The organism is Kitasatospora sp. NPDC028055 (assembly GCF_040637885.1).
Lineage (GTDB): Bacteria > Actinomycetota > Actinomycetes > Streptomycetales > Streptomycetaceae > Kitasatospora.
On sequence record NZ_JBEZXE010000018.1, the window covers coordinates 112,260 to 153,397 of the forward strand.

Below are 41,138 nucleotides of genomic sequence, written 5' to 3' on the forward strand. Positions count from 1 at the left end.
TGTCCGGCCCGGGGGTGAACGATCGTCGAGTCGTGCCGATTCCCCGGTGGAGGCGGTAAGTTGGCGCCTGCCGATTGTGGGGAGGACCACTGACGTGAGCACCGACGAGGCTGCGCTCGGCAGCGCCGTGAAGGCCGTCATCGCCGCCGCGAGTACCGATGATCTGGCCGGGCTGTACCGGGCCGTGATGCCGCCGGATGGTGGGGACACTCCTCCGGCCGAGGTCGCCAGATGGTTCGGGTTGCTCCTCGTCCACCTGGCGCTCACCGCCGCGTCCGCTTCGGAGCTGGAGCGGGGCAGTTCCCGGGAGACGGTCTCGGAGTGGCTCGAGGAGGTGCTGGGGCCGGTACCGACCCCGGCGCTGCTGCGCGCCGGGGATCCGACCCGCATCGACCACGTCGAGGCGGTGAGTGCCACCGAGAGCTACGCCCAGTGCCGGGAGTACGCCGTCGACCTGATCCGGCTGGGCCTGGTCGACCCGAAGGAGGAACCGGACGAGCGGGGTGTCGACGCCCACTGCGCGGTGACGAACGACAAGCAGATGCGGATCATGGTGATGGCGATGCTCGGCCGCCTCGGCGCCGGTCCTGGCGCGCGCAGTTGACGGTGCCCCGGTGGCGGCGGTGATTTCCGGCCGATCGGGCTCCGGATGGAGCGGTGGGAGCCGGAGGGGACAGTGGGGACGGAGCCGCGCTTCGTCGTGGGGACGGGCTACGCGCTGTACCAGGGGCCGCTCGCGGACAGCGCGCCGCACCGGCACGCCGCGTTCCAGGTCGCGGTCGCGGTGCCGGGCGGCGAGGTGACGATCGCGGACGGGGGCGGGGTCCGGCACCGGGGCGAGGCGGTGGTGGTGCCGCCGATGGTGCGGCACCGGATGGCGCCGACCCGCCGGGTGCTGGTGTTCTACGTCGACCCGCGCTGTGCGTTTGCGGACCGCCTTCGCGCGGAGCACGTCGACGGCGTCTGCGTGGCGCCTCGGTGGCGGGAGTTGACGGAGGCGGACGTCCGATCGTCCGGTGTGCGGCCGTCGGCCGAGCTGGACGCGCGGCTGCGGGCGGCGATGGCGGCGCTCGCGGACGACCGGGTCGCGCTGCCGGGGCTGGCCGCGCAGGTCGGGCTCTCGCCGCAGCGGCTGCGGGCGTTGGCCCGGCGGCAGTTGGGGGTGCCACTGTCGCGCTGGCGGATCTGGTTACGGCTGGCCCGCGCGGCCGACGCGCTGGGCGAGGGGTGCACGCTCGCCGAGGCGGCGGTGGCGGGTGGTTTCGCGGACCAGGCGCACTTCACCCGGCAGATGCGGGAGATGACCGGGCTGACCCCGTCGCGGGTGCTGCCGGTGCTGCGGGCCTCGGGCCCGGGCGCCCTTGGACCGGGCCCGACCGGCTCGCGGCCGGCCTAATCGCGTCCGACGGGCTCGCGTTCGGCCTACTCGCGGTGGGCTACGTAGATCGACATCGAGCCGGTGACCGTCGCGACCGTCTCGGCCTCGCGTACGCCGCGGAACCCGGCCTCGGCGATCAGCCGCGGCAGGATGCCGTCCGCATTGGGCCGGGTGTCCTCCTTGCCGTCCGCGAACTGCACGATGCGGAAGGCCAGGCGCATGGCCGGTGTGCGCTGGCGCCCGTAGTCGGCGATCACCAGCTTGCCGCCGGGGCGCAGCGCCGCGTGCATGGACGCGAGGACGGCCTGCTTCACGGGGACGGGGCACTGGTGCAGGACGAGGCTGGAGACGACGGTGTCGGCGGCCTCGGTGCCGACCAGATCGGCGACGGCGTCGCCCATGCCGGTCAGCCACTCGGGGCCGTTGGTGGGGCCGTTGGTGGTGCTGGTGGCGGGGCCGGTGCCGTTGGTGGTGCCGGTGGCGGCGGCCTTGCGGCGGGCCAGTTCGAGCGTGCCCGGGTCGGGATCGATGCCGATGATGCGGGTGCGCGGTTCGACGCGTTTGAGGAGCAGCGCCAGCGAGCCGGTGCCGCAGCCGACGTCGACGATCACGTCGTCGGGGCGCGGAGCCGCGTGCATGGCGAGCAGGCTGCGCCAGAGGCGTTCGCGGGTGAGGGAGACGATGGGGTCGTAGAGGCGCAGCGGGGCGAGGCGGCCGGCGGCGGGGGTGAAGGCGCGATCGGTCATGCGGGCCAGTCTCGGTGGCGGTCGCCGCGAGGTCTTGAACGAATCGCTCGCCCGGTACGGCCAGGTCGCCTTCACAGGGCGCGGGAGCCTGCGTGCCCGCCTGGCCCGGTGCGTCGCGCCGGGCCCGTCCGTCCCCGGGGACGGACGGGCCGACCAGGATGGTCAGCCGCAGCCGCTCGGGCCGACCACCGACAGGTCCGGTCCCTCCGCGATCAGCCGAGGGTGTCCAGGTACCGGTGGAGCTCCTTGTGCCCCTCCGCGTCGGGGTGCAGGCCGTCGACGAGCAGGTGGGGCAGGTCGCGGAGCGGCTCCCACAGGTCGAGGAAGTCGATGTGGTGGTCCGCGCACCAGGTCCGGAGGAGCGTGCGCAGTGCGAGCGCCCGGTCCGTGGTGAAGCGGAGGCCCTCGTAGTCGCCGGTGCGTGTCTCGTCGAGCCAGACCGGTCCGACGACGACCAGACGGGCGTTGTGCCGCCGGGCCGTCGCGGCCAGCGAGTCGAGGTGGCCGGTGAGGTGGGTGAGCCCGTCGTGGTCGTCGCCCGGCGCGGCGAGCGGCAGGGCGGAGTCGTTGATCCCCGCCGCCACGATCAGCGTGTCCGGGTGACGGGGAGGCAGGAGTGCGGGGGTCTGCGCGCTGACGTCCGCCAGGGTGCTGCCGGGGATTGCGAGGTTGAAGACCCGGTTCCGGGTCTCGTCCGCCGCGATGTGGGCCGCCGCCAGGTGCCCGGTCCAGCCGCCCTGGGGGTCGCAGCGCCCGTAGGCGATGCTGTCGCCGACGATGACGATGCGTGCCGCCGAGCGCAGCGGGTTCGCGTCCAGGTAGGCCCAGGCGGTCTCGCCCGAGGTGAGCAGGACCTGTCGCCGGGCGTAGTCGGAGACCTCGTACGCGTCGGCCGCGGCCAGTTCCTCGTCGTTCAGCCGCAGGACGGCGCCCTCGACCGTGCTGCCGAGCCTGCGTTCCAGGGTCAGGTGCACGTCCTGGCCGCTGGTGGCGATCACGGCCTCGTCGGTGATGGTGAGTGGCCTGGTCGCGTACCCGGCCAGGGACGCCGGGGTGGTCGCGACGGTGCGTCCGAAGAGCGCGGTCTGGACCTGCTGGTCCAGCAGCGTGCCGAAGGAGAACAGGAGGTGGGGGTGGGACTCGGTCACCGTGACGCCGTGGCCTTTCAGTCGGAATGATCAGCGCACTCTATGCGGCCCGCGCAGCGGCCCGCGAAGCGGCTGGTGCCGGCCCGGCGAGGTGCCTCAGCGCCGGTGGCGGCCCCGGTGCCGGACGGCCGGGGCGGACGGCCGCGCCGGGAGGAACAGCCGGGCCGCCTCCCGGCCCAGGTTGACGCCGATGGCCAGGGACAACGCGGTGGCGGTGGCGTGCCCGAGGCGGCCGAGGCCGGCCTCCGGTTCGCCGCGGACGAAGGCGAGCAGCCCGAAGTACAGCAGCGACCCGGGCAGCAGCGACCCGAGGGCCGCGGTGACGTACGGCAGCACCGAGCCGCCCCGGTAGCGGGCCATCAGCTGGCCGGACAGGCCGACCAGGACGGCGGCCAGGCCGGTGGCCACGATCGGCTCCGTGCCCGCGTCGGCCAGCACGGAGTACGTGGTCCAGCCCGCCGCGCTGTTGACCAGGACGGCCGGCAGGGTGGTCGGCTCGGTGTTGAGCAGCACCGCGAAGGTCAGCGCGAGCAGGACGGCGGCCGCGAGTTGCAGCGGCGGGTTGGAGGTGGCGGCCGGGCCGCTCTCGGCGGCCAGGTCCGCGCCGTTGTTGACCCCGATGTAGAGCACGGTCATCACCCCGACGACCACGCCCGCCAGCAGGTACAGCACCTCCAACAGCCGTGCGGCGGCGGTGAGGTAGAAGCCCGCGAGGCCGTCCTGCACGGCCGCGACCATCGGCCAGCCGGGCAGCAGCGCGTACAGCCCGCCGGTGATCACCACCGAGCCGCGCAGCTGCAGCTGGTTGAAGGACATCAGGATGCCGACCACCGCGGCCGGGGTCGCGGCCGCCGCGATCCGGTAGAACTCCGGCAGGTCGTGCCGTTCGACCCGGTCGGCCAGCACGCCGCCCACCACCGTGGTGACCACGGCGCTCACGAACACCAGCCAGGCCCGGGCGTCGGCCCGGCCGCCGACCAGCAGGGTGGCGGCGCCGGCCAGCAGGCCGGAGGAGAGGACCAGGACCCAGGCCGGGTAGTGGCGGCAGTGCCGGCGCACGGCGCGCAGCCGCCGGTGGGCGTCGTCCACGGCGAGCCCGCCCGCGGTGATCTCGGTGACCAGCCGGAACAGCGCGGCCAGCCCGGAGTAGTCCCCGGTGGGGCGGCGGACGAAGCGTTCGGCCGTCACCGGCGGGTCGCCGTGGCCGGGCCGGTAGGAGATCGCGACCCGGGTGAAGGCGACCTGGGGGTCGCAGGGACGGACCCGGTAGGTGCGCGCCACGGCGAGCATCGCCGCCTCGACGTCCTCGGCGCCCTCGCCACAGGTCAGCATCAACTCGCCCACCAGCAGCGCGAGTCCGAGCACGGCGGCGACCGCGGCGGGCCCCGGCTCGGCCGCACCCTCGTCCTCCTCCTCGCCGTGCCCGGCCGCCGGGTGGGCGGAGTTCGGGGAACGCAGCAGCGGCAGCATCTGCTCCGGCCAGCGGACCGCGCCACCCACCGCCCGGGGCGGTCTTCCGGAGCCGGGATCGGCCTCCTCGGCCGCGCCCGGTCCGCCCTGCGACGGCACCCGCGAACCGTCCGGCCCGTCCGTCCCGGCCCGCGCACCGCTCTCCTCGTGTTCCCGCATCGTCGCTCCCTGGACCACCCCCCAACTCGGCTGCTCTCGGCACTCCTTCGACTACCCATCGTCACCACTTCGTGAACGTCGCACCCGGAGTGCGGGAAGATCCGCGCGCCCCGCTCGGCGGGCCGGCGCTGTCTCACCATGCGGACGATTGCGCGGTTCTCCGGCCGGAAACCGGCGGGCCGGACGTAGGGTGGCAGGTGCAGCTGGTTCGCCCCGTCCGCCAGGCGGGGCGTCGTAAGAGGGAACCCGGTGACGCCTTTCAACAGGCCAGTCCGGGACTGCCCCGCAGCGGTGAGCGGGAACGACCGCCGTCATACGCACTGGGCCCGGGTCGGGTCTGGGAAGCGACGGCCAGTAGGTGCCGGTCCTCGACGAGGACGGGCGGGCCCGCGAGTCCGAAGACCTGCCACTGCCCGGGCGCGACCGTTCGCGCGCGGCCATCCGGTGACCTCGAGGGCGGGTCGGCGACCACACCAGACGGAGCCGTACCCGTGTACGGGCGCCCGTCCGGTCCGTCGTCCCTTCGCGTCCTCGCCCCCGTCGCCGGGCACTTGAGGAATCAGACTCGCGAAGGAGAGTCCCTTGACCACGAAGTCCGCAGCCGCGGCGACCCTCGCCACCGCCCACGGCTACCCCCGGCAGGGCCGGGGCCGGGAGTTGAAGAAGGCGATCGAGGGCTACTGGAAGGGCGCCGTCACCGCCGAGGCACTGCTGGCCACCGCCGCCGACCTGCGCCGGGGGAACTGGCAGCAGCTCGCCGACTCCGGCATCGAGGAGGTCCCGACCGGCGACTTCTCGCTCTACGACCACGTGCTGGACACCACCGTGGCGGTCGGCGCGATCCCGCCGCGGCACCGGGAGGCGGTCGACGCCGACCCGCTGGACGGCTACTTCGCCATGGCGCGCGGCAACCAGGACGTCGCTCCGCTGGAGATGACCAAGTGGTTCGACACCAACTACCACTACCTCGTCCCGGAGTTGGGTCCGGACACCGCCTTCGCCGCGAACCCGGCCAAGGCCGTCGCCGAGTTCGAGGAGGCCCTCGCGCTCGGCCACGACGCCCGTCCGGTGCTGGTCGGACCGGTCACTTACCTGCTGCTCGCCAAGCCGACGCCCGGGGTGGCCCCCGACTTCCAGCCGATCACCCTGCTGGACCGGCTGCTGCCCGTCTACGCGGAGCTGCTCGCGGCACTCCGGGCCGCGGGCGCGCAGTGGGTGCAGCTGGACGAGCCCGCGCTCGTCCAGGACCGGACCCCGGCCGAGCTCAACGCCGCCGCCCGGGCCTACCGCGAGCTGGGCGCGCGGACCGAGCGGCCGAAGCTGCTGGTCGCGAGCTACTTCGACCGCCTCGGCGACGCCCTGGCGGTGCTGGCCAAGGCCCCGGTGGAGGGCCTGGCGCTGGACTTCACCGGGCCGGCCGCCGCCAACCTGGAGGACCTCGCCGCCGTCGGCGGGCTGCCCGGCAAGCGCCTGGTCGCCGGGGTGATCGACGGGCGCAACATCTGGATCAACGACCTGGGCGCCTCGCTGGCCACCCTGGCCACCCTGCTCGGGCTCGCCGACCGGGTCGACGTCGCGCCGTCCTGCTCGCTGCTGCACGTGCCGATCGACGCCACCCTCGAACGCGACATCGACCCGCAGATCGCCCGCTGGCTGGCCTTCGCCAAGCAGAAGGCCACCGAGGCCGCCCTGCTGGCCCGCGCCCTGCGCGAGGGCACCGGCGCGATCACCGCCGAACTCGCCGCCAACCGCGCCGACCTGGCCTCCCGCGCCACCTCGCCGATCACCCGGGACCCGGCCGTCCGCGCCCGCGCCGCGGCCGTCACCCCGGGCGACGCCCGGCGCGCCCAGCCCTACCCCGTACGGGCCGAGGCCCAGCGGGCCCGGCTCGCACTGCCGCTGCTGCCGACCACCACCATCGGCTCCTTCCCGCAGACCACCGAACTGCGCGTCGCCCGCGCCGACCTGACCGCCGGGCGGATCGACGCCGCCGCGTACCGGGAGCGGATGGCGGCGGAGGTCCGCGAGGTCATCGCCTACCAGGAGAAGGCCGGGCTGGACGTCCTGGTGCACGGCGAGCCCGAGCGCAACGACATGGTCCAGTACTTCGCCGAGCAGCTCACCGGCTACCTGGCCACCCGGCACGGCTGGGTGCAGTCCTACGGCACCCGCTGCGTCCGGCCGCCGGTGCTGGCCGGGGACATCTCCCGCCCGCACCCGATGACCGTCGACTGGTTCCGCTACGCCCAGGACCTCACCGACCGTCCGGTCAAGGGCATGCTGACCGGCCCGGTCACCATGCTCGCCTGGTCCTTCGTCCGCGACGACCAGCCGCTCGCCGAGACCGCCCGGCAGGTCGCCCTCGCCCTGCGCGACGAGGTCACCGACCTGGAGGCCGCCGGCGCCGCCGTCGTCCAGGTGGACGAACCGGCCCTGCGCGAGACCCTGCCGCTGCGCGCCGCCGGCCGCCCGGCCTACCTGGACTGGGCCACCGAGGCCTTCCGGCTGGCCACCTCAAGTGTGCGCGCCGACACCCAGGTGCACACCCACATGTGCTACGCCGAGTTCGGCGCGATCATGACCGCGATCGACGACCTCGACGCCGACGTCATCTCCCTGGAGGCCGCCCGCTCGCACATGGAGGTCGCCGGGGAGCTGGCCGCCGCCGGGTACCCGCGCGAGGTCGGCCCGGGCGTCTGGGACATCCACTCCCCGCGCGTGCCGAGCACCGAGGAGGCCGTCGAGCTGCTCCGGGCCGGTCTCGCGGCGATCCCCGCCGAGCGGCTCTGGGTCAACCCCGACTGCGGCCTCAAGACCCGCGGCTGGCCCGAGACCCGCGCCTCGCTGGAGAGCCTGGTCGGCGCCGCCCGCCGCCTGCGGGCCGAACTCACGGGCTGAGCACGAGAGTTCGGGGGCGGGCCCGGCGCACGGCTGCCGGGCCCGCCCCCGCGCGGGGGCGGTGTCGCGCCTGGGGTCGGTGATTCAGGGGCAGGACTTCCGGCGGGGGCGGCGGCGGGGGGCCGGGGCCGACCGGTCGACCCCGGCCCCGGTCCCGGCTCCGGCCTCGCCCCGGTTGGTCCGTGCTACCTCCCGGCCCGGCGGCTGCCGAGTCGCAGGCCGCCGAACACCAGGCCGCCCACGAAGAGGACGATCCCGATCAGGAGCAGCCACAGCAGCCCCTTCACCAGGACACCCACGAAGCCGAACACCACCGCGATGAGCAGGATGAACAGGAGCAGTGCCATGTCGTTCCCCTTCCCCTTCGTCTCTTCGTGTCCGCCGTCGGGCTCGTGCCCGGCATCGGGTGCCGCCGTCAGCGGTCGCGCCTGAGGGCGCCCTCGACCCGGTCGGCGGCGCCGCGCGCGGCGTCCTTGACGTCGTCCGCGGCCTGCTTGACCTTCGACTCGACCTGATCGGCCTGGCCCTCGCCCTTGAGCTTCTGGTCGCCGGTTGCGTCCCCGGCCTTCTCCTTGGCCTTCCCGGCCAGTTCCTGCGCCTTGTTCGACAGGCTGCCCATGCGGTCCTCCCGTGGTCCGTGGTCCGTCGTCCGTCGGTGGCGTGGTGCCACCGCCTGTTCGTCTGCGTTTGCCCCGTAATCGCCCTTCCATGCACCGGGGCGGATCGGTCTCCTGGCGCGTTGTGCGGCGGGGTGCGGCCGCCCGGCTGAGATGCTCTGCCGGTGGAGACCAGGGACACGGGCCGGATCGAGGCGTTCAGCGACGGGGTGTTCGCGATCGCGATCACCCTGCTGGTGCTGGAGATCAAGATCCCGCAGGCGCACGGGGCGGCGGAGCTGTGGCGGGCGCTCGGGGCGCAGTGGCCGTCGTACTTCGCGTACGTGGTGAGCTTCCTGGTGATCGGCGTGGTCTGGGTGAACCACCACACCCTGTTCGCCCACCTCGCGCGGGTCGACCGGACGCTGATGTTCCTCAACCTGCTGCTGCTCATGCTGATCTCGGTGCTGCCGTTCCCGACCGCCGTGGTCGCGCAGAACCTGCGCAACGGCTCGGCGGCGAACGTCGCGGCGGCCGTGTACGGCGCGGTGATGGTCGGCCAGTCGGCGCTGTTCTCCGCCTTCTGGAACCACGTCACGCGCACCGGCCGGTGCTTCGACGAGCGGGTGGACGTGCCGGCCGCCCGGGCGGCCCGGTGGCGGTTCGAACTGGGGCTGGTGGTCTACCCGCTCACCGTCGCGCTGGCCTTCCTCTCCGCCCCGGCGGCCCTCGCCGTCCACGGACTGCTGGCCGTCTACTACGGGTTCAACCAGGTACGGGTGCCGCTGCTGGCGCGGGAGGCGTGACCGGATCCCGGAACGGCGGGCGGGGGAGGGCCGGTTGTCGTAGCCTCCGGGCCATGGACCACGACTTCGCCACCCGCTTCGCCCAGGACTGGGCCGCCGCCTGGAACTCCCACGACCTGGAGCGCATCCTCGCCCACTTCACCGAGGACGTCGTCTTCGCCTCGCCCCGGATCGTCGAGCTGATCGGCGACCCGTCCGGCGAGGTGCGCGGCAAGGAGGCCCTGCGCGTCTACTGGTCGAAGGGCCTCCAGCACCTGCCCGACCTGCACTTCACCGTCGAGGACGTCCGGGCCTCCGTGGACACCCTCGTCATCAACTACCGCAACGAGCGCGGCCGGGCCGTCGCGGAGGTGCTCACCTTCCGCGACGGCCTGGTCTGCCAGGGCCTCGGCGCGTACGGGCCGGAGGCGTAGCGCTCGACCGGCCTGCCTGGCGCCGAAACCGGCCTGCCTGGCGCCGAGACCGGCCTGGAGGCCGTCCGCCACGAAGCCGCCGAGGCCGAGGGCCGTCAGACGACGGTCAGGACGATCTTGCCGGTGGTGCGGCCCTGCTCGCCGAGCTCATGGGCCTTCGCCGCCTGGTCGAGCGGGAGGACCGCCTCGACCACGGGCCGCAGCGCGCCCCGCTCGGCCAGGGCGGTGAGCTCGCGCAGGCCCAGGTGGTCGGGCTCGACCAGGACCCAGCTCGCACTGACGCCGTCCCGCGCCGCCGGGACGTCGCCCGGGCCGGGCAGGGTGATCAGCCGGCCGCCGGGACGCAGCACCTGCAGGGAGCGCTCGGCGGTCTCGCCGCCGAGCCCGTCGAGCACCACGTCCACCTCGGACACGGCCTCCTCGAAGCGGACCGCGCGGTAGTCGACCACCTCGTCCGCACCCAGTTCGCGCAGCAGGTCGTGCTTGCCCGCGCTGGCCGTGCCGATGACGTACGCGCCGCGCGCCTTCGCGATCTGGACCGCCAGGTGGCCGACGCCACCGGCCGCCGCGTGCACCAGCACCCGCTCGCCGGGACGCACGTCGGCGGCGTCGACCAGGGCCTGCCAGGCGGTCAGCCCGGCCAGCGGCAGCGCCGCCGCCTCCACGTGCGTCAGTCCGGCCGGCTTCGGGGCGAGGTGCCGGGCCGGGGCGACGACGTACTCGGCGTACCCGCCCGCCTGGCGCGGGAACAGCGGCATCCCGTAGACCTCGTCGCCGGGGCGGTGGTTGCTCACCCCGGGGCCGACGGCCTCCACCGTGCCGGAGACGTCCCAGCCGACCACCGGCACCTCGCCCCACTCGATGAGCGCCCCGCTGGCCCTGGTCTTCCAGTCCACCGGGTTCACCCCGGCCGCGTGCACCTTCACCAGGACCTCGTTCATCCCGGGCTCGGGCCGCGCCAGCTCCCGCTCCACCAGCTGCTCCGGGCCGCCCCACTGCTCCACCACGACTGCACGCATGTCCGTACGCCTTGCTCTCGTCGGATCCGGTCGATCCGTTCCACCGCCGGGTCTGCCCGGCGCAACGAGGTCAACCATGCCGCGAGCGGAGCCGGCGCGGGGTTGGCCGTCCGGCCACTATGTGACAGGATCTGGCCATGGCAACGATCCGGCCGGAGGCACCACGGAACTGCTCGAACCCGGCGCCGATGGCGCCCGATCCGCACCGGGTCGCGGTGCTGGCCCTGCCCGGGGTCCCGCCGTTCGAGCTGGGCATCCCGTCCCGGGTGTTCGGCAGTGCGGAGGACGCCGAGGGCCGCCGGCTCTACGAGGTCACGGTCTGCACCGCCGACGGGGCCGCCGTCCTCAGCGACGCGGGTTTCACCGTGCAGCCGGCCGCCGGCCCCGAAGCCCTGGCCGCGGCGGACACCGTGGTCATCCCGCCCACCCATGCCATGCCCGAGCTGGCCGGCGGCGGCCCGCTGCCGCCCGAGGTCACCGCGGCCGTCGCCCGCATCCGCCCCGGCACCCGGTTGGTGTCGATCTGCTCGGGCTCCTACGTGCTCGCCGCGGCCGGACTGCTCGACGGCCGGCCGGCCACCACCCACTGGAACCTCGCCCCCGAGTTCCGCCGGGCCTACCCCGCGGTCAAGGTCGACGAGGAGGTGCTCTTCGTCGACGACGGCGACGTGCTCACCTCCGCCGGGGTGGCCGCGGGCGTCGACCTCTGCCTGCACCTGATCCGCCGCGACCACGGCGCGGCCACCGCCAACCGGGTCGCCCGGATGTGCGTCGTGCCGCCGTGGCGGGACGGCGGGCAGGCCCAGTACATCGACCGTCCCGTCCCCGACCCCACCATCGCGGGCACCACCGCCACCCGGGCCTGGGCGCTCGCCCACCTCCATGAACCGCTGCCCCTCACCAGGCTCGCCGAGCACGCCCGGATGAGCCTGCGCTCCTTCACCCGGCGCTTCCGCGACGAGGTCGGCATGACCCCGGTCCAGTGGCTCACCGCCCAGCGGCTCGAACTGGCCAAACAGCTCCTGGAGACCACGGACCTGTCCATCGACCTGGTCGCCCACCGGGCGGGCTTCGGCACCGCGAACTCCCTGCGCGCCCACATGCGGGCGGCCTTCGGCATCTCACCCGCCTCCTACCGCCGCACCTTCGGCACGGACGACCGGGTGGCCGCGCTCAGGTGACCGCCCCGGGCCGGCCCCATCCGGCCGGGGGGCGGACGGGGCGGACGAGGGCGGTCCGGGGTGGGTGGGAGGCCGAACTACGGCCGGATCAGGCCGATTTGGTGATGGTGTAGACGACGTAGACGCCGCACTGGGCGCCGGAGCCCTGCCTGCTGACGACCCAGCCGGCCGGGATCGTGGACGGCCCGCAGACCTGCATGCTGGTCTGGTCGGTGACCTTGACGATGGTGTACGTCCCGTAGGTGCCGCAGAGCGAGGAGTTGCTCTGGATCGCGGTGATCACCCAGCCCGCCGGGACGGCGGACTGCGCGCAGTCCTGGAGGGTGGTCTGGGTGGTGACCTTCAACAGGGAGTACAGCGGGTAGTTGCCGCACCCGGCGCCGTTCTGGGTCGCGGTGATCACCCACCCGCTGGGAACGGGCGAGTTCCCGCAGGCCTGGATGCTGCTCTGGTTCGACAACTGGACGATGGTGTACGTCCCGTAGGTGCCGCAGGCCGCGGAGTTGGTCTGGATGGCCGTGATCACCCAGCCGCTGGGGAGGGCGGACTGTCCGCAGTCCTGGAGGGTGGTCTGGGTGGTGACCTTGAGCAGCGAGTACAACGGGTAGTTGCCGCAGCCGGCGCCGTTCTGGGTCGCGGTGATCACCCACCCGCTGGGAACGGGCCAGTTGCCGCAGGCCTGGACGCTGGTCCGGTCGCCCAGCGGGACGAGGGTGTACGTGCTGTAGGTGCCGCAGGCCGGGGAGACGGTCTGGATGGCGGTGATCACCCAGCCCGGCGGGATCGGGGACTGCCCGCAGTCCTGGAGGACGGTCTGGGTGGTGACCTTGAGCAGCGAGTACAGCGGGTAGCTCCCGCAGGTGCCGGCGCCGCTCTGCATCGCGGTGATCACCCAGCCGCCGGGCACCGGCCCGTTCGAGCAGGCCTGGACGGAGGTCAGGGCCGAGGCGTCGGCGATGGTGAACAACCCGTAGCCGCTGCACCCGGACCACTGCTCACTGACGATCACCCAGCCGGTGGGCACCGGGGTGTAGCCGCAGATCGTCGTCGTGCCGTCGGCCTGCGGCGCGGCCTGGACGGCTTGGGCGGGCCGGGCGGGCTGGGTCAGCTGGGCGGGTTGGGTCAGCTGGGCGGGTTGGGCCGCCTGCGCGGCCGGGGCACCCGCGAGGGTCAGGGCGCCCAGTAACTGAGCCGCCGCCGTGAGCCAGCGGGACAGGGACCGTCTCGGTCCGAACAGTCGCATCAGTCGTCCTCCTGATCGTTCGGGGCAGTTGGCGCCTGAGAGCTTGGCAGGCCCGGGCACGCGTGACCAGACCCCCGGCGGCCCGGAGCCCACCGCGCTGCGCCGCGGCCTGCCGCCGGACGGGTGGATTGCGTGGGGGACAGCGCGCGGCGGCGGCCGGGGGCGCGTGCCGCCGTCCACACTCCCGCCGTACGGCGGACGGCGGCACCGACGGGCCTGGTGCCGCGCCGCCCGGACGAGGAGGACCCCCGATGGATCGTCACGGCGCAGCCCACCGCGCAGCCCACCGCGCAGCCGGCCGCACCGCCGGCCGCACCGCCGGCCGTACCGCCCACGGCTCCGGCCGGGCGGTGGGCGGACCGGCGCTGGCGGCCCTGCTGCTGAGCGGCCCGCTGCTCGCCGGGTGCACCTCGGCGGCCGCCACCGACCCGGAGGCCGCGCCCACGCCGTCCGCCTCCTCCGCCTCGTCTCCCTCCTCCGCCCCGGCCACCGCGCCGCCCGCCCAGCCGGCGCCGCAGCTGACGGACCAGCAGGTGAACGCCGCCGTCGGCCGGATCGACGGCTACGTACAGGACGCCATGGCGAAGACCGGCGTCCCCGGGGTGGCGATCGCCGTGGTGTACCAGGACAAGGTGATCCACGCGAAGGGCTTCGGCGTCCGGCAGCTCGGCAAGCCCGACCAGGTGGACCCGGACACCGTGTTCCAGCTGGCCTCGGTCTCCAAGCCGATCTCCTCGACGGTGGTCGCCGGGGCGGTCGGCCAGAAGGTCGCCACCTGGGACGACCCGGTCACCGCCCACGACCCGGGCTTCGCGCTGGCCGACCCGTACGTGACGGAGCACGTGACGATCGCCGACCTGTTCTCGCACCGCAGCGGCCTGCCGGACCACGCCGGTGACCTGCTGCAGGACCTCGGCTACCAGCGCGACTACATCGTCCAGCACCTGCGCGACCAGCCGCTCAGCCCGTTCCGGGCGAGCTACGCCTACACCAACTACGGCCTGACCGAGGCGGCGGTGGCCGTCGCCAAGGCCAAGGGGGTGGCCTGGGAGGACCTCGCGGCGGACGTCCTCTACAAGCCGCTGGGGATGAACTCCACCAGCTCGCGGCGCTCCGACTACGACGCCGCGGGCAACAAGGCGGCGCCGCACGTGAAGACGGACGGCGGCTGGCAGGTCAGCACCACCGAGGACGCCGACTCGCAGTCCCCGGCCGGCGGGGTGAGTTCCACCGTGCAGGACCTCGCCCGGTGGATGCGGTTGCAGCTCGCCGACGGCAAGTTCGAAGGCCGGGCGGTGATCGACCCGGCCGCCCTGAACGAGACCCGCACCCCGCACTACGTCAACAGCCCGCCGAGGGCGCCGGCCGCCCCCGCGGGCTTCTACGGCCTCGGCTGGAACGTGAACACCGACGCCGAAGGACGGTTGCGGCTGAACCACTCCGGCGGCTTCGAGCTGGGCGCGGCGACCACGGTGACCCTGCTGCCCTCCGAGCAGCTGGGGATCGTGGTGCTGACCAACGGCCAGCCGACCGGCGTGCCGGAGGCGATCGCCGAGGAGTTCTTCGACCTCGCCCAGAACGGTCACGAGACGGTCGACTGGCTGTCCTTCCTCGGCAAGGTGGTGCCCGCCGCCGGGGCGAGCCCCGTCTCGAAGACCGACTACACCAAGCCCCCGGCCGGCGCCGCCCCGGCCAAGCCGAACTCCGCCTACGTCGGGACGTACGGCAGCGGCTACTACGGGCCGCTGGCCGTCAGCGAGCAGGACGGCGGGCTGGTGATGACGGTGGGGCCCGCCGGGCTGCGGTACCCGCTGACGCACTTCGACGGCGACGTGTTCAGCTTCGCCAGCAAGGGGGAGAACGCGGTCGGCCTGTCCGGGGTGACCTTCACGGTCGGCGGCGACGGGCGGGCCGCCAAGCTGGTGGTCGAGCAACTGGACGTGGACGGCCTCGGGACCTTCACGCGCTCGTGAGGCCCGTTCGCGAGGCTTGTTCCTGAGGCCCGCTCCCTGGGCCTGCTCCTGAGGCCCGTTCCTGCCTGACGCCCCGTGCGCGGGGCCCGCTGCGCGAAGTTGTCTGACCAAGTTCGGCCCGTGTTCGCCCGCGCGCCCTTCCCCGGGCGGCGCGGAACCGGTACTTCTGTGTCCCGCCCGTGGTGCACCGCCACCGGCACCCACCCTCACGCAACCAACGGAACGGGACGAGGTACCCCCATGCGACTGCGCTGGAGCCCCTTCGGCGGACTGCTCGCCACCCTCCCGCTCGTCGGCGCGCTGGTCGTCGGCGCCCCCGCCGACGCCCGGGCCGCGAGCGGCAGCGGCAACCTGATCGTCAACGGCGACGCCGAGGCCGGCGGCTACTGCACCAACGACTGGAGCGCCGCCACCACCGTCCCGGGCTGGACCGTCCAGGCCGGCGGCATCGACGTGATGTGCTCCACGGTCGGCTCCTTCGGCCTGCCGAACGACGGGCAGACCGCCGGCAAGGCCTTCTTCGCACCGGGCAACTTCGGGGACGGCTCGATGAGCCAGACCGTCGACGTCTCCTCGGCGGCCGGCTCGATCGACGGCGGCGGCGTGCACTACAACCTGGCGGGCTGGCTGGGCGGTTGGACCACGTACGGCGGCTACGCCGCGGTCAGCCTGCACTTCCAGGACGCCGGCGGCAACCCGCTCGGCGCCACCGCCAAGCTGCCGACCGTCTCGGCGACCGACCGCGGCCTGGGCACCAAGTTCCTCTCCCGCAGCGCCACCGGCGCCGTCCCGGCCGGGACCCGCTCGATCCAGGTCGAGGTGCAGTTCCTCTCCACCACGAACGAGACCGGCTACCTGGACAACCTCTCGCTCACCCTCGACACCCCGGTCGCCGCGCCCGCGCCGATCGCCCCGCCGGTCTCCAAGGTCCCGGGCTACGACCACGTGTTCACCGTCATGATGGAGAACACCGACTACTCCCAGATCATGAACGACCCGGCGGACACCCCGTTCATCCACAGCCTGATGTCCCAGGGCGCCACCCTCACCGACTCGCACGGCGTCTACCACCCCAGCGACGAGAACTACCTGGCGATCGCGGGCGGCGACACCTACACCAAGGGCGCCACCTACTGGCCCAACATCAACTCCCCGCAGCGCAACCTCGGCGACACCATCGAGGACGCCGGCAAGACCTGGAAGGCCTACGAGCAGGGCATGGGCACGCCCTGCAACACCACCAAGACCTACGACAGCTACTACATGCCCGACGACGCGCCGTTCATCAACTACACCGACATCAGCGGCAATCCGGCCCGCTGCGCGGCCCACCTGTTCGACACCTCGCAGCTGACCACCGACCTCAAGTCGGCGGCCACCACGCCGAACTTCTCCTGGATCGCCGCCGACGACTACTACGACGGCGAGGCCTCCGGCAACGGCAGCGCCACCAGCCTCAAGGCCCAGGACGGCTGGCTGCAGCAGACCCTCGCCCCGGTGTTGTCCTCCCCGGCCTGGACCCAGCAGCGCTCGCTGCTCGTGCTGACCTGGGACGAGAGCCAGAACGAGGGCTACGACCACGTGGCCACCGTCGTCGTCGGCTCGCAGGGCACCGTCCCGGCCGGGACCAGCAGCCCGCTGCACTACGACCACTACGGCATCGGCCGGACCTTCGAGTCGGCCCTCGGGCTGCCCGGCCTGACCGCCAACGACACCTACGCGACGCCGCTGAACGCCGCGTTCGCGCCGTCCACCGCGACCGGTCCGACCCTGACCGGCGACCTCAACGCGGTCGCCGCCGGCGGCAACCTCACCCTGCGCTACGCCCTGCCGACCGCCGCCCAGGCCGGGGCCAAGAACTGGATCGGCTTCTACCCGGCGGGCGTCACCCCGGGCTCCCGCTCCTCGCTCACCTGGTCCTACGCCCCGAACCAGAGCGGCGCCCTCACCTTCGCCAGCGGCAAGCTCGGCGGCGCGGGCCGGTACGACGCGTACCTCCTGGCCAACGACGGCTACTCGGTGCTGGCCGGTCCGTTCACCGTCACCGTCGGCTGACGGCGGGCCGGAGGCCGAAGGGGCCCGCCAGGGGAAGCCCGGGCGGGCCCCTTCCTGTCCCTCTCCGAGCTGGACCTGACGGGCAACTTGCCCGAATCGCTGCGGAGTTCGGTGATTGGTTGAGACCATTCCAGTGAAGTCGAGACCGGGAGTGGCCATGTCCGTGCCGGCCGCCGGGCTGTCCGTGCGTGCCCGCATCCTGCTGGGCGTCACCGCCGGGCTGCTTCTCGCGGTGGCCGGCATCGGCTTCCACCGTGCGGTCGGAGCACACGACTCCGACCGCCTCAGGGGGTGCGGGCAGACCGCTCCAGCGCCCCGCGCCCCGCACCGCTGCGGCGCCCCGCCGTCCTCGGTCCGGACCTCGGCGGCCACCCCGCCGTCCGGCGCGAAGGTCACCCGGCGGGCGTAGAGCCGACGGTGGGACGGGGTTAGGGCGTGTCGGCCGGTGCGGCGGTGGTGGGGAGGGCCCGGACGGCCTGGGCGATGTCGGCGCGGAGCTCGTCGAGGCTGTGGTCGGGGCCGAAGATCATGCGGCGGAGCTGGGGCATGGCCAGGCTCCAGCCGACCAGGCCGAGGGCGAAGAACAGGCGGGTGCGGGGGTCGCCGGTGCCCTGGGCGGCCTGGAGCTTGTCCTGGTAGTGGCGGGTGCGGGCCGCCTCGCCGGGGACGGGCCCGTCGCCGAGTTCGAGGGCCTCCCACATGAGCAGCCGCAGTGCCTCGGGGTGGGCGCGGTGGTAGTCGAAGAGGCGCCCGGCGTAGGCGGGCAGGTCGTCGTCGCCGGGCGGGACGGCCTCGGCGAGGTCGGCCATCAGGCGTTCGAGGACGGCGGCGAAGAGCTTGTCCTTGTCGCCGAAGTAGTCGTAGATCGCCCGCTTGTTGGCCCGGGCCTGGGCGGCGATGCGGTCCACCCGGGCGCCGGCGACGCCGTGGGCGGCGAATTCGGCGGCCGCCGCCGTGAGGATCCGCTCTTTGGTTGCCGTCGAGTCGTAGGCCATGGAGCGATGGTAACGAACCGGTTCGTTTGACGTTCCCGCGACGGTCTGCGACGCTCTCCTCAAGCTTCCGAACCAACTAGTTCGTTCGAATGGAGTGGTGATGCCCAGGACCGATCCGCCCGCGCCCGCCTCACCAGTGCCCGCCTCGCCCGCGCCAGTTCCGTTGCCGTCCGTTCCGCCTCCGCCAGTGCCGGCTCCGTCGCCGCCCGCCGAGCCGGGCCGGCGGCTGCCGCTGGTGATGGCGCTGGCCTGCGGCGTCAGCGTGGCGAACGTCTACTTCCCCCAGGCCCTCACCCCGCTCGTCGCCGACGGGTTCGGCATCGCGCCGGGCACGGCGGCGGGCGTGGCCACCGTCACCCAACTCGGCTACGCCGCCGGGATCTTCCTGCTCGTCCCGCTCGGCGACCGGCTGCCCCGCCGCCCCTTGATCAGCGTGCTGCTGGCCGTGACGGGCTGCGCCCTGCTGGCCGCCGGGCTCGCCCCGGCCGCCGGCCTGCTGGTCGCCGCCGGTGCCGTGGTCGGCCTGGCCACGGTCGTCCCGCAACTGCTGCTGCCCCTCGCGGCGGGCCTGGTCGCACCCGAGCGGCGCGGCGCCGTGATCGGCGCCCTCCAGGGCGGCCTGATCGGCGGGATCCTGCTGGCCCGCACCTTCGGCGGCGTGCTCGGCGACCACCTCGGCTGGCGCGCTCCCTACCTCGTCGCCGCCGGGCTCACCGGCCTGCTCGCGCTGGTCCTCGCCCTGGCCCTGCCCAGCACCGCGCCGGCCACCCGCGAGCGGTACTCCGCCCTGCTCGCCGACACCGTACGGATGCTCCGCACCGAGCCCGGCCTGCGCCGCTCCGCGCTCTACCAGGCCACCCTCTTCGCCGGGTTCAGCGCCGCCTGGACGGCGCTCGCCCTGCTGCTCACCGGGCCGCCCTACCGCATGGGCGCCCAGGCGGTCGGCGTGCTGGCCCTGATCGGCGCGGCCAGCATGTTCTGCGCCCCGGCCGCCGGCCGCTGGGTCGACCGGCACGGCCCGGACCGGGTGAACGGCTGGTGCATCGCGGCCACCCTCGCCGCGGCCGCCGTGCTCACCGCGGGCGCGGCGGGCGGAGCGACCGGCCTGGCCGGGCTCGTCGTCGGGCTCCTGTTGCTGGACGTGGCGGTGCAGTGCAGCCAGGTCGCCAACCAGGCCCGGATCTTCGCCCTGAACCCGGCGGCCCGCAGCCGGTTGAACACCGCCTACATGACCTGCTCGTTCCTCGGCGGCAGCGCCGGATCGTGGCTGGGCATCCGGGTCCACGCCCGGTACGGCTGGCCGGGGGTGTGCGCCCTCATCGCCCTCGCCGCGGCGGTCGCGCTCGCCGCCCGACTGCGTGGACCCGGCCGTACGGACACGCCGTCAGCGCCCCCGGCCGCGGCCGGGTGAACGGCCGCCGCGCCTTCGCCAGGGCGCCACCGCCGCTTCCACGCCCTCGACCTTCCCGCTCCAGCCTCCGAAGGGACCTGCCATGACATTCCCCGCCATGCCCGCCGCCGTCCTCCAGTTCTTCCACGCCTCCCAGGACGGCGACGCCGACACCTGGGCGGCGGCCTTCGCCGAGGACGGCGTCTTCCACGACCCCGTCGGCACCCCGCCGATCACCGGACGCGCCGCGATCCACGAGTTCATCGCCTCCGTGCTGCCCAGCTTCCGGCCCTTCCTCGGCCTCACGCCCCTGGAGGCCCACACCGTCGGCCAGCACGTCGCCGTCTCCTGGCGCGGCGCCGCCGTCGCACTGGACGGCAAGCCGGTCAACTGGTCCGGCATCAACATCTACGAACTGGACGACACCGGCCTCATCCGGGAGGCCAGGGCGTACTTCAACAGCGCAGTCTTCCAAGCCCAGTTGACGGACTGAACCTGGGGCACCGGTCCGTCCGGGCCGGTGGTTCAGCACTGCCAGAGCAGGACCGCCCGGGCGCAGGGCCCGCAGGTGAAGGCGTAGGCGCAGCCGCCACCACCGAAGTTCATGGCGGTGGCGCGGTCGGGCCCCTCCTCCAGCTGGACGGCCAGCCCCATGGGGTGGTCGCACCCGGGGCAGGAGGGCGTCTCGTCGCCCTGGATCCAGGCCGGGCTTCCGCCGAGCTGGCCGAGGACGGCAGACGGCGGGCGCCCGCTCCTGGCCGTCCAGGCCTCGCGGGCCGCGTCGTAGTCGGGGCCGTCCTCGTGTGCGATGGCCACCGCTCCGACGGCGTCGAGCACGAGCACCGCCTGGTCGTCGCTGTCGTCGTCGGCGAGCTCGGGCCGGGGGAGCGGCCGCAGGCCCGTGGCAGGGAACAGCAGGGCGCGGTTCCCGCCGGCGGTGGGGTCCCAGTCGTCGCACATCCCTGGGTCGTTCTGGCACGCGAACAGCGCGAGCAGCCCGGTGCCGTCGCCGGTGCCGTTGTCGGGATCGTTCAGGAGGACCTGGGCGAGGAACTGCATCGGCCCGTCGCACGAGGCACAGGTGGGCCACTCGATTCCCGGCGGGGCCAGGGGCACTCCGCCGGTACGGGTCACCAGGGCGTCCGCCGTGGTCGGTCCTGCGTCGATCATCAGAATTGGCACCTTGGGACCCTACGTCAGGCCGCCGTGGGGTGGGCGAGCCGCCACAGCTGTGCTGCGGCGGCTCGCTGCTCGGGGAGAGCCGGCGGTCGAGCCGGGTCACGGCTTCGCTCGCTGTCAGTGCCCTCGTGGTTCCGCTTCGTGCAGCACTTCTCGGCGACTTCCGGTTGCCGGGCGGCTCAGGGCTTCGGGTAGAGGCTGGCCTGTTTGAGCGCCCGGTGGGCGATGTGCCGCTGTTCGTCGGGAACGGACTCCCAGAAGGGATGCGCCGAGATGCGCTCCTGGAGCTCCAGTTGTGCGTGGCGAGGCTCGGCCGACTCCATCGCGTCTGCCCACATCGCCCGCCTGGCAGCGTTGTACTCCCGTCGGAGCCGAATGAGGTCGTCGGGGAAGGACCACTCGTTGGACATGCCGTCAGCCTACGGATAAACACCACTGACGATCTACCTCCACCAGGCGCTGCCCAGGTAGCACAGGGCTGACCGACCACGGGTCGCTCCGGAGCTCGGCGGAACCCTCGCCGGGCCTGCCGGCACGGCTGGAAAACGGTGCGAAAACGGTGCGACTACCAGTGCAGCGGGTGAGTGCGCGACAGTCGGAACGTGCAGGCAATCACCGACCGGCCGTCCTCCGCGCGGCCCACCGGACCCGCCGGACCCGCCGGACCGGCCCTACCCGACCGGACCGCCGACGGGCGGGCCCGGCTGCGCGAGGAGCTCGGCGCCGCCGCCGGGCTCCCGCCCCGGCCACGCGCGCGTCGGTCGACCGGGCCCCGACGCCCCGTCGTAGGCTCGCGGCCGTGACCGCCCCGACCGCACCAGCCCCGGCCGGACTGACCACCGGAGCCCTCGCCCGCCGGCTCGGCGTCTCGCCCACCACCATCCGGTCCTGGGAACGCCGCTACGGCATCGGCCCGGCCCACCGCGCTCCCGGGCGGCACCGCCGCTGGGAGCCGGAGGACGTGGCCGTCCTGGAGGAGATGTGCCGGCTCACCGCCCGGGGCGTCAACCCCGCCGAGGCCGCCCGGACGGCCCTGGCGGCCGGGGCCGCCTCCCGCTCCGAGTCCGGACCCGGGACCGGGCAGCCGGCGGTCCGCACCGGTACGGCCTCCGGCGGCAACACCCTGCCGGTGGGCACCGTGCGCCCCGAGTGCCGGGGCCTGGCCCGGGCCGCCGTTCGGCTGGACGCCCCCGAGGTGGCCCGCATCCTGCGCCGCAGCGTCGACGAGCTGGGCGCAGTCGTCGCCTGGACGGAGGTGATGACCCCGGCGCTGCGGGCGGCCGGGCGCAAGTGGGTCGCCGAGGGCGAGCGCTACGTCGAGGTGGAGCACCTGCTGTCCTGGCACGTGGCGGCCGCGCTGCGCCGGGTCGCCGACCGGACCGAGCCGCTGCCCGGCCCGGCCGCGCTGCTCGCCGGGATGCCGTCCGAACTGCACGCCCTCCCGCTGGAGGCGCTCGCCGCAGCGCTGGCCGAACGCGGCCTGCCGTTCCGGATGTTCGGGCCCGCCCTGCCGCCCGAGGCGCTGCTCGAAGCGGTGCGCCGGACCGGACCGCCCGCCGTGCTGCTCTGGTCGCAGGTCACCCGCACCGCCGACCGGGCCCTGGTCGAACGGGTGGTCCGTACGGCCTGGGGCCCGCATGGCGCGCGCACCCAGCCGGTGGTGCTGGTCGCCGGACCGGGCTGGGCCGGCCCCCGCCGCCCGCCGGGCACCCTGCGGCCGCGCGACCTCGCCACCGCCCTCGGCCACCTGGCGGGGCTGCTCCGCTGACCGGAGTCCGGCACCCATTCCTCAGGAACACCACGCCGTACGGAAGGAGCAGACCATGGACGAGCCGACCCCGACCGGCAAGCACTGCCTGGTCACCGGCGCCACCGGCTACATCGGCGGCCGCCTGGTCCCCGAACTGCTCGCCGCCGGGCACCGCGTCCGCTGCCTGGCCCGCGACCCGGGCCGGCTGCGCGACCAGCCGTGGCGTGCCGAGGTGGAGACGGCCGCGGGTGACGTCACCCGGCCGGAGACGCTGGACGGCGCCTTCGACGGCATCGAGGTCGCCTACTACCTGGTCCACTCGCTCGGCACCGGGCCGGACTTCGAGTCCACCGACCGCCGCGCCGCCCGGGCCTTCGCCCGCTCGGCCGCCCGCGCCGGGGTCGGCAGGATCGTCTACCTCAGCGGGCTGGTGCCCGCCGGGGTGCCGGAGGCCGAGCTGTCCCCGCACCTGCGCTCGCGCGCCGAGGTCGGCCGGGTGCTGCGGGAGGCCGGGGTGCCCACCGCCGAACTGCGGGCCGCCGTCATCATCGGCTCCGGCTCGGCCTCCTTCGAGATGCTCCGCTACCTGACCGAGCGCCTGCCCGCCATGGTCACCCCGCGCTGGGTCGACACCCGGATCCAGCCCATCGCCGTCCGTGACGTGCTCCATTACCTGGTCGGCGCCGCCGCGCTGCCGCCCGAGGCCGACCGGGTCTTCGACATTGGCGGACCGGACGTGCTGACCTACCGGCTGATGATGCAGCGCTACGCCCGCGCGGCCGGCCTGCCGCCCCGGCTGATCCTTCCGGTGCCGGTGCTCACCCCGGCGCTGTCCAGCCACTGGGTCGGCCTGGTCACCCCCGTGCCCGGCCCGCTCGCCCGCCCGCTGGTGGAGTCGCTGCGGCACGAAGTCGTCTGCCACGAGCACGACATCGCCCGTTGGATCCCCGACCCGCCGCAGGGGCTTACCGGCTTCGACCGTGCCCTCGAACTCGCCCTGCGCCGCATCCGCGAGGCCCGGGTCACCACCCGGTGGTCCTCCGCCTCGCTGCCCGGCGCCCCCAGCGACCCGCTGCCCACCGACCCCGACTGGGCCGGCGGCAGCCTCTACCAGGACCTGCGGGAACGGCGGGTGGACGCCGACCCGGCCGCCGTGTGGCGGGTCGTCGAGGGCGTCGGCGGCGAGAACGGCTGGTACTCCCTCCCGTTCGCCTGGGCGCTGCGCGGCACCCTCGACCGGCTGGCCGGCGGGGTCGGGCTGCGGCGCGGCCGACGCGACCCGGACCACCTGCGGGTCGGCGACGCCCTCGACTTCTGGCGGGTCGAGGAGATCGAACCCGGCCGCCTGCTGCGACTGCGGGCCGAGATGCGACTGCCAGGCCTGGCCTGGCTCGAACTGCGGGTCTCCCCGGACGGGGACGGCGGCACCCGTTACCGCCAGCGCGCCCTGTTCCACCCGCACGGACTGGCCGGCCACGCCTACTGGTGGTCGGTGGCGCCGTTCCACTCCCTGGTGTTCTCGGCCATGGCGCGCAACATCACCGAACGGGCCCGGCATGCCGCCTGACCGGCCGGCCGACGGCCGCCGCGCCGCAACCCCACCCCCAGAACCCCCACGCCCAGAACTCCCACCCTCAGAACCCCCACGCCCAGAACCCCGACCGCACCCGCCCCGAGGTCCCGCCGATGACCGTCTCGATCGCCCTGTTCACCCAGGACCTGCGCCTGCACGACAACCCCGTGCTGCACGCCGCCCGCGCCGCAGCCGAGCAGGTGGTGCCGCTGTTCGTCCTCGACCCGGCCGTCGAGGCGGCCGGCTTCGCCGCCCCCAACCGGATGGCCTTCCTGGCCGACTGCCTCGCCGACCTGGACTCCTCGCTGCGCCGCGCCGGCTCCCGGCTGATCGTCCGCCGGGGCCCGACCGCCGAGCAGACGGCCAGGCTCGCCGCCGAGACCGGGGCCGGGACGGTGCACGTCGCCGCCGGGGCCAGCGGCTACGCCCGGCGGCGCGAGGCCGCGCTGCTCGCCCTGTTCGGCGAGCGACTGCACGTCCACGACGCCTCGATCACGGTCGTGCCGCCCGGGCGGATCGCCCCGGCCGGCCGCGACCACTACGCCGTCTTCACCCCGTACCACCGCGCCTGGCAGCAGGCCCCGCACCGCAGCGTGCTGGGCGCGCCCCGGGTGATCCGCACGCCGGACGGCATCGGCAGCGAGAACCTCGTGGTCAGCGGCCCGTTCTCACCCTCGCTCCCGCGCGGCGGCGAGACCGCGGCCCGGGAACGGTGGCGGCGCTGGGACGTCGACGCCTACGCCGACGTCCACGACGACCTGGCGGCCGACGACACCTCCCGGCTCTCCCCGTACCTGCACTTCGGCTGCCTCTCGGCCACCGAGCTGACCGCCCGCGCCCTCCAGCGGGGCGGTCCCGGGGCGGAGGCCTTCGTCCGGCAGCTGGCCTGGCGCGACTTCCACCACCAGGTGCTCGCCGCCCGCCCGGACGCCGCGCACCGCGACTACCGCACCCGGGACGACCGCTGGCACCGCGACGAGCGCGAGACCGAGGCCTGGCGGGAGGGCCGCACCGGCTACCCGATCGTCGACGCCGGGATGCGCCAGCTCGCCGAGGAGGGCTGGATGCACAACCGGGCCCGGCTGCTGACGGCGAGCTTCCTCGCCAAGTCCCTCTACCTGGACTGGCGGATCGGCGCCGCCCACTTCCTCTCCCTGCTGGTCGACGGCGATGTCGCGAACAACCAGCTCAACTGGCAGTGGGTGGCCGGCACCGGCACCGACACCCGGCCCAACCGGGTGCTCAACCCGCTGCGCCAGGCCGACCGCTACGACCCCGACGGGGTCTACGTACGGCGCTGGGTACCGGAGTTGGCGCACCTGCCCGGACCGGCCGTGCACCGCCCCTGGCTGCTCGCCCCCGAGTACCCGGACCCGATCATCGCCCCCGATACCCTGGCGGCCCGGATGCGCCGGGCCCGGGACCTGGACGCCCGGTAGGGCGCGCCGGAGGACGTGCCGGAGGACGCGCCGGGGTCACTGTGCGCGGACGATGACCACCGGGCAGGTCGCGTGCTGGGCGCAGTGGGCGCTCACCGAACCGAGCAGCGCCCGGGTGAAGCTCCCGCGTCCGCGGCTGCCCACCACCAGCAGTTCGGCGCCCTTCGCCGCGTCGAGCAGGACGTCGGAGGCGTCGCCCAGGACCATGGTCCGGCGCACCGTGACCGGGCACTCCGCGCCGAGCACCGCGTCCAGCTCCTCCGAGAACTTCCGCTCGGCCAGCTCGTGGTCGAAGGTGGTGTCGACCACCGGCGCCGACCAGCCGATGTGGCTCGGCGGCTCCCAGGCGCCCACGGCGTCCACCACCGCACCGGTCAGCCCGGCCTGCCGGACCGCCCAGCGCAGCGCGGCGTGCGACGGCGGGGAACCGTCGACGCCGACCACGAGGCGGGGAGGGGAGTCGTTCGGGTCCATCGGTACCGTCCTGGGGGTCGTCGTCGTCTCTCCTCCCACCACGGTGCGGACCGCCCGCCGACACCGCCAGTACGGCCCGGCACCCGGGTGACACGGGGCCGGGCGGGCAGGGCAGCCCTGGACCGGGCAGGGCGCGCTGTAGACGTCGGCCGGGTGGCCGCTCGGCAGGACGGCGGGGCCGGGCCGCCGAGGCGGAGTGGAAGCACGGAGCCCGCCGGGCCGGGGTGCAGCCAGGGGCGGGCCTGAACAGGGCGGCCCTGAACAGGTCGGGCCTGAACAGGTCGGGCCCGGACAAGGCCGTGTGGGCCGCAACGAGCTTGCGGCCCACACGGGTTGGAGCGGTCAGGCAGTCGGTCAGGAGGCGTTGATGGCGGCGTCGTCGATGACGAAGCTGGTCTGCAGGGAGGAGTCCTCGGTACCGGTGAACTTGAGGGTCACGCTCTGGCCCGCGAAGCTCGACAGGTCGAAGGTCCGCTGCACGTAGCCGGTGCCGGCGTCGACGTTGGAGTAGGTGTGCAGGGTGGTGGAGTTGGCCTGGACGGTGAGCTTGTCGTAGGCCGTGGTGCCGGTCTCGGCGGTGTCGATGTGCAGCCAGAAGCTGAGCGTCGCCTTGCAGCCGGCCGGGATGGTGACCGTCTGGCTCAGGGTGTCGGTGTGGGTGGTGCCGTAGCCGTCGAGCCAGGCCTTCCAGGAGCCGGAGTGGCTCGGCTCGCTGCTGGAGTTGTCGATCACGCCGCTGGACGCGGTCCACGGGGAGGCGGCGCCGGTCTCGAAGCCGGGGTTGCCGAGCAGCTGGCCGCCGCCGGTGCAGGTGCCGCCGCCGGAGCCGGCGATGGTCCAGGTGAAGGAGGCGGAGCCGGTGGCGCCGGTGGTGTCCTTGGCGGTGACCGTGACGTTGCTGCTGCCCGCGGTGGTCGGGGTGCCGGAGATCAGGCCGGACGAGGAGTTGATCGACAGTCCGGCCGGCAGGCCGGTGGCCGAGTAGCTCAGGGTCTGGCCGGAGGCCGAGTCACTGGCGTGGATCTGCAGGCTGGCGGCGGTGCCGACGGTGCCGCTCTGGTTGCCGGGGCCGGTGACCGTGACGGTGTTGCCGCCGGTGCTGCCGCCGGCCGTGAAGGCGGCCAGGCCGTTGGGGGTGCCGAGCCCGGTCGGGCCGTCGTAGCCGGCGCCGGCGGTGCACAGGTAGCTCGGCGAGCAGCTGCCGTTGGCGCCGCTGGTCACGTCGTTCAGCGAACCGGCGTGCTGGTAGGGGTACTTGGCCGGGACGTCGCCCGCGCCCGGGGTGCCCGCGTCGGCGTAGACGGCGGCGATGATCGGCGCGGAGGCGCTGGTGCCGCCGTACACGGCCCAGCCGCTGCCGCCGAAGGTCTGGTAGACGGCGACGCCGGTGGCCGGGTCGGCGACGGCGGAGACGTCCGAGATGGTGCGCTTGGCGCAGCCGCTGTCGGTCTGCCAGCTGGGCTTGGGGTCGTAGGCGGAGCAGCCGGAGCCGGCGCCGTTGCCGCCGGAGGTGGAGCCCCAGACGGACTCGCTCCAGCCGCGGGCGTTGGAGGCGCGGGTCAGCGAGGTGCCGCCGACGGAGGTGACGTACTGGGAGCCGGCCGGGTACTGGGCGCCGTAGCCGGAGTCGCCGGAGGAGGCGGTGATGGCCACGCCGGGGTGGTTGAAGTACTGGTTGTCCGAGCTGGTGTCGCTGGAGTCCTCGGAGCCGCCGTAGCTGTTGGAGACGAACTTGGCGCCCTGGGCGACGGCCTGGTTGACCGAGGCGCCGAGGTCGGCCATGGTCGCCGAGTTGGCCTCGACCAGCAGGATGTGGGCGTTCGGCGCGACCGCGGAGACCATGTCGAGGTCGAGGGAGATCTCGCCCGCCCAGCCGGTGTCGGAGGTCGGGTAGCTGGTGCCGCCGTTCTGGTCGATCTTCTTGAAGCAGCCGTTGGCGGTGGTGCACGCAGGCAGCCCGTACTGCGTGCGGTAGGTCGCCAGGTCGGACTCGGCGTTGGGGTCGTCCTGCGCGTCGATGATGGCGACGGTCTGCCCGGCGCCCCCGTTGGCCGGCAGTGCGTAGGCGCTCTGCAGGTCGCCGGGGCCGAGGCCGGACGGCGTCGCGTTCGGCGAGACCGCGTTCAGGGCGAAGGCGTGCGGCTGGACGACGTCGGTGCGCACCAACGCGTCACAGGCCATCTGGTGCGGGCCGGTCGGCTTGGCGCACACGTGCTTGACGCCGCTGCCGGAGGTGCCGGTGGTGCCGGACCAGGCGGTGGAGGCGTCGGCCGGGGCGGCCAGCGCGAGGCCGGCGGCGACCACGGCGCCGACCGCGAAGGTCGCGGTGCCGGCCCGGAGCCGGCCCTGCCGCAGTGGGGAACGGAGGAAGTTGCGCAACGGAGCCCTCCCAGGTGGGGGGGCGGACCCCGGGGGCGCCGACCAGGCCGTTGTGAGGCGGCCGGCCGGCGAGCGGGCCCGGGGTGTGAGGGGGAGACGCGCACGAGCAGACGGCAGCCCTGGAGGGTCGGCGGGGCACGGCACGTCGGCCCGTGGGGGACGGGGAGCGCCGCCGGACGATGGTTGATCGGGGCATGCCAAGGGAGTGGTGCTGAGCCTGCACGGCGTCAGCGGTAGGAAGGTAGCCAAGCCCGGTGGCGGCGAACAAGGCCGAAGTCCACCCCATGACCGAGGCTTGACCGGGCGGGATCCCGCCACTGGCGCCGTTGCGCCGTCACCGCCGCTGAGCGGCGGTTCACCTCGCACACGGAACGGCCGAGGCCGGGCCGGGCCTCGCGCCGTACGGCCGTGTCGGCGTGGCAGCGGCCGGGACGGCTTCGGTTCGTCAACACCCCACCGGGCGTGGTTGGTTCACCGTCGATCGGTGGGGGGCGAAGGCGGGTGGCCCGGTGGGGGCGAAAGCGGGGTGGAGCGCGTCAGGACGCGTCAGGACGCGTCAGGGCGCGTCGGGTTCGTCGAGCAGGAGCTCCAGCACCGGCAGGGCCGCCTCCAGCGCGCGGCACTGCTCGGCCGTCAGCCGGGCGCTGCGGCGGGCCAGCAGGGCAGTGCGCTCTCGGCGGATCCGGGCGAGGGTGTCGCGCCCGAGCCGGGTGGGGGCGAGGAGCTGGGAGCGTCCGTCCTGCGGGTCGGGGGTCTTGGCGATCAGGCCCTCGGCGACCAGCGGGCCGACCGTACGGACCATCGACGGGACGGCCACCCCTTCGAGCGCGGCGAGTTCGCCGAGCCGCAGCGGGCCGTGCTGTTCGACCCGGACGAGGGCGGAGAGCTGGGCGGCCGTGAGGTCCTGGTCGCCGGAGGCCCGGACCAGTTGGCGGTTGAGCCGGCCGATGGCCACCCGGAGCCGCACCACCGCCTCGTCGGGGAGTCCGTCGCCCGCCGTGCTCACCGGCCCGCCTCCTGACGGACCGACCCGGCGGCGGGCCGCTGCTGCGGCCGCTGCCGCTCGCGCACCAGCGAGGCGGCCGCGGCGACCAGGGACATCGCGATCGCCAGCCAGAACACCACGACCAGCCCGTCGTGGAACGGCCCCGAGATCAGCTGGGGGAAGAACTCCCGGCCCGTCAGCGTCCGGGCGTTGCCCGCCGGAAGTTGGCCCAGCACATGCGGACCGAGCAACTGCTGGACCGGGTTGTAGCCGAGGAACGCGGCGAACAGCGTGCCCACCGGCGGTAGCGCGCCGATCGCCTGGGCGTCGGCGGCCGGCACGCCCTGCGCGGTCAGCCCGGCGGTGAGGGTGTGCGGCAGCGAGCCGGCCAGGCCCGCCACCATCAGGGAGAAGAACACCCCGATCGACAGCACCATGCCGGCGTTCTGGAAGGTGGCCCGCATCCCGGAGGCGGCGCCGCGGGCCTCGGCCGGCACGCTCGACATGATCAGCGAGGTGTTGGGGGCCGCGAACAGGCCGCCGCCCAGCCCGTTGAGGAACACCAGGACGGCGAACCACGGGTACCCGAAGTCGGTGGGCAGCAGGAGCAGCCCGGCGAAGGAGAGCGCCATCACCACCAGCCCGCCCGCGGCGAACAGCCGGGCCCCGGCGCGGTCCGACAGGTAGCCCGCGATCGGCCCGGCAGCCAGGAAGCCGACGGTCAGCGGGACGAGGTAGATGCCCGCCCACAGCGGGGTGTCGGCGTAGTCGTAGCCGTGCAACGGCAGCCAGATGCCCTGGAGCCAGATGATCAGCATGAACTGGAGCCCGCCACGGGCGATCGAGCCCAGCAGGGTGGCCGCGTTCCCGCCGGTGAACACCGGGTCGCGGAACAGCGAGAGCGGGAACATCGGCTCGGCGGTCCGGGCCTCGACCAGGCAGAAGACGGCGAGCAGCGCCACCCCGCCGCACAGCCCGGCGAGCACCCACGGGTTGGTCCAGCCCATGGTGTGGCCGCCGTACGGCTGAATGCCGTAGGTGATCCCGGCGAGCAGCGCGGTCAGGCCGACGGCGAAGGTGACGTTGCCCCACCAGTCGATCCGGGCGGGCCGGCGCACCCCGGTGTCGCGCAGCGAGCGGTACGCCCAGACGGTGCCGAGCACCCCGATCGGCACGTTCACCCAGAAGATCGACCGCCAGTTCCACTCCGCCAGCAGCCCGCCCAGGACCAGGCCGATGAACGACCCGGCGATGCCCGCGACGATGTTGACGCCCAGCGCGGTGCCGCGCCGGTGGGCGGGGAAGGCGTCGGTGATGATCGCGGCCGAGTTGGCCATCAGCATCGAGCCGCCGACCGCCTGCACCACCCGCCAGCCGATCAGCCACAGCGCGCCCGGCCCGCCGTGCAGCGGGTCGAGGGAGAGTGCGACCGAGGTGAGGGTGAAGATCAGGAAACCGGCGTTGTAGATCCGCACCCGGCCGTGGATGTCGCCCAGCCGGCCCAGGGTCACCACCAGCACGGCGGTGACCAGCATGTAGCCCATCAGCATCCACAGCAGGTAGCTGACGTTGCCGGGCTGCAGCGGGTCCAGACCGATGCCGTTGAAGATCGCGGGCAGGGAGATCAGCACGATCGAGGCGTTGATGGTGGCGATCAGGGTGCCGAGCGTGGTGTTGGAGAGGGCCACCCACTTGTACCGGGGATGGTCCGGTTCGACTCCGGTACGGGCGGTTCGTCCGGTGCGAGCGCTGCCGGATCTGCCGCCGCCCGTTCGGTCGCCGCTGCTACTGCCGCTGCCGGAGAGTCGTGTCGCCACCGCTGCCTCCTGCTGCCCGGGCCGGCCCGGCCGGGGGGCGCGGCCGGGCGTCGGATCGGAGTGGGAATTCGATAGCTGCCGCCAACTAACGGTAGTCCCGACGGCGGATCGGGCGGTAGGGCGCGTACGGGGCGGGCGGGGCGTACGGGGTCCGTCGGCCGGGCCCCGGTTGGGCGCCGGGACGATCCGGGTACCTCCTCTGGCATGTCGGACGAGAAGAACCGCGCCGTGGCCGAGGCGATCCTCCCGCTGGTCGGCGGCGCCGCCAACATCCGCTCGGTGGCCCACTGCATGACCCGGCTGCGGCTGGGGCTGGCGGACCGCTCCCTGGTCGACCGCGCGGCGCTCGCGGCGCTGCCGGCCGTCCTGGGCACGGTCGACGACGACACGTACCAGATCGTGCTCGGCCCGGGGGCCGTCGCGGGGGTCACGGCGCAGCTGCGGCTGTTGCTCGACGCCCCCCGCGCCGACGCCTCCACTGCCTCCGCCCCCACTGTCTTGGCCCCCACCGCCTCCGCCCCCACCGCCTCGGCCCCCACCGCCGAGGAGCTCGCCGGGCGCGGGGAGCGGATCCGGGCGGAGGCCCGGGTGCGCAACGCGACCCCGGTCAAGCAGGCGCTGCGCCGGATCGCGAACGTCTTCGTCCCGCTGATCCCCGCCCTGATCGGCTGCGGCATCGTCGCCGCGCTGTCCGGGGCGCTGGCCAACCTCGGCTGGGCGCCGGCCCTGGTCGCCGCGCTGACGGCGGTCTCCTCGGGGTTCATGTCGCTGCTCGCGGTCTTCGTCGGCTACAACACGGCGAAGGAGTTCGGCGGCACGCCCGTGCTGGGCGGGGCCGTGGCGGGGGTGATCGTCTACGCCGGGGTCGCCAAGGTGGAGGCCTTCGGCCATCACCTGACCCCCGGTCAGGGCGGCGTGGTCGGGGCGCTGCTCGCCGCCCTGCTGGCCGTCCAACTGGAGCGCTGGACGCGGCGGGTCGTGCCCCCCGCACTGGACGTCCTGGTCACCCCCACCGTCACCGTCCTGTTCGGCGGACTGGCCGCCCTGTACGGCCTGATGTTCGTCGCCGGGGAGGTCTCCACCGGCATCGGCCACGCCGCCACCTGGCTGCTCGCCCACGGCGGACTGCTCGCCGGACTGGTGCTCGGCGGCCTCTTCCTGCCGCTGGTGATGCTCGGCCTGCACCAGGCGCTGATCCCGATCCACACCACCCTGATCCAGCAGCAGGGCTCCACCGTGCTGCTGCCGATCCTCGCCATGGCCGGCGCCGGGCAGGTCGGCTGCGCCGCGGCCGTCTACCTCCGGCTGCGCCGCAACGCCTCGATCCGGGCGACCATCCGCTCCGCCCTCCCGGCCGGGCTGCTCGGCATCGGCGAACCCCTGGTCTACGGGGTGACCCTGCCGCTCGGCCGCCCGTTCGTCACGGCCTGCGTGGGCGGCGCCGCCGGTGGCGCCTTCGTCGGCGTGGCCGGCCAGCTCGGCAGCGCGGTCGGCTCCACCGCCGTCGGCCCGTCCGGCTGGGCCCTGTTCCCGCTGCTGGCCGGCCCGCACGGCCTGGCGGCGAGCGCGGCCGTCTACGGCGGCGGCCTGCTGACCGGCTATCTCGTCGGCTTCCTGGCCACCTACTTCTTCGGCTTCACCCGTGCGATGCTCGCCGAGTACGACGTGCCCGCCCCGTCGCCCGCCCCGGCCGGCGCGCCCGGCGCGCCTGGCGCGCCCGCCCCGGCTGTCGGGGACGGTACGTGAGGTAGGCCTCCGGGAGGGGGCGGGTGGGGGAGCCGGTACCCCCGTGTGCGGTGGTGCGGACGGGGTGGCGTTGACCCCCGGACGGCGTGACGGTTCGTTATGTCCGCGTGACCTACTGGTTCGACCTGGCGGGTCTACCTTTGTCGACGCTCGGCCAACTCCACCCCCTCACAAGGGAGTAGCCATGCCCGAAGCCCGTCGGCGCACCCTCGCCGTGGCCACCGCCCTGCTGACCGTCCTGGGCGCCGCCGCACCGGCCGTCGCCGCCACCGCCCCCACCCTCGTCCAGGCTCCGCTCGCCGCCCGTCACGGCGGCGGCACGCTGCACAGCACCAGCGGCAACTGGTCCGGCTACGCCGCCACCGGCGGCCGGTTCACCAGCGTCAAGGCCAGCTGGGTCCAGCCCGCCGTCTCCTGCACCGGCACCGACACCTGGTCCAGCTTCTGGGTCGGACTGGACGGTGACGGCAGCAACAGCGTCGAGCAGACCGGCACCGAGGCCGACTGCTCCGGCGGCTCGCCGGTGTACTCCTCCTGGTACGAGATGTACCCGGCCTACCCGGTCAACTACAGCAACACCGTGCGCCCCGGCGACCACTTCACCGCGAGCGTCACCACCAACGGCAGCGGCTCCTTCACCCTCACGCTCGCCGACACCACGGCGGGCTGGAGTCGCACCGTCAACAAGTCCCTCAAGAGTGCCGCGCTGGCCTCCGCCGAGGTGATCGCCGAAGCCCCCTCCAGCTCCACCGGGGTGCTCCCGCTGTCGAACTTCCATTCGGTCTCGTTCAGCAGCGCCACCGTCAACGGCCAGAGCCTGGGCGGCTTCAACCCGGACGCCATCACGATGGCCTCCGGCGGCGTCACCAAGGCCACCACCTCCGGGCTGAGCGGCGGCAGCGCCTTCTCAGTGACCTGGAAGCACAGCTGACCCCGAGCCTGCGGAAGGCCGCCGCCCCCTTGCGGTGATGGGGGGCGGCGGCCTTCCGGCTGTAGCCGGCGCAGTGGCCGGCGCAGTGGGCGGCTCGGCGGGCGGTTCAGCGTCCGGTTCAGCGGCGGTGCCAGGCGGCGAGGAGGTCGGCCTCGGCGGTCGGGGTCAGGGCCTGCGGCAGTGGTTCGAACGGTTCGATGTCACGGGCGGTGTCCGCCACCGGGCGGAGCCGGAGGCCGGTGGCGAGGGCGGCGGCCGGGTCGGCGGTGTTGGTGGCCCGGCGCAGCGGGTCGGCGCTCCACAGCGGCAGTGCGCGGTCCTGGATGCCGGAGGTCAGGAGGAAGTCGTCGTCGACCCAGGTGAGCGTGGTCCCGGCCGGGGCGACGGCGGAGGCGATGGCGTCGAGCAGGTCGCCCATCGTGAACGGCGGGGGAGTCGCGGCGTGGTAGGCGCCGGTGGCGCCCTTCGTCAGCAGGTCGAGCATCCAGTCGGCGAGGTCGCGGGCGTCGACGACCTGGAGCGGGGCGTCGGGTCGGCCCGGGGCCAGCACCTCGCCGCCACGGGCGATCCGCTGTACCCAGTGGTCGAAGCGGTGGGTGTAGTCCTGGGGGCCGATCACGTACGTCGGCCGCACCAGCAGTGAGTCCGGGCCGAACCGCTCGACGGCCGCCCGCTCGCACTGGACCTTGAGCACGCCGTAGGTGGCCGGGGTGATCTCCTCGGGCTCCGGGCCGTCGGCCGGGAGCAGCGGGGAGTCCTCGGTGAACCCGGGGGCGGCCGGGGTGTCGTAGACGGCCATGGACGAGACCAGGAGGTAGCGCCCGGCCGCGCCGGGGTCCAGGGCGGCGGCCAACTGCCGTACCTGGCGCGGGAAGTAGGCGCTGACGTCGACGGTGGCGTCCCAGCTCAGGCCGCGCAGCGCGGTGAGGTCCGCGTCGCGGTCGGCGATCAGGTGGGTGGCCTCGGGGAGCAGGTGGGCGCCGGAGCGGCCGCGGTGCAGCACGGTGACGTCGTGCCCGGCGGCCAGCGCGGCCCGGGCGAAGTGGAGGCCGACGAACCGGGTACCGCCCATGATCAGTATGCGCATCGGACCATGGTTCCAGCTCGGCCCGGTTCCGGCCAAGGGATTGCCGGAACCGGGCCGAGTGCGTCACCAGGCCTCAGCCGTGGATGCCCAGTTGGGCCAGCAGCGCCTGGTTGTCCTCGATGTGCCAGTCCTCGACGATCCGGTCGGTGCCGACGTGCTGGATGTCGATGGCGTTGAACTCGACGGCCTGGCCCCGGCCCCGGACGCCGTCGAAGGTGCCGGTGAAGTGGCCGCGGAAGACCAGCCGGGCGGTGATCCGGTCACCGGCGACCAGCACGTCGGACAGCTCGCAGGTCAGGTCCGGGACGGCGACGCGGAAGTTCTTCGAGGCGAACAGCGGGCCGGCCGGGCCCTGGGGGCGGCCGGACGGGAGCGTGTTGTCCCGGAACTGCGGGCTGATGGCGGCGTCCAGGTACCGCTGCTGCCCGGTGTTCCAGAAGGTGTACAACTGCTGGGCCAGTCGCACCTCCTGGGCCGCGCGCCGGGTGCCGAGCGAACGGTCCACGGTGAGCGCCTTCGGCTGGACCAGGTCGGGCGAGCGGTCGATCAGGTTCTGCGGCCAGCTGGGCGCGGGCCGGTGGTGGCCCCGCTCGGGGGAGGGGGCGGTGGTCGGGGCGGGCGCGGCGGCAGCGGTGCCGGCCGCCAGGGCAGCGACGGTGGCGAGGGCGGCGGCGGTGCGGGTGGTGGCACAGCTCAGGATCGGCCAGCGCATGGGGAGTTGCTCCTCGGGGCGGTTGGGGTGGGGTGGGCGGTCGGGGGCGGGGCGGACGGTCAGGCGAGTCGGCCGCCGCCGTCCACGTGCAGCACGGTGCCGGTGACGTACGGGTTGTCGATCGCGTACAGCACCGCCTTGACCAGGTCCTCCGGGGTGCCGACCCGGCGGGCCGGGTTGCGGGCGGCGACGCCGCGCAGGAAGGCGTCCTTGTCGGCGCCCAGGCCGTCCCAGGAGCCGGTGTCGACGATGCCGGGGGAGACCGCGTTGACCCGCACCGGGGCGATCTCCACCGCCAGGGCCTGCACCAGGAAGGCCAGTGCGCCGTTGGTGGTGGCCATCACCGTGCGGGCGGGCGCCGGGCGCCAGGCGGCGACCCCGGAGAAGAAGGTGAACGAGCCGCGCTCGGCGGCCTGCCCGGCCAGGTGCTTGGCGAGCAGCAGCGGGCCGATCACCTTGGCGGCGAACGCCCGCTGGACGTCGGCGAGTTCGAGCTCCCGCAGCGGGCCGTTGGCCGGCATCGCGGCGGTCGAGACCAGGTGGTCGAAGGTGCCGACCCGCTCGGCGAACCGGGCGATCGACTGCTCCTCGGCGAGGTCGACGGGCAGTACCTCGGACGGTCCGGCCAGTTCGCCGGCTGTCCACTCCAGCTTGCGCGGGTCGGGGCCGGCCAGGACGACGGTGGCGCCGGCTGCCGAGGCGGCGGTGGCCACGGCCCGGCCGGTGTGCGAACCCGCGCCGACCACGATCAGTCGCTGCCCCAGCAGCGAGGTGCCCTGCGGCGGAGTGACGGCGGACGGCGGCGGGGTGCTGATGGACATGGGGGTGCTCCTTCGGGGGCATCGGGGATCCGGCCGTCCGCTGCGTTGTGCGCGGCGGCCACACCACGACCCTCTCCCGGGGCCCCGCCATGAGTCCAAGGCTTGTTCTCTACCGCTGCCATAAAATCCGCTCATGGCAACGCCGACGCTCCGACAGCTCGAATACCTGGTCACCGTGGTCGACACCGGCTCGTTCACCCGCGCGGCCGAGCAGCTGCACGTCACCCAACCCGCGCTCTCCCACCAGATCCGGGCCCTGGAGGGCGCGCTCGGCGGCCCGCTGCTCGAACGGCTGCCGCGCGCGGTCCGGCTCACCCCGACCGGCCGGGCCGTACTGCCGCACGCCCGGGCGGCACTGGCCGAGGTCGAGCGCCTGCAAGCGGTGGCCCGGCGAGCCAGCGGCCTGGAGGAGGGGGAGCTGGAGGTCGCCGCCGTCTACTCGATCAGCCTCGGCATCCTGCCGCCCGTCCTCCGGGCCTGGCACCGCCGGCACCCCGGCGTGCGGATCCGGCTGCGCGAGTACTCCCACGCCGAGCGGCTCCAGGAGGCGATGGCCGCGGGCCGGGCCGACCTCGCCATCGGCCCGGTGCCGGAGGGCTGGGAGGGGCCGATCCGGGAGCTCGGCGTCGAGGAGTTCACGGTCGTGCTGGCCTCCGACGACCCGCTCGCGACCCGCCCCACCCGCTCCATCGCCCTCGGCGAGCTCTCGGACCGGGCCTGGGTCCACTACGCCCCCGACAACGGCCTCGCCGACCTGCTCGACCAGGCCTGCGCCCGCGCGGGCTTCCACCCCCGGGCGGCGGTCCGCGCCGAACAGACCTCCGCCGCACCGCTGTTGGCCGCGGCCGGCCTCGGCCCGGCGCTGGTGCCCGCCGACATCGTGCCGGCGCACTTCGACGGCCTGCTGCTGCGGCCCGACCCGCCGGTCCGCCGGGCCCTCGCCGCCTACACCCGCACCCGCCCCGACCCGCTCACCGTGGCCTTCACCGAACTGCTGGCCCAGCGGGCCCGGATCAATCCGGGGACGGGCTGACGCACCTGCGCGGCGGCCCGGGCCGGGAGGACGCCCTCTCACAGGGCGGCAAGCACGTCCTGGTGCACACCGTCGAGGACGAACCCGTTGTCCAGCCGGACCCGGACCGTCACCCGGCTCCCCCGCTCCCGGTGCTCGGCCCACTCCGGCTCCAACGCGGCGAGCTGCGCCACCAGCCGCTCCCGGCTGGCCTCGGGCATGGTGTGCCCGTAGTCGTCGAACAGCGCCTTGAGCCGCTGGTACTCGCGGACCCCTTCGCTCTCCGGGAGTTCGCCGTCCACCCGCTCGACGGTGCCCTCCGCCCCGGCACCCAGTGACAGCAAGCCGACGGCGGCAGCGGGCTCGCCGGCGACGGCCTCACCGAGCCCGAGGTCCTCCGTCAACCTGACGCGTCGTCCTGCCTCCAGGGTCATCCGTGCGCTGCCTCTCGATCGATCGCTGCCCGCCGGCCCGGTCGGCCGACGGTCCGGCCATTATCCGTGCAGCGGTCATATCCACGCGGTGGGGATCCGGGGGCATGCCGAGGGGTCCGGCGCGCGGCGCCGGACCCCTCGGATCGATTCGGATCGACCTGGATCGACCTGGATCCACTTACCGGTTCACCGGTTCACAGATTGGCGCACTGCCCGGTGCGCGCGCCGTGGACGGTGTTGGGGTTGCCCCCGTTGGTCGGCGGCGGGTTGTTGCCGGTGCAGTGGAGCGAGCCGCCGATGGTGTTGCCCTCGATCTCGGCCCGGGAGTCCTCGGGGAACGGGCCGGTGCCGGTCGTGCCGTTGACCTCGACCGAGCCGCCGATCCGGTTGGCGATCAGCTCGGCGCCCGCGTGGTTGTCGTCGAGGTGGACGGAGCCGTTGACCCGGTTGCCGGTACAGCCGTCGTCACCCGGGTCGCCGACGAGGACGAACCCGCTCGCGCGGCCGACCTCCACCGTGCCCGTGGTGCTGGAGCCGCACATGCCGAAGAGCGTGCCGTTCTCGGAGTGCACACCGCCGAAGACGGTGGAGTCGCCGATGAACAGGGCCCCGCCGGCCGCGCCGCGGACCGACCCGTGCACGGTGGCGCCGATGACACAGGTGCTCGGCGCGGTCGCGTCCACGCCACCGTGGACGTCACCGGTGATGACATTGGCGCAGGTCACCACCTCGGTGAGGGTCTCCGGCCCGCCCGCCAGGAAGCTGCCGTCGCCGCTGTACTGCGCGGTGATCGTGTGGCTGCCAGGGAGCAGGTTGCCGAAGGTCACCTGGGCCTGACCGCAGTGGGCGCCGCCACCGGGGGCGAGGGTGCCGGTGCCCAGCACGGTGGAGCCGTCCCGGAACGTCACCGTGCCGGAGGGCGGCAGGGCCGGGTCGGTGCTCGGGGGTGCCGGGCAGACGGTGTCGGTGAAGGTGACGGGCTGTCCGAAGGCCGCCTGGCCGCCGTCCGAGGAGGCCAACGTGGTGGTGACGGAGGCTTGGTTCACGGTCTGGGTCAGGCTCATGGCCGTGTTGCCCTGGAAGTCGAGGTCACCGCTGTAGGTGGCCTCGACGGTGTGGTCACCGACGGTCAGCGAGGAGATGGCGGCCGAGGTGGCCTTCCCGGTCGTGGTGTCGACGGGCACCGGGCTGCCGAGCTGGGTGCCGTCCACCTTGAACGTGACCGTTCCGCCGTCCGGGGTCGGTACGACGGTGGCGGTGAAGGTCACCGGCTGCCCGTAGACGGACGGGTTCGCGGAGGAGGTGAGCGTCGAGCTGGTCGCCGTCTTCGGGACGCTGAAGAAGATCGTGTCGGTCGGCTGGGCGGTGGTCTGGCCGGTGCCGTTGAGGTTGCCGACGAACGCGCCGTAGAAGGTGGTGCCGACCGCCTTGAGCTGCTCGTAGTCACCGAACAGCCGCTCGGTGGGGGCGCCGGGGGTGCCCATCGGCGTGGTGTAGGTGCGCAGCGAGAAGTCGGTGAAGGTGGCGCCGTGGTCGAAGCTTCGGGCGAGGTGCGCGGTGAAGATCGGGAAGCCGTTGGTGTTGTTGCCGTCGGAGGTCAGGTAGAGGACCCCGACGGTGCCGTCGCTGAGCACCGCGACGGACGGCAGCGCCGCGTTCGTCGAGGTGGAGACGTTCACCTCGGAGCCGATGGTGAGGTCGTTCGCGCCGTTGTCGGTGAGCCGGCGCAGCCGGATCTGGTTGGTGCCCGACACGTCGACGCCGTACGCGACGAACACGTCGCCGCTGGTCGGGTCGACGGCGGCGTGGTGGATGCCGCCGAGCAGCGCGTTGACCCCGCCGAACTTGAAGCCCTGGCCACCCTGGTCGCTGCTGACCGAGGCGACGGTGACGCCGTCCGTGGCCGTGGTCGGGGGTGTGCTCGGGGACCGGGGGTTGCCCAGGTCCCAGGTCCGGCCGCCGTCGGTGGACCGGTTGATCCTGATGGTGACGGGCTGGGGCTGGCTGACCATGTTGCTGCCGCCCTGCTGGTACAGGGCGTACACGGCGCCGTTGCGCGGGTCGCCGGCCAGCCGGAGCCCGCCGTTGATGCTGTCGTTCAGGGCCCCCGATCCGACCCCCACGTCGTTGGCGGTGGGGAAGTCGACCGGGCTGGCGTGGTTGCGGGCGACGTTCACCCGGTCGTGCGGACTGGCCGTGGTGCCGGGGGCGTTGAAGTCCTGGTAGCCGACGTAGACGTTGTCCTGGGTCGGGGTGCCGGTGTCGGGGTTGGTGATCAGCCAGGGCTGGTCGTTGAACGGGTGCGTGCCGGTGGTGAGCTGGGTGGTGGTGGGCGTGGGGTTGTTCCACGCCCACGACGAGGCCTTGGTGGGGTCGGTGGTCGAGCCGGTGACGACCACGTTGGCACCGTTGTTGCAATTGAGGAAGGTGCCGTAGAGGGTGCCGTTGCGGCCGTAGTCGATCGTCTGGTCGCACGGCCCGCCGGAGGTGCCGGGGACGCCCGGCGGCACCGGGATGGCCGACTCGGGGGTCCAGCTGGTGCCCCCGTTGGTGGAGTAGAGCAGCTGGGCGGCGTTGTCCCAGCGCGATCCCGGCTTGGGGCCGAAGCGGGTGATGGCGATCTGCTGGGGGTTGGCGGGGTTGATCGCGATCGACGGCTCGCCGAAGGTCGGGGTGGAGGCGGCGGAGGCGTCCGCGTCGATGATGTTCAGCCCCGGCACCCGCTGCAGCGGCCGGACCAGCCGGGGTGTCTCCGGTCCCGGGCGGTCCGTCCGGTCGGGCGGCTGGTCGGTGGCGCCGCCGGACCTCGCGGTGGTGGTCGGGTTCGGCGGCGGCGCGGCGCTCTCGCCGGCCCAGGCCTGTACGGACAGCAGCAGCGGTCCGGCGGCCAGCGAAAGCGCGAGGGCCGCGCCGAGCGGGCGCCGGAGGGAGCGTCTGCGGGGGTGTCCGGGAGGGATCGGTCTCCGTCGGTGTGCGGGTGCCACAGGTCGGTCCCTTCGATCACGTGACATGGCCGTCACATTGTGTGACCGAGAAGGGCGATTGGTGATCCGGCACTCCCGGCATGGACACGTTCGCTCACGGAAGTACCGCAGACGGCCGAGCTGGACACCCTCGCGGCGGCACGCCGCCCGACAGTGGCCCGGCCGGACTCTGCTCACCGACCTGAACCACCAGGGCCGCGCGTCCGACCACGAGCCGGCGGCCACCGGTGTCCAGGTTCTGCGGTCGGCTAGGGCGTGTCTTGTGGATCAGGTCGGACCAGACCGCGGCGTCAGGGTGCGTGCATCGCAAGGCGGAGGAGGGAGTCCATGCGGAGCATCGGCGAC

The 41,138-nt window shown here is 74.1% G+C and carries 36 protein-coding genes and 1 riboswitch; of the genes, 17 read left to right on the forward strand and 19 right to left on the reverse strand.

Features of this window, described 5'->3' with window-relative positions; translation table 11 throughout:
* Nucleotides 1-94 precede the first annotated feature (94 nt).
* Nucleotides 95-604 carry a hypothetical protein gene (locus AB0F71_RS19990; RefSeq protein ID WP_360235904.1) on the forward strand — a complete coding sequence of 170 codons (510 nt, stop codon included), beginning with the start codon at nt 95-97 and terminating at the stop codon, nt 602-604.
* A gap of 72 nt (nt 605-676) precedes the next feature.
* Nucleotides 677-1,396 carry a helix-turn-helix domain-containing protein gene (locus AB0F71_RS19995; RefSeq protein ID WP_360235907.1) on the forward strand — a complete coding sequence of 240 codons (720 nt, stop codon included), beginning with the start codon at nt 677-679 and terminating at the stop codon, nt 1,394-1,396.
* A gap of 26 nt (nt 1,397-1,422) precedes the next feature.
* On the opposite strand, the gene AB0F71_RS20000 is transcribed toward AB0F71_RS19995, so the two are convergent.
* The 3 genes from AB0F71_RS20000 to AB0F71_RS20010 form a co-directional block, all read right to left on the reverse strand.
* Nucleotides 1,423-2,124, reverse strand: a complete 702-nt coding sequence (locus AB0F71_RS20000) for a class I SAM-dependent methyltransferase (protein WP_360235910.1) — start codon at nt 2,122-2,124, stop codon at nt 1,423-1,425.
* 212 nt (nt 2,125-2,336) lie between these two features.
* Nucleotides 2,337-3,272, reverse strand: a complete 936-nt coding sequence (locus AB0F71_RS20005) for a GDSL-type esterase/lipase family protein (RefSeq protein ID WP_360235913.1) — start codon at nt 3,270-3,272, stop codon at nt 2,337-2,339.
* A gap of 96 nt (nt 3,273-3,368) precedes the next feature.
* Entirely contained in the window at nt 3,369-4,901 is a 1,533-nt protein-coding gene (locus AB0F71_RS20010; protein ID WP_360235916.1) for a threonine/serine exporter family protein, read from the reverse strand.
* 235 nt (nt 4,902-5,136) lie between these two features.
* Nucleotides 5,137-5,306: riboswitch (cobalamin riboswitch) on the forward strand.
* A 177-nt stretch (nt 5,307-5,483) separates the two neighbouring features.
* Between AB0F71_RS20010 and metE the strand changes: the two genes are divergently transcribed.
* Nucleotides 5,484-7,799 carry a 5-methyltetrahydropteroyltriglutamate--homocysteine S-methyltransferase gene (gene metE, locus AB0F71_RS20015; protein WP_360235919.1) on the forward strand — a complete coding sequence of 772 codons (2,316 nt, stop codon included), beginning with the start codon at nt 5,484-5,486 and terminating at the stop codon, nt 7,797-7,799.
* 185 nt (nt 7,800-7,984) lie between these two features.
* On the opposite strand, the gene AB0F71_RS20020 is transcribed toward metE, so the two are convergent.
* On the reverse strand, nt 7,985-8,146 hold the full coding sequence (locus AB0F71_RS20020; RefSeq protein WP_360235922.1) for a hypothetical protein: 162 nt from the start codon (nt 8,144-8,146) through the stop codon (nt 7,985-7,987).
* 68 nt (nt 8,147-8,214) lie between these two features.
* Entirely contained in the window at nt 8,215-8,418 is a 204-nt protein-coding gene (locus AB0F71_RS20025) for a CsbD family protein (RefSeq protein WP_360235925.1), read from the reverse strand.
* A 162-nt stretch (nt 8,419-8,580) separates the two neighbouring features.
* Here AB0F71_RS20025 and AB0F71_RS20030 point away from each other — a divergent pair, with 162 nt between their 5' ends.
* On the forward strand, nt 8,581-9,201 hold the full coding sequence (locus tag AB0F71_RS20030) for a TMEM175 family protein (RefSeq protein WP_360235928.1): 621 nt from the start codon (nt 8,581-8,583) through the stop codon (nt 9,199-9,201).
* A gap of 53 nt (nt 9,202-9,254) precedes the next feature.
* Nucleotides 9,255-9,614, forward strand: a complete 360-nt coding sequence (locus AB0F71_RS20035; RefSeq protein ID WP_360235931.1) for a nuclear transport factor 2 family protein — start codon at nt 9,255-9,257, stop codon at nt 9,612-9,614.
* 95 nt (nt 9,615-9,709) lie between these two features.
* Here the strand turns inward: AB0F71_RS20035 and AB0F71_RS20040 are convergent, their stop codons facing one another.
* Complete coding sequence (locus tag AB0F71_RS20040) at nt 9,710-10,633, reverse strand: NADP-dependent oxidoreductase (protein WP_360235934.1); 924 nt, start codon at nt 10,631-10,633, stop codon at nt 9,710-9,712.
* A 188-nt stretch (nt 10,634-10,821) separates the two neighbouring features.
* On the opposite strand from AB0F71_RS20040, the gene AB0F71_RS20045 reads away from it, so the two are divergent.
* Nucleotides 10,822-11,814 (forward strand): helix-turn-helix domain-containing protein, encoded by a 993-nt coding sequence (locus AB0F71_RS20045; RefSeq protein WP_360236011.1) that lies wholly within the window; start codon nt 10,822-10,824, stop codon nt 11,812-11,814.
* A gap of 88 nt (nt 11,815-11,902) precedes the next feature.
* Here the strand turns inward: AB0F71_RS20045 and AB0F71_RS20050 are convergent, their stop codons facing one another.
* A complete protein-coding gene (locus AB0F71_RS20050) occupies nt 11,903-13,057 on the reverse strand; it encodes a hypothetical protein (protein WP_360235937.1) in 1,155 nt (384 codons plus the stop codon).
* 251 nt (nt 13,058-13,308) lie between these two features.
* Between AB0F71_RS20050 and AB0F71_RS20055 the strand changes: the two genes are divergently transcribed.
* From AB0F71_RS20055 to AB0F71_RS20065, 3 genes are all read left to right on the forward strand, one after another.
* Complete coding sequence (locus tag AB0F71_RS20055) at nt 13,309-15,030, forward strand: serine hydrolase (RefSeq protein ID WP_360235940.1); 1,722 nt, start codon at nt 13,309-13,311, stop codon at nt 15,028-15,030.
* 240 nt (nt 15,031-15,270) lie between these two features.
* A complete protein-coding gene (locus tag AB0F71_RS20060) occupies nt 15,271-17,085 on the forward strand; it encodes an alkaline phosphatase family protein (RefSeq protein WP_360235943.1) in 1,815 nt (604 codons plus the stop codon).
* 157 nt (nt 17,086-17,242) lie between these two features.
* A complete protein-coding gene (locus AB0F71_RS20065) occupies nt 17,243-17,494 on the forward strand; it encodes a hypothetical protein (RefSeq protein ID WP_360235946.1) in 252 nt (83 codons plus the stop codon).
* A 19-nt stretch (nt 17,495-17,513) separates the two neighbouring features.
* On the opposite strand, the gene AB0F71_RS20070 is transcribed toward AB0F71_RS20065, so the two are convergent.
* The gene (locus AB0F71_RS20070) at nt 17,514-18,080 is read right to left on the reverse strand and encodes a TetR family transcriptional regulator (protein WP_360235949.1); all 567 of its coding nucleotides are present in this window, start codon (nt 18,078-18,080) and stop codon (nt 17,514-17,516) included.
* A 238-nt stretch (nt 18,081-18,318) separates the two neighbouring features.
* Here AB0F71_RS20070 and AB0F71_RS20075 point away from each other — a divergent pair, with 238 nt between their 5' ends.
* Nucleotides 18,319-19,491: an MFS transporter gene (locus tag AB0F71_RS20075; protein WP_360236014.1), complete on the forward strand. Its 1,173-nt coding sequence runs from the start codon at nt 18,319-18,321 to the stop codon at nt 19,489-19,491.
* Nucleotides 19,492-19,573: 82 nt separating this feature from the next.
* The gene (locus tag AB0F71_RS20080) at nt 19,574-19,963 is read left to right on the forward strand and encodes a nuclear transport factor 2 family protein (RefSeq protein WP_360235952.1); all 390 of its coding nucleotides are present in this window, start codon (nt 19,574-19,576) and stop codon (nt 19,961-19,963) included.
* Between the two features lie 32 nt (nt 19,964-19,995).
* Here AB0F71_RS20080 and AB0F71_RS20085 read toward each other — a convergent pair whose 3' ends face one another.
* Both AB0F71_RS20085 and AB0F71_RS20090 read right to left on the reverse strand, forming a co-directional pair.
* Nucleotides 19,996-20,640, reverse strand: coding sequence for a DUF1963 domain-containing protein (locus AB0F71_RS20085; protein ID WP_360235955.1), 645 nt, complete (start codon nt 20,638-20,640; stop codon nt 19,996-19,998).
* Between the two features lie 188 nt (nt 20,641-20,828).
* On the reverse strand, nt 20,829-21,059 hold the full coding sequence (locus tag AB0F71_RS20090; protein ID WP_360235958.1) for a hypothetical protein: 231 nt from the start codon (nt 21,057-21,059) through the stop codon (nt 20,829-20,831).
* 389 nt (nt 21,060-21,448) lie between these two features.
* Between AB0F71_RS20090 and AB0F71_RS20095 the strand changes: the two genes are divergently transcribed.
* From AB0F71_RS20095 to AB0F71_RS20105, 3 genes are all read left to right on the forward strand, one after another.
* Entirely contained in the window at nt 21,449-22,417 is a 969-nt protein-coding gene (locus tag AB0F71_RS20095) for a MerR family transcriptional regulator (protein WP_360235961.1), read from the forward strand.
* Nucleotides 22,418-22,472: 55 nt separating this feature from the next.
* Nucleotides 22,473-23,966 (forward strand): SDR family oxidoreductase, encoded by a 1,494-nt coding sequence (locus tag AB0F71_RS20100; RefSeq protein ID WP_360235964.1) that lies wholly within the window; start codon nt 22,473-22,475, stop codon nt 23,964-23,966.
* A gap of 119 nt (nt 23,967-24,085) precedes the next feature.
* Complete coding sequence (locus AB0F71_RS20105) at nt 24,086-25,411, forward strand: deoxyribodipyrimidine photo-lyase (RefSeq protein WP_360235967.1); 1,326 nt, start codon at nt 24,086-24,088, stop codon at nt 25,409-25,411.
* A 36-nt stretch (nt 25,412-25,447) separates the two neighbouring features.
* On the opposite strand, the gene AB0F71_RS20110 is transcribed toward AB0F71_RS20105, so the two are convergent.
* From AB0F71_RS20110 to AB0F71_RS20125, 4 genes are all read right to left on the reverse strand, one after another.
* Nucleotides 25,448-25,885, reverse strand: a complete 438-nt coding sequence (locus AB0F71_RS20110) for a universal stress protein (protein WP_360235970.1) — start codon at nt 25,883-25,885, stop codon at nt 25,448-25,450.
* A gap of 354 nt (nt 25,886-26,239) precedes the next feature.
* Nucleotides 26,240-28,189 (reverse strand): putative Ig domain-containing protein, encoded by a 1,950-nt coding sequence (locus AB0F71_RS20115; RefSeq protein ID WP_360236017.1) that lies wholly within the window; start codon nt 28,187-28,189, stop codon nt 26,240-26,242.
* A gap of 631 nt (nt 28,190-28,820) precedes the next feature.
* Complete coding sequence (locus tag AB0F71_RS20120) at nt 28,821-29,270, reverse strand: MarR family transcriptional regulator (protein ID WP_360235973.1); 450 nt, start codon at nt 29,268-29,270, stop codon at nt 28,821-28,823.
* Nucleotides 29,267-30,937 carry an MFS transporter gene (locus tag AB0F71_RS20125; protein WP_360235976.1) on the reverse strand — a complete coding sequence of 557 codons (1,671 nt, stop codon included), beginning with the start codon at nt 30,935-30,937 and terminating at the stop codon, nt 29,267-29,269. The genes AB0F71_RS20120 and AB0F71_RS20125 overlap by 4 nt, the downstream gene beginning before the upstream one ends.
* Nucleotides 30,938-31,270: 333 nt before the next feature.
* Here AB0F71_RS20125 and AB0F71_RS20130 point away from each other — a divergent pair, with 333 nt between their 5' ends.
* On the forward strand, nt 31,271-32,812 hold the full coding sequence (locus tag AB0F71_RS20130; RefSeq protein ID WP_360235979.1) for a PTS transporter subunit EIIC: 1,542 nt from the start codon (nt 31,271-31,273) through the stop codon (nt 32,810-32,812).
* Between the two features lie 184 nt (nt 32,813-32,996).
* Nucleotides 32,997-33,743, forward strand: coding sequence for a G1 family glutamic endopeptidase (locus tag AB0F71_RS20135; protein WP_360235982.1), 747 nt, complete (start codon nt 32,997-32,999; stop codon nt 33,741-33,743).
* A gap of 118 nt (nt 33,744-33,861) precedes the next feature.
* Here the strand turns inward: AB0F71_RS20135 and AB0F71_RS20140 are convergent, their stop codons facing one another.
* The 3 genes from AB0F71_RS20140 to AB0F71_RS20150 all read right to left on the reverse strand — a co-directional run bounded on the left by AB0F71_RS20140 (nt 33,862) and on the right by AB0F71_RS20150 (nt 36,363).
* Nucleotides 33,862-34,830 carry an NAD-dependent epimerase/dehydratase family protein gene (locus AB0F71_RS20140; RefSeq protein WP_360235985.1) on the reverse strand — a complete coding sequence of 323 codons (969 nt, stop codon included), beginning with the start codon at nt 34,828-34,830 and terminating at the stop codon, nt 33,862-33,864.
* A 73-nt stretch (nt 34,831-34,903) separates the two neighbouring features.
* Complete coding sequence (locus tag AB0F71_RS20145; protein ID WP_360235988.1) at nt 34,904-35,542, reverse strand: ester cyclase; 639 nt, start codon at nt 35,540-35,542, stop codon at nt 34,904-34,906.
* A gap of 59 nt (nt 35,543-35,601) precedes the next feature.
* On the reverse strand, nt 35,602-36,363 hold the full coding sequence (locus AB0F71_RS20150; RefSeq protein WP_360235991.1) for an SDR family oxidoreductase: 762 nt from the start codon (nt 36,361-36,363) through the stop codon (nt 35,602-35,604).
* A 133-nt stretch (nt 36,364-36,496) separates the two neighbouring features.
* Between AB0F71_RS20150 and AB0F71_RS20155 the strand changes: the two genes are divergently transcribed.
* Entirely contained in the window at nt 36,497-37,396 is a 900-nt protein-coding gene (locus AB0F71_RS20155) for a LysR family transcriptional regulator (RefSeq protein WP_360235994.1), read from the forward strand.
* A gap of 38 nt (nt 37,397-37,434) precedes the next feature.
* Here AB0F71_RS20155 and AB0F71_RS20160 read toward each other — a convergent pair whose 3' ends face one another.
* Nucleotides 37,435-37,779 carry a hypothetical protein gene (locus AB0F71_RS20160; protein ID WP_360235997.1) on the reverse strand — a complete coding sequence of 115 codons (345 nt, stop codon included), beginning with the start codon at nt 37,777-37,779 and terminating at the stop codon, nt 37,435-37,437.
* A gap of 224 nt (nt 37,780-38,003) precedes the next feature.
* A complete protein-coding gene (locus AB0F71_RS20165) occupies nt 38,004-40,793 on the reverse strand; it encodes an Ig-like domain-containing protein (protein WP_360235999.1) in 2,790 nt (929 codons plus the stop codon).
* Nucleotides 40,794-41,138 lie beyond the last annotated feature (345 nt).

What these genes read in the sequence shown, in the direction of transcription:
- AB0F71_RS20000 (WP_360235910.1), bottom strand. Translation starts at nt 2,124, where the DNA reads ATGACCGATCGCGCCTTCACCCCCGCCGCCGGCCGCCTCGCCCCGCTG.
- AB0F71_RS20010 (WP_360235916.1), bottom strand. Translation starts at nt 4,901, where the DNA reads ATGCGGGAACACGAGGAGAGCGGTGCGCGGGCCGGGACGGACGGGCCG.
- AB0F71_RS20020 (WP_360235922.1), bottom strand. Translation starts at nt 8,146, where the DNA reads ATGGCACTGCTCCTGTTCATCCTGCTCATCGCGGTGGTGTTCGGCTTC.
- AB0F71_RS20025 (WP_360235925.1), bottom strand. Translation starts at nt 8,418, where the DNA reads ATGGGCAGCCTGTCGAACAAGGCGCAGGAACTGGCCGGGAAGGCCAAG.
- AB0F71_RS20035 (WP_360235931.1), top strand. Translation starts at nt 9,255, where the DNA reads ATGGACCACGACTTCGCCACCCGCTTCGCCCAGGACTGGGCCGCCGCC.
- AB0F71_RS20040 (WP_360235934.1), bottom strand. Translation starts at nt 10,633, where the DNA reads ATGCGTGCAGTCGTGGTGGAGCAGTGGGGCGGCCCGGAGCAGCTGGTG.
- AB0F71_RS20045 (WP_360236011.1), top strand. Translation starts at nt 10,822, where the DNA reads ATGGCGCCCGATCCGCACCGGGTCGCGGTGCTGGCCCTGCCCGGGGTC.
- AB0F71_RS20050 (WP_360235937.1), bottom strand. Translation starts at nt 13,057, where the DNA reads ATGCGACTGTTCGGACCGAGACGGTCCCTGTCCCGCTGGCTCACGGCG.
- AB0F71_RS20055 (WP_360235940.1), top strand. Translation starts at nt 13,309, where the DNA reads ATGGATCGTCACGGCGCAGCCCACCGCGCAGCCCACCGCGCAGCCGGC.
- AB0F71_RS20060 (WP_360235943.1), top strand. Translation starts at nt 15,271, where the DNA reads ATGCGACTGCGCTGGAGCCCCTTCGGCGGACTGCTCGCCACCCTCCCG.
- AB0F71_RS20065 (WP_360235946.1), top strand. Translation starts at nt 17,243, where the DNA reads ATGTCCGTGCCGGCCGCCGGGCTGTCCGTGCGTGCCCGCATCCTGCTG.
- AB0F71_RS20070 (WP_360235949.1), bottom strand. Translation starts at nt 18,080, where the DNA reads ATGGCCTACGACTCGACGGCAACCAAAGAGCGGATCCTCACGGCGGCG.
- AB0F71_RS20075 (WP_360236014.1), top strand. Translation starts at nt 18,319, where the DNA reads ATGGCGCTGGCCTGCGGCGTCAGCGTGGCGAACGTCTACTTCCCCCAG.
- AB0F71_RS20080 (WP_360235952.1), top strand. Translation starts at nt 19,574, where the DNA reads ATGACATTCCCCGCCATGCCCGCCGCCGTCCTCCAGTTCTTCCACGCC.
- AB0F71_RS20085 (WP_360235955.1), bottom strand. Translation starts at nt 20,640, where the DNA reads ATGATCGACGCAGGACCGACCACGGCGGACGCCCTGGTGACCCGTACC.
- AB0F71_RS20090 (WP_360235958.1), bottom strand. Translation starts at nt 21,059, where the DNA reads ATGTCCAACGAGTGGTCCTTCCCCGACGACCTCATTCGGCTCCGACGG.
- AB0F71_RS20100 (WP_360235964.1), top strand. Translation starts at nt 22,473, where the DNA reads ATGGACGAGCCGACCCCGACCGGCAAGCACTGCCTGGTCACCGGCGCC.
- AB0F71_RS20105 (WP_360235967.1), top strand. Translation starts at nt 24,086, where the DNA reads ATGACCGTCTCGATCGCCCTGTTCACCCAGGACCTGCGCCTGCACGAC.
- AB0F71_RS20110 (WP_360235970.1), bottom strand. Translation starts at nt 25,885, where the DNA reads ATGGACCCGAACGACTCCCCTCCCCGCCTCGTGGTCGGCGTCGACGGT.
- AB0F71_RS20130 (WP_360235979.1), top strand. Translation starts at nt 31,271, where the DNA reads ATGTCGGACGAGAAGAACCGCGCCGTGGCCGAGGCGATCCTCCCGCTG.
- AB0F71_RS20135 (WP_360235982.1), top strand. Translation starts at nt 32,997, where the DNA reads ATGCCCGAAGCCCGTCGGCGCACCCTCGCCGTGGCCACCGCCCTGCTG.
- AB0F71_RS20140 (WP_360235985.1), bottom strand. Translation starts at nt 34,830, where the DNA reads ATGCGCATACTGATCATGGGCGGTACCCGGTTCGTCGGCCTCCACTTC.
- AB0F71_RS20145 (WP_360235988.1), bottom strand. Translation starts at nt 35,542, where the DNA reads ATGCGCTGGCCGATCCTGAGCTGTGCCACCACCCGCACCGCCGCCGCC.
- AB0F71_RS20150 (WP_360235991.1), bottom strand. Translation starts at nt 36,363, where the DNA reads ATGTCCATCAGCACCCCGCCGCCGTCCGCCGTCACTCCGCCGCAGGGC.
- AB0F71_RS20155 (WP_360235994.1), top strand. Translation starts at nt 36,497, where the DNA reads ATGGCAACGCCGACGCTCCGACAGCTCGAATACCTGGTCACCGTGGTC.